The organism is Acinetobacter sp. A47, assembly GCF_000805455.1.
Lineage (GTDB): Bacteria > Pseudomonadota > Gammaproteobacteria > Pseudomonadales > Moraxellaceae > Acinetobacter.
Window position 1 is genome coordinate 346,029 of sequence record NZ_JSUS01000001.1, and the last position, 54,581, is coordinate 400,609.

75 protein-coding genes (2 of these 75 cut by a window edge) are annotated in these 54,581 nt (G+C 43.1%); 53 read left to right on the forward strand and 22 right to left on the reverse strand.

Annotation, left to right across the window (positions count from 1 at the left end):
- The 10 genes from OC23_RS01540 to OC23_RS01580 form a co-directional block, all read right to left on the reverse strand.
- Positions 1-52: the 5' end (the start) of a DUF1615 family protein gene (locus tag OC23_RS01540; protein WP_038342261.1), read on the reverse strand. Its footprint begins 1,157 nt before the window's first position; the window shows 52 of its 1,209 coding nt (coding positions 1-52); its start codon is at positions 50-52; its stop codon lies beyond the left edge, outside the window.
- A gap of 251 nt (positions 53-303) precedes the next feature.
- Complete coding sequence (locus OC23_RS01545; RefSeq protein WP_038342262.1) at positions 304-588, reverse strand: pyocin activator PrtN family protein; 285 nt, start codon at positions 586-588, stop codon at positions 304-306.
- Complete coding sequence (locus OC23_RS01550) at positions 589-795, reverse strand: hypothetical protein (RefSeq protein WP_038342263.1); 207 nt, start codon at positions 793-795, stop codon at positions 589-591.
- Positions 792-1,181, reverse strand: coding sequence for a hypothetical protein (locus tag OC23_RS18535; protein WP_052209126.1), 390 nt, complete (start codon positions 1,179-1,181; stop codon positions 792-794). Before OC23_RS18535 ends, OC23_RS01550 begins: the two co-directional genes overlap by 4 nt.
- Positions 1,174-1,350, reverse strand: coding sequence for a hypothetical protein (locus OC23_RS19235; RefSeq protein ID WP_171194719.1), 177 nt, complete (start codon positions 1,348-1,350; stop codon positions 1,174-1,176). The genes OC23_RS18535 and OC23_RS19235 overlap by 8 nt, the downstream gene beginning before the upstream one ends.
- On the reverse strand, positions 1,347-2,045 hold the full coding sequence (locus OC23_RS01560) for a helix-turn-helix domain-containing protein (RefSeq protein ID WP_038342264.1): 699 nt from the start codon (positions 2,043-2,045) through the stop codon (positions 1,347-1,349). Before OC23_RS01560 ends, OC23_RS19235 begins: the two co-directional genes overlap by 4 nt.
- A 142-nt stretch (positions 2,046-2,187) precedes the next feature.
- Positions 2,188-3,285: a hypothetical protein gene (locus OC23_RS01565; protein WP_038342265.1), complete on the reverse strand. Its 1,098-nt coding sequence runs from the start codon at positions 3,283-3,285 to the stop codon at positions 2,188-2,190.
- Between the two features lie 9 nt (positions 3,286-3,294).
- Positions 3,295-4,059, reverse strand: a complete 765-nt coding sequence (locus tag OC23_RS01570; RefSeq protein WP_038342267.1) for an ERF family protein — start codon at positions 4,057-4,059, stop codon at positions 3,295-3,297.
- A 10-nt stretch (positions 4,060-4,069) separates the two neighbouring features.
- Positions 4,070-4,444, reverse strand: a complete 375-nt coding sequence (locus OC23_RS01575; RefSeq protein WP_038342269.1) for a hypothetical protein — start codon at positions 4,442-4,444, stop codon at positions 4,070-4,072.
- Complete coding sequence (locus OC23_RS01580; RefSeq protein WP_038342271.1) at positions 4,441-4,902, reverse strand: hypothetical protein; 462 nt, start codon at positions 4,900-4,902, stop codon at positions 4,441-4,443. Before OC23_RS01580 ends, OC23_RS01575 begins: the two co-directional genes overlap by 4 nt.
- A 196-nt stretch (positions 4,903-5,098) precedes the next feature.
- Between OC23_RS01580 and OC23_RS01585 the strand changes: the two genes are divergently transcribed.
- Positions 5,099-5,338 carry a hypothetical protein gene (locus tag OC23_RS01585; RefSeq protein WP_038342272.1) on the forward strand — a complete coding sequence of 80 codons (240 nt, stop codon included), beginning with the start codon at positions 5,099-5,101 and terminating at the stop codon, positions 5,336-5,338.
- Here the strand turns inward: OC23_RS01585 and OC23_RS01590 are convergent.
- From OC23_RS01590 to OC23_RS01600, 3 genes are all read right to left on the reverse strand, one after another.
- Positions 5,328-5,534, reverse strand: coding sequence for a hypothetical protein (locus OC23_RS01590; protein ID WP_038342273.1), 207 nt, complete (start codon positions 5,532-5,534; stop codon positions 5,328-5,330). The two genes, OC23_RS01585 and OC23_RS01590, sit on opposite strands and share 11 nt — an antisense overlap.
- A gap of 67 nt (positions 5,535-5,601) precedes the next feature.
- Entirely contained in the window at positions 5,602-5,904 is a 303-nt protein-coding gene (locus OC23_RS01595; RefSeq protein ID WP_038342274.1) for a hypothetical protein, read from the reverse strand.
- A gap of 40 nt (positions 5,905-5,944) precedes the next feature.
- Positions 5,945-6,673, reverse strand: coding sequence for an XRE family transcriptional regulator (locus OC23_RS01600; protein WP_038342275.1), 729 nt, complete (start codon positions 6,671-6,673; stop codon positions 5,945-5,947).
- Positions 6,674-6,797: 124 nt separating this feature from the next.
- On the opposite strand from OC23_RS01600, the gene OC23_RS01605 reads away from it, so the two are divergent.
- The 44 genes from OC23_RS01605 (at position 6,798) to OC23_RS01820 (ending at position 38,099) form a co-directional block, all read left to right on the forward strand.
- Positions 6,798-7,055, forward strand: a complete 258-nt coding sequence (locus OC23_RS01605) for a Cro/CI family transcriptional regulator (protein ID WP_038342276.1) — start codon at positions 6,798-6,800, stop codon at positions 7,053-7,055.
- The gene (locus tag OC23_RS01610; protein ID WP_038342277.1) at positions 7,043-7,351 is read left to right on the forward strand and encodes a hypothetical protein; all 309 of its coding nucleotides are present in this window, start codon (positions 7,043-7,045) and stop codon (positions 7,349-7,351) included. Before OC23_RS01605 ends, OC23_RS01610 begins: the two co-directional genes overlap by 13 nt.
- Before the next feature lie 212 nt (positions 7,352-7,563).
- The gene (locus OC23_RS01615; protein ID WP_038342278.1) at positions 7,564-7,866 is read left to right on the forward strand and encodes a hypothetical protein; all 303 of its coding nucleotides are present in this window, start codon (positions 7,564-7,566) and stop codon (positions 7,864-7,866) included.
- Positions 7,859-8,701, forward strand: a complete 843-nt coding sequence (locus OC23_RS01620; protein WP_038342280.1) for a YdaU family protein — start codon at positions 7,859-7,861, stop codon at positions 8,699-8,701. The genes OC23_RS01615 and OC23_RS01620 overlap by 8 nt, the downstream gene beginning before the upstream one ends.
- Positions 8,698-9,447, forward strand: coding sequence for an ATP-binding protein (locus OC23_RS01625; protein ID WP_038342281.1), 750 nt, complete (start codon positions 8,698-8,700; stop codon positions 9,445-9,447). Before OC23_RS01620 ends, OC23_RS01625 begins: the two co-directional genes overlap by 4 nt.
- A 116-nt stretch (positions 9,448-9,563) precedes the next feature.
- The gene (locus OC23_RS01630) at positions 9,564-10,451 is read left to right on the forward strand and encodes a DNA cytosine methyltransferase (protein WP_052209133.1); all 888 of its coding nucleotides are present in this window, start codon (positions 9,564-9,566) and stop codon (positions 10,449-10,451) included.
- Entirely contained in the window at positions 10,448-11,290 is an 843-nt protein-coding gene (locus OC23_RS01635) for a DNA adenine methylase (protein WP_038342282.1), read from the forward strand. The genes OC23_RS01630 and OC23_RS01635 overlap by 4 nt, the downstream gene beginning before the upstream one ends.
- A 43-nt stretch (positions 11,291-11,333) precedes the next feature.
- The gene (locus OC23_RS01640; RefSeq protein ID WP_038342284.1) at positions 11,334-11,531 is read left to right on the forward strand and encodes a hypothetical protein; all 198 of its coding nucleotides are present in this window, start codon (positions 11,334-11,336) and stop codon (positions 11,529-11,531) included.
- Complete coding sequence (locus OC23_RS01645) at positions 11,528-11,956, forward strand: hypothetical protein (protein ID WP_038342285.1); 429 nt, start codon at positions 11,528-11,530, stop codon at positions 11,954-11,956. Before OC23_RS01640 ends, OC23_RS01645 begins: the two co-directional genes overlap by 4 nt.
- Positions 11,957-12,124: 168 nt before the next feature.
- Positions 12,125-12,868, forward strand: coding sequence for a hypothetical protein (locus OC23_RS01650; RefSeq protein WP_038342288.1), 744 nt, complete (start codon positions 12,125-12,127; stop codon positions 12,866-12,868).
- A gap of 397 nt (positions 12,869-13,265) precedes the next feature.
- Positions 13,266-13,700 (forward strand): hypothetical protein, encoded by a 435-nt coding sequence (locus OC23_RS01655; protein ID WP_038342289.1) that lies wholly within the window; start codon positions 13,266-13,268, stop codon positions 13,698-13,700.
- A complete protein-coding gene (locus tag OC23_RS01660; protein WP_038342290.1) occupies positions 13,669-14,310 on the forward strand; it encodes a putative metallopeptidase in 642 nt (213 codons plus the stop codon). Before OC23_RS01655 ends, OC23_RS01660 begins: the two co-directional genes overlap by 32 nt.
- Positions 14,311-14,370: 60 nt before the next feature.
- On the forward strand, positions 14,371-14,835 hold the full coding sequence (locus OC23_RS01665; protein ID WP_052209127.1) for a DUF2280 domain-containing protein: 465 nt from the start codon (positions 14,371-14,373) through the stop codon (positions 14,833-14,835).
- Positions 14,804-16,126, forward strand: a complete 1,323-nt coding sequence (locus tag OC23_RS01670) for a PBSX family phage terminase large subunit (RefSeq protein WP_038342291.1) — start codon at positions 14,804-14,806, stop codon at positions 16,124-16,126. Before OC23_RS01665 ends, OC23_RS01670 begins: the two co-directional genes overlap by 32 nt.
- 11 nt (positions 16,127-16,137) lie before the next feature.
- Positions 16,138-17,553 carry a DUF1073 domain-containing protein gene (locus tag OC23_RS01675; RefSeq protein WP_038342292.1) on the forward strand — a complete coding sequence of 472 codons (1,416 nt, stop codon included), beginning with the start codon at positions 16,138-16,140 and terminating at the stop codon, positions 17,551-17,553.
- Between the two features lie 22 nt (positions 17,554-17,575).
- On the forward strand, positions 17,576-18,211 hold the full coding sequence (locus OC23_RS01680; RefSeq protein WP_038342594.1) for a phage minor head protein: 636 nt from the start codon (positions 17,576-17,578) through the stop codon (positions 18,209-18,211).
- 63 nt (positions 18,212-18,274) lie between these two features.
- Positions 18,275-18,454 (forward strand): YodC family protein, encoded by a 180-nt coding sequence (locus OC23_RS01685; RefSeq protein ID WP_038342293.1) that lies wholly within the window; start codon positions 18,275-18,277, stop codon positions 18,452-18,454.
- 59 nt (positions 18,455-18,513) lie between these two features.
- Positions 18,514-19,836, forward strand: a complete 1,323-nt coding sequence (locus OC23_RS01690; RefSeq protein WP_038342294.1) for a DUF2213 domain-containing protein — start codon at positions 18,514-18,516, stop codon at positions 19,834-19,836.
- 3 nt (positions 19,837-19,839) lie between these two features.
- A complete protein-coding gene (locus tag OC23_RS01695; protein WP_038342296.1) occupies positions 19,840-20,316 on the forward strand; it encodes a hypothetical protein in 477 nt (158 codons plus the stop codon).
- Positions 20,317-20,378: 62 nt separating this feature from the next.
- Entirely contained in the window at positions 20,379-21,404 is a 1,026-nt protein-coding gene (locus OC23_RS01700) for a DUF2184 domain-containing protein (RefSeq protein ID WP_038342298.1), read from the forward strand.
- Between the two features lie 9 nt (positions 21,405-21,413).
- Positions 21,414-21,827 carry an STY1053 family phage-associated protein gene (locus OC23_RS01705; protein WP_038342300.1) on the forward strand — a complete coding sequence of 138 codons (414 nt, stop codon included), beginning with the start codon at positions 21,414-21,416 and terminating at the stop codon, positions 21,825-21,827.
- A gap of 3 nt (positions 21,828-21,830) precedes the next feature.
- Positions 21,831-22,217 (forward strand): DUF4054 domain-containing protein, encoded by a 387-nt coding sequence (locus OC23_RS01710; protein ID WP_038342301.1) that lies wholly within the window; start codon positions 21,831-21,833, stop codon positions 22,215-22,217.
- On the forward strand, positions 22,214-22,774 hold the full coding sequence (locus OC23_RS01715; RefSeq protein ID WP_038342302.1) for a hypothetical protein: 561 nt from the start codon (positions 22,214-22,216) through the stop codon (positions 22,772-22,774). The genes OC23_RS01710 and OC23_RS01715 overlap by 4 nt, the downstream gene beginning before the upstream one ends.
- On the forward strand, positions 22,761-23,129 hold the full coding sequence (locus OC23_RS01720; protein WP_038342303.1) for a hypothetical protein: 369 nt from the start codon (positions 22,761-22,763) through the stop codon (positions 23,127-23,129). Before OC23_RS01715 ends, OC23_RS01720 begins: the two co-directional genes overlap by 14 nt.
- A 2-nt stretch (positions 23,130-23,131) precedes the next feature.
- Positions 23,132-23,671 (forward strand): LIC_12616 family protein, encoded by a 540-nt coding sequence (locus OC23_RS01725; protein ID WP_038342304.1) that lies wholly within the window; start codon positions 23,132-23,134, stop codon positions 23,669-23,671.
- Between the two features lie 3 nt (positions 23,672-23,674).
- The gene (locus tag OC23_RS01730; RefSeq protein WP_038342306.1) at positions 23,675-24,796 is read left to right on the forward strand and encodes a DUF3383 family protein; all 1,122 of its coding nucleotides are present in this window, start codon (positions 23,675-23,677) and stop codon (positions 24,794-24,796) included.
- 10 nt (positions 24,797-24,806) lie between these two features.
- Positions 24,807-25,250, forward strand: coding sequence for a phage structural protein (locus OC23_RS01735; protein ID WP_038342307.1), 444 nt, complete (start codon positions 24,807-24,809; stop codon positions 25,248-25,250).
- Between the two features lie 11 nt (positions 25,251-25,261).
- Entirely contained in the window at positions 25,262-25,711 is a 450-nt protein-coding gene (locus OC23_RS01740) for a phage tail assembly chaperone (protein ID WP_038342309.1), read from the forward strand.
- 35 nt (positions 25,712-25,746) lie between these two features.
- Positions 25,747-25,899 (forward strand): DUF6889 family protein, encoded by a 153-nt coding sequence (locus tag OC23_RS19615; protein ID WP_413772392.1) that lies wholly within the window; start codon positions 25,747-25,749, stop codon positions 25,897-25,899.
- Between the two features lie 11 nt (positions 25,900-25,910).
- Positions 25,911-28,157 (forward strand): cell wall hydrolase, encoded by a 2,247-nt coding sequence (locus tag OC23_RS01745; protein WP_038342596.1) that lies wholly within the window; start codon positions 25,911-25,913, stop codon positions 28,155-28,157.
- Between the two features lie 43 nt (positions 28,158-28,200).
- Entirely contained in the window at positions 28,201-28,905 is a 705-nt protein-coding gene (locus tag OC23_RS01750) for a hypothetical protein (RefSeq protein ID WP_038342310.1), read from the forward strand.
- Positions 28,906-28,964: 59 nt separating this feature from the next.
- Positions 28,965-29,630, forward strand: a complete 666-nt coding sequence (locus OC23_RS01755) for a phage baseplate protein (RefSeq protein ID WP_038342311.1) — start codon at positions 28,965-28,967, stop codon at positions 29,628-29,630.
- On the forward strand, positions 29,627-29,920 hold the full coding sequence (locus OC23_RS01760; RefSeq protein ID WP_038342312.1) for a phage baseplate plug protein: 294 nt from the start codon (positions 29,627-29,629) through the stop codon (positions 29,918-29,920). Before OC23_RS01755 ends, OC23_RS01760 begins: the two co-directional genes overlap by 4 nt.
- Positions 29,917-30,909: a hypothetical protein gene (locus OC23_RS01765; RefSeq protein WP_038342313.1), complete on the forward strand. Its 993-nt coding sequence runs from the start codon at positions 29,917-29,919 to the stop codon at positions 30,907-30,909. The genes OC23_RS01760 and OC23_RS01765 overlap by 4 nt, the downstream gene beginning before the upstream one ends.
- Positions 30,909-31,583, forward strand: a complete 675-nt coding sequence (locus tag OC23_RS01770) for a Gp138 family membrane-puncturing spike protein (RefSeq protein WP_038342314.1) — start codon at positions 30,909-30,911, stop codon at positions 31,581-31,583. The genes OC23_RS01765 and OC23_RS01770 overlap by 1 nt, the downstream gene beginning before the upstream one ends.
- A gap of 11 nt (positions 31,584-31,594) precedes the next feature.
- Positions 31,595-31,981: a hypothetical protein gene (locus OC23_RS01775; RefSeq protein ID WP_081407280.1), complete on the forward strand. Its 387-nt coding sequence runs from the start codon at positions 31,595-31,597 to the stop codon at positions 31,979-31,981.
- Positions 31,978-33,162: a baseplate J/gp47 family protein gene (locus OC23_RS01780; RefSeq protein ID WP_038342316.1), complete on the forward strand. Its 1,185-nt coding sequence runs from the start codon at positions 31,978-31,980 to the stop codon at positions 33,160-33,162. Before OC23_RS01775 ends, OC23_RS01780 begins: the two co-directional genes overlap by 4 nt.
- On the forward strand, positions 33,162-33,755 hold the full coding sequence (locus tag OC23_RS01785) for a DUF2612 domain-containing protein (RefSeq protein ID WP_038342317.1): 594 nt from the start codon (positions 33,162-33,164) through the stop codon (positions 33,753-33,755). The genes OC23_RS01780 and OC23_RS01785 overlap by 1 nt, the downstream gene beginning before the upstream one ends.
- Positions 33,745-34,530 (forward strand): hypothetical protein, encoded by a 786-nt coding sequence (locus OC23_RS19240; RefSeq protein WP_052209128.1) that lies wholly within the window; start codon positions 33,745-33,747, stop codon positions 34,528-34,530. Before OC23_RS01785 ends, OC23_RS19240 begins: the two co-directional genes overlap by 11 nt.
- A gap of 66 nt (positions 34,531-34,596) precedes the next feature.
- The gene (locus OC23_RS19245) at positions 34,597-36,177 is read left to right on the forward strand and encodes a hypothetical protein (RefSeq protein WP_038342320.1); all 1,581 of its coding nucleotides are present in this window, start codon (positions 34,597-34,599) and stop codon (positions 36,175-36,177) included.
- Positions 36,177-36,893, forward strand: a complete 717-nt coding sequence (locus OC23_RS01805; protein ID WP_038342322.1) for a hypothetical protein — start codon at positions 36,177-36,179, stop codon at positions 36,891-36,893. Before OC23_RS19245 ends, OC23_RS01805 begins: the two co-directional genes overlap by 1 nt.
- 73 nt (positions 36,894-36,966) lie before the next feature.
- Positions 36,967-37,248 carry a holin gene (locus OC23_RS01810; protein ID WP_038342325.1) on the forward strand — a complete coding sequence of 94 codons (282 nt, stop codon included), beginning with the start codon at positions 36,967-36,969 and terminating at the stop codon, positions 37,246-37,248.
- The gene (locus OC23_RS01815) at positions 37,238-37,459 is read left to right on the forward strand and encodes a hypothetical protein (RefSeq protein WP_038342327.1); all 222 of its coding nucleotides are present in this window, start codon (positions 37,238-37,240) and stop codon (positions 37,457-37,459) included. Before OC23_RS01810 ends, OC23_RS01815 begins: the two co-directional genes overlap by 11 nt.
- Positions 37,460-37,517: 58 nt before the next feature.
- Positions 37,518-38,099: a glycoside hydrolase family 19 protein gene (locus OC23_RS01820; protein WP_038342329.1), complete on the forward strand. Its 582-nt coding sequence runs from the start codon at positions 37,518-37,520 to the stop codon at positions 38,097-38,099.
- A gap of 299 nt (positions 38,100-38,398) precedes the next feature.
- On the opposite strand, the gene OC23_RS18970 is transcribed toward OC23_RS01820, so the two are convergent.
- From OC23_RS18970 to OC23_RS01835, 4 genes are read right to left on the reverse strand one after another with little or no spacing between them, the layout of a single operon-like run.
- Entirely contained in the window at positions 38,399-38,578 is a 180-nt protein-coding gene (locus OC23_RS18970) for a hypothetical protein (RefSeq protein ID WP_152607785.1), read from the reverse strand.
- A gap of 21 nt (positions 38,579-38,599) precedes the next feature.
- On the reverse strand, positions 38,600-38,818 hold the full coding sequence (locus tag OC23_RS01825; protein WP_038342331.1) for a hypothetical protein: 219 nt from the start codon (positions 38,816-38,818) through the stop codon (positions 38,600-38,602).
- Between the two features lie 24 nt (positions 38,819-38,842).
- A complete protein-coding gene (locus OC23_RS01830) occupies positions 38,843-39,823 on the reverse strand; it encodes an HNH endonuclease (RefSeq protein ID WP_038342334.1) in 981 nt (326 codons plus the stop codon).
- Between the two features lie 2 nt (positions 39,824-39,825).
- On the reverse strand, positions 39,826-41,439 hold the full coding sequence (locus OC23_RS01835) for a tyrosine-type recombinase/integrase (RefSeq protein ID WP_038342336.1): 1,614 nt from the start codon (positions 41,437-41,439) through the stop codon (positions 39,826-39,828).
- 129 nt (positions 41,440-41,568) lie between these two features.
- On the opposite strand from OC23_RS01835, the gene dusB reads away from it, so the two are divergent.
- A complete protein-coding gene (dusB, locus tag OC23_RS01840) occupies positions 41,569-42,588 on the forward strand; it encodes a tRNA dihydrouridine synthase DusB (protein WP_038342601.1) in 1,020 nt (339 codons plus the stop codon).
- A 56-nt stretch (positions 42,589-42,644) separates the two neighbouring features.
- Here the strand turns inward: dusB and oxyR are convergent, their stop codons facing one another.
- The 4 genes from oxyR to rubA form a co-directional block, all read right to left on the reverse strand.
- A complete protein-coding gene (oxyR, locus tag OC23_RS01845) occupies positions 42,645-43,550 on the reverse strand; it encodes a LysR family transcriptional regulator OxyR (protein ID WP_038342338.1) in 906 nt (301 codons plus the stop codon).
- 6 nt (positions 43,551-43,556) lie between these two features.
- Positions 43,557-44,501, reverse strand: a complete 945-nt coding sequence (locus OC23_RS01850) for an alpha/beta fold hydrolase (protein WP_038342340.1) — start codon at positions 44,499-44,501, stop codon at positions 43,557-43,559.
- A gap of 82 nt (positions 44,502-44,583) precedes the next feature.
- Positions 44,584-45,765: a rubredoxin reductase RubB gene (gene rubB, locus OC23_RS01855; RefSeq protein WP_038342341.1), complete on the reverse strand. Its 1,182-nt coding sequence runs from the start codon at positions 45,763-45,765 to the stop codon at positions 44,584-44,586.
- 83 nt (positions 45,766-45,848) lie between these two features.
- Positions 45,849-46,013, reverse strand: a complete 165-nt coding sequence (gene rubA / locus OC23_RS01860; RefSeq protein ID WP_004678010.1) for a rubredoxin RubA — start codon at positions 46,011-46,013, stop codon at positions 45,849-45,851.
- Between the two features lie 348 nt (positions 46,014-46,361).
- Here rubA and OC23_RS01865 point away from each other — a divergent pair, with 348 nt between their 5' ends.
- The 6 genes from OC23_RS01865 to OC23_RS01890 all read left to right on the forward strand — a co-directional run bounded on the left by OC23_RS01865 (position 46,362) and on the right by OC23_RS01890 (position 53,441).
- Positions 46,362-46,805, forward strand: a complete 444-nt coding sequence (locus OC23_RS01865; protein ID WP_038342344.1) for an SRPBCC family protein — start codon at positions 46,362-46,364, stop codon at positions 46,803-46,805.
- A gap of 151 nt (positions 46,806-46,956) precedes the next feature.
- Positions 46,957-48,483, forward strand: a complete 1,527-nt coding sequence (gene lysS / locus OC23_RS01870; RefSeq protein WP_038342345.1) for a lysine--tRNA ligase — start codon at positions 46,957-46,959, stop codon at positions 48,481-48,483.
- Between the two features lie 146 nt (positions 48,484-48,629).
- Entirely contained in the window at positions 48,630-50,087 is a 1,458-nt protein-coding gene (locus OC23_RS01875) for a capsule assembly Wzi family protein (RefSeq protein ID WP_038342347.1), read from the forward strand.
- Positions 50,088-50,408: 321 nt separating this feature from the next.
- Positions 50,409-51,317 carry a sulfate adenylyltransferase subunit CysD gene (gene cysD, locus OC23_RS01880; RefSeq protein WP_004880687.1) on the forward strand — a complete coding sequence of 303 codons (909 nt, stop codon included), beginning with the start codon at positions 50,409-50,411 and terminating at the stop codon, positions 51,315-51,317.
- Positions 51,318-51,400: 83 nt separating this feature from the next.
- The gene (gene cysN, locus OC23_RS01885) at positions 51,401-53,014 is read left to right on the forward strand and encodes a sulfate adenylyltransferase subunit CysN (RefSeq protein WP_038342348.1); all 1,614 of its coding nucleotides are present in this window, start codon (positions 51,401-51,403) and stop codon (positions 53,012-53,014) included.
- A 145-nt stretch (positions 53,015-53,159) separates the two neighbouring features.
- Positions 53,160-53,441 (forward strand): hypothetical protein, encoded by a 282-nt coding sequence (locus OC23_RS01890; protein ID WP_038342349.1) that lies wholly within the window; start codon positions 53,160-53,162, stop codon positions 53,439-53,441.
- A 39-nt stretch (positions 53,442-53,480) separates the two neighbouring features.
- On the opposite strand, the gene OC23_RS01895 is transcribed toward OC23_RS01890, so the two are convergent.
- Entirely contained in the window at positions 53,481-54,029 is a 549-nt protein-coding gene (locus tag OC23_RS01895) for a DUF2239 family protein (RefSeq protein WP_038342352.1), read from the reverse strand.
- 219 nt (positions 54,030-54,248) lie between these two features.
- On the opposite strand from OC23_RS01895, the gene OC23_RS01900 reads away from it, so the two are divergent.
- A protein-coding gene (locus OC23_RS01900; RefSeq protein ID WP_038342353.1) for a hypothetical protein crosses the window boundary here: on the forward strand, positions 54,249-54,581 show its 5' portion. 183 nt of this gene lie beyond the right edge of the window; the window shows 333 of its 516 coding nt (coding positions 1-333); it begins with the start codon at positions 54,249-54,251; its stop codon lies off the right edge, out of view.

Genomic DNA, 54,581 nt, shown 5'->3' on the forward strand with positions numbered 1-54,581 from the left:
CCAGCAGGCTAAAGGTTTTAAGGAGGGGACGAGTCGAAACCGATTTGTTCATAATGAAGACAACACCGCACAAAAAGATGAGCCGAACGGGCGAATGAAGTATACTATGTTGATCAGAAATTGTAAGAAAATATATGTATATTGGTTCCTATCAACTGTCAAATAATTTGATTGTTGCCCCTATGGCCGGTGGGTTTGATTGTTTTGTAATTATTATTTAAATCATAGGTTTATGTTATTTCGTGTGGTGCAAGGTGCAAATACGGTGCAGCCACACGATATTTAATTCAATAACTTACAAATTTAGCCATGCATGGCAGCCCAGTCCTTTTTAGCCTTTTCCTGCTGTGATTGCAACCACAAAACGACATCAGAAAGGTTGACATAAAAAGGGGACTTTACACCATCACTTTTAAAAGCAGGGAAAGGCAGATTGCATTTATTTGCCCGTTTATTTGCCTGCTCTAAAGTAAGGTGTGGCAAGTAGTCAGGCAGCAACTCTTCAAGAGATACCACTGGCTTTTTGTACTTGAGCATCAATAAGAAGCCAATATCAACAGGATCATCAATTTTTTTTGCTGCACCCATTTAAGATTCCTCCCAATTTGCAGAGGCGACACAATCATCAGCGTAATCATCTGTCACTTCAACTACGCCCTTTAGACCACATTCATTACACTTAATAATGTCGTCTTCATATAAAAACTTCTCATTACCCATTTCAGTTTCGACGATTGCTTTATTGCACCCACAACGAGGACAACTACCAAGCCAATCCACGTTAACTTTTCTCATTTTCCGCCCCTTGCTGCTTCTACCAGCTCTTTATAATTACGAATAATTTCCCACTTCTTTTGAAGCAAGCTGTCTTTATAGGCCTGATCTGCAATTTCCTGCCAAACCGCATCATTTTCTTTTCGCGGCTTTTCAACCTTATCTAAAGCCATCTTCTCTGCAATAGATTCACTCAGCTCAACAGGCACCACCACGCAGCCTTCAAGCTTTTTGGCTTGCTCTTGCCATGCCATCCAAGCGCCCTGAACATATTTCACAGTTGGCCCGCTATTTACCATTGCTGCAAAATAATTATTAAAAGTTTCATCAAAATAAACTGTATGCAACTTATCGTTAATTTCAGGAATGGCCTCAAAAGCCTCGCGTTCTTTTTCAATATCAAACATCAGCCTTCTCCAAACAATATTTTGCAGCTTCTTCTAGTGTGTCGAATTCCTTTTCCTCATCACCAAGAAAAGCAAACCACTTACCATCCCAACCGCACTTAGAAATAAGATTGCAATTAATCCAGATGTCATCGCCATCAAATTCAATCTTTGCATTTTCAATATTCATGCTGCAGCCCTCTTTTGAAGGTAACGGTTGTTGCGTTTGGCCAGTGTGCCCCGGTTAATTGAAATCATTGCCGCTGCCCGGGTTAGATTGCCGTAGGCAGCCAGTAGCGCTTTTTGGACAATAATATCCTCCAGGTGCTCAATTAAATCTTTTGTTTTCCCGGTCTTAATTGCTTGATCAATATCAGACATACGAAATACAACCGAATTGTCTACCGGGGCGGAACCACCGCTTAAAAGTGGTTTCATATTTTGCTCATACCACACATCAAATTTTTCAGCGTCTTCCTTGGCTTTCAGTTTGCTCTGAGCAATATTTTTTTCATGATCTTCGGCTGAATCGGGCCAATTTAGCTGATTGCGATCATAAAATTCTTGAGCATTGGTATACATTTGCCATGTAACTTCGTTTGCCTGCTCAACAAGATTTAATAGCCAATCACGGGCATTATCGAAATCACTTTCAATAAGAGCGCTGGCAGCAACAACAACAGCGTTATGGTGCATTGTGACCATTTCACAGTATTTCAGTTGATCAATATCTGCCATGTACATGAAGCTTTCGGCCAGTTCAGGCGTAAGTTCAACTTTGGTCCCTGACTTTGCTGCTTCACGTAAAATTTCTTTTTGTCGATCGAACCATTCCCAACGTTCTTGGGGTTTCATTGCATTCAATTTTTCAGGTACTGTATTCACTTTCTTTTTCTCCAGGTCGCTTCTTTTAGCTTTGCATTGGCTACGTGGGCCAGAATTTCGGATTCATTCACATTGTCGAAAATGTGTGTCATGTTGCCCCCGAACACCGTTAGTGTTCGGGTGATAGTGGAATAGTTGAATTTCATGCAGTCTGGCCCTCATCGTTGACTGCACTTTCAAGCTGCAGGCGACGGGTATTTACGATGCGCATCATTTCTGCCTGAACGACTGGGTCTAGGCTGCCGACATCGATCTCAAGTGCATCCAAAGTGGTAAGATCCGGTGCAGTTTGGATCTTAACCATCAGTGATGGTTCAGCCTTAGGTTGTGGGTTTTGAAATTCCTGCAGGCGGCGGCTGATAGCGCGTAACAGTGGTTGACGCTGTTCCTCTGTCCATGACTTTGTATAACGGACAAGGGCATTAGCTTCCTCAGGTGTTTTAGTCTCAGGAAGTCTTGCAAGCAATTCTTTCAGCTGCGTATTCCATTCAGCAGTTTCTTTTTTTACCCGGTCAAAGTAATGGCCACCATCATTCGGTTTGATGATCTCTGGTGCTTCTGGATGTGGTGTATTAGCTGCTAATTGACAATAATTAGCGTTTGCAGCTAATGTTTCTGACTTTGCACACTTGGCAGCATTGATAGCTTGAAGTTGATCATCATTAAAACCGTACTTTTCAATACCGGAACAAACTGTTTCAACTTCATTGGCATCGACACAAGTAGCGATTGCATCAAGAATCACATCTTTATGCGCTTCGATTTCCTTTGCAGTTGGGCGTTTACCTTTCTGTTTTTTCTCGGTGCTAGGAACGTCATTGATCGTCAGTGCCAGATCTAAACCCAAAAATGCGTGATAGGCCTGCATCTGCAGTTTTGCATTTTCCATATCCCGTTGTACAACACCGCAACGTACAAAGTTCTGTACAGCAGAAGTATGATCAAATTTGACCTTGTGAATTTCTGCATAAGGGAAAATACAGACATAGATCTCTTGGCCTTTTTTCAGCTCATCAATAGTGCATGGCTTAGTAAATTTAATACCAGCCATTTCCAACATTTCAATTTGAATGCAAAACTCCATATGAGGTTTTGCATATATATCTGCTGGATAATCTGAAATTGGAGCAAATTCTGAATCCAAGTGTTCGCCCTGACTATTTGCAATACAGCGTGCTAAAACGTTCTTGCCTACAATCATGGCATTAAAGGCTTCTTGAGCATTTAAAATATTATTCATAGCCTTATCCTAGTGATGCATTTGTTGATTTTGTTGGGTTTGAGTCTGCGATGGCATCGGTAATTCCCAGCCTTGCATGTCGGCACGCGCCTGGCATGCTTTTCTGATACCGGCATAAAAATTAGTGCCGTTAAATGTGCTCAAAGCTCTTTCTAAAGTCGCAGGATTATTCGCCTTACTGATAGCTACTAATGCATCCTGAAAGCGCTGTCCCATAGACTTTTGAGCAGGCTGATTTTGTTGCTGTGCCGCAGTATTTTGGTTTTGCTGGTAATTACCACGCTGGTTGTTCTGACCATTCGCGTTTTGTTGGTTCTGACCTCTACTTTGCTGGTTGTTCTGACCCTGTGCACCAGTTTGCTGTTGATACGCTTCTGTATCAGCATCTTGAGTATCATCAATCAGGAATAGGCCATTCAAAGCGTATTTGCGCGCATAAGAGCTGGATGCCCCAAAAGTCTGGGCCACATCCATTCCTTTTTTATCGAGTTCTACACCGGCATGTGCAGTTGTCACAGTTTGTTTACCCTGATCATCGGTAAAGACAGCTTTAGCCGTGACCACAACAACCGGCCCGATCTGTTGCACTTCATCAGTCACCACAAGGGTAGCGCCGTATTTCTGTAAGAGCGGTTTTACACCTTCCAAGATATCTTCCAGACTACGGTAATGAAACTTACCAAATTTGTTGAATTTGCTCTTTGGCGCTTTTAATTCTTGCTGAATAGTGCCTAACACATCCAATCCAGCAGACTGATTTTGTTGTTGTGACATAACAATCCCCTTAATTAGACTGTGCGTTGTGGTAAGCGGTGCGCTGGTTAGCGCTGTAGCGTGATGTTTGGCTGTTACGTGCGTTACGTTCTTTTGAACGTTGTTCGTTAACAGCGCGCTTCAATTCACGCTTAACCCAAGGAATAGACAGCTCATCCGTGGTGATTTGACGGGGTTCAGCGTCCTTAGAATCCTTTACTCGAACTGAGTACCAGTCGAATGCAAGTTCCTGTGCACCGCCGAAAAAGTCATTATCGAAATCCGGCGTATAGTTCAATGAAACTTTGGCCATAAATATTTTTGAGCCAAGGCGAACGTGATAAACGCCTTGCTCATCTTTAAACAAGAATTCACGGAATGGGGTGGTATATTTAGTAATGCTCATGATCCCCCCCGAACCATACGGTTTTTTTCAATGTGGGCAGTGATGACTGAGATCATGTTGCGGATGTCGTCAGCATTGGTGAAATCGTTATAACCATCGCCATTGGCAGTGAGAATCCGATCTACAGCCAGGTTATAGATAAATACCGCTTCATCATTGCTACCAAGTTGACCGTTATCATCTGGTACGATCTCAAAATCAAAGCTTGTGTACACACGGAACCCGTCCAGATTTACAACGGCCTGGCCGGTTGTTTCAGATGTAATTTGAGCCGCTAAAACGCCGTATGTAGATTGTGTATTGGCATAGTTAAAGGCAGGGGCGATATCAACCGGCTTGGTAACCAGAGCATAAGCACCAGATAAAGTACCGGCAGTGATTGCTGCTACAGCACATCCTTTAAGCAAAGTCTTGCCAGATATGTAGCTACGGTTGTGATTTAAAACGTTTTGTTCCATAATGGACCTCATTGTAGTGAGAAGCCCCGTCTAGTCCGCCAAGATTGTTCGGGGCTTTTTGCTGTGCGTGCTACAAATATAACTATAGTTATTTTAATAGTCAATATTATAGTTATAAAAATATCTCTATAGTTATATTTGTGTTTTAATAGACAAAAGAAAACCCACCGCTGGGGTGGGTTAGATGGAGTTTGTTATGAGTAATAAATCCAAAAAAGAAGCGCGGTTTAATTTACTAAAGCCAAAAGATAGCGATTTTTCAAACAAGAACATACATCAAAGAATTGCAGATATAAAAGCTGCAGATGAATTTATTAATATGCATAAAGTGAAGAAAATCACGGTGCATGTTTGTGAAAGCAAAGTGCCTCAATTTGAGAAGCACATGGCTAAGTTCTTTATTAAACATGGCTATAAGGCAAATATCATGGATTAAGTTTAGGCCATAAATCCAGCATCTGATCAGCCTTTTGCTCCTCATGTGCCTCATCAATCTTTTTAAGGGCATCTGTATATTCATAGATCCATAATCCTGGATCTGTGATATCAAAAGCACTTTCACGCTTAGAGCGTTCGTTAATAACGGCTTTGGTTAGCTCCAAAGCCAAAGCTTCTTTAGTTTCTTGCTTCACATTTTTCTCCACCCGAACCATTGTAATGACTGTGTCGGGTTCACAGTTTTATTATTCAATACACATCTCAAACGTTTGAGTACTTTTCCAAAAATTCATCTACCCAACCCTGTGCTTGCTCTAAATTGCTTATATCCGCCACCTTTAGATTGGTCCCTTCAGCCTCATTAAATCCCTCAATTATGGCTTCAAAGATATTTGCTTCATTAATGATTTCTTGTGCCATTTCAGCGGCATCATAGCTCTGTTTGGCTTTTTTTAATGATGCAATCTGCTTATCAATTCCATCACCGATTTTGGACAACGCCGCTTTAAATTCTTGTTTGTTGATTGAAAGGGCTGTTTTAGATTTGTTAAGTGTTGCGATCATGATTCTATTCCTTTAAATATTTATAGGATTTACGGCTTCATTATGGTTTAACCAGAGCAGACTCTAATCGACCAACAAAACTCAATTCATTAAGCTGCTCTTTTGTGATGATCTCATCTGGATATTTGTTTTTATCAGGATTGTCACTTTGTAAGCGCACGGTTTTCTCATCTCCATAGCTGATGAATACTCGTTTCATTCTCAAGAAGCTATTGTGGAGAAATACATACACATCACCATTGATCATGTTTGATGTATCGATCGGAGTAATATCTACAAATAGAGGGCTGTCCGGGAGAACTGTAGGCCACATGCTGTAGTCTGCCGAGTAGATAATACGAAGCTTCTCAGGTTTTGATTTAATACCTACCATTTTTAGAAAGTCAGGATCGATATCTACATAACCGGTAACTTCTTCTAAAAAATTAGCAATACCATCTCCGCAAGCTGCTTTGACATTTTTATGGACAGGAATTTTGACTGTATTTTTTTTATCGTAGTCAGTTCTAAACTCTACAGGGGTGATGTAAACCTCATCTCTGGTTTGTTTAGTGGTGACAGGCAGAATCTTATCTTCACCAGTTTGAAGCCAAATTATATCAACACCAAGAAACTGCGCAATTTGTGGTAGATAAGAAGATTTCTGATTCTTGCCAGACTCTAAAGCTTGATAAGCTGGTTGTGACATTTTTACAGCTTCCGCAACCTCTGCTTGTGTCTTACCCGCTCTCTTTCGAGATTCTTTCAATCTTTCTCTAAGTGTCGTCATAAACCATATACCGCAATTTTAAAACCAATATATAACCTAGGTTATAAGTAATCAAACAACTATAGTTATTGACCATTAATAACTATAGTTATATTATGGTTATATCTTCACTCGAGATATAACCATGAGAGAGTCACAAAAAAACATTTATCAATCTTTAGTTGACTACTTTGGGGGGCAGGAAAGCACAGCTAACGCTCTCAAAGTCACTCAACCATCAGTCTCTGGATGGGTAAGACAAACTAAAAATATGTCGGAACTTGTGGCAATCAGGGCTGAAAAAGAAACAAAAGGTTTATTCAAAGCCTCTGATTTATGCCCATCACTTCAAGAGTTCCAATCTTTTTCCAGTTCAACTCAGGAACAATCATGCAAAACCTAAATAGCACCATTAAGCCAGGAGAAAAACTATTGGAACCACTGACAACGCGCGTACCAGTTGAGGTAAAGCAGTTAGTAGATGATCTGGCGGGAGGCAATAGAGCTAAGTGGGTAAGAGAGGCCATAGATTTAAAACTTCAAATTGATTTAGGCCAATCATCATTAGAAACGCTGAAAAAATCAAAGAATACAACGAATTCAAGTGAATACAGAAATCTCCTAAAAAGTATTTTTTCCGTATTCCAGATAAGCAAAAAGCCCGATGTGCAAGATCGAGCTTTAAGCAGTGTTCATTAACCAGAGAGATTAAATCACATGACAAATATATCAAATCACCCATGCGCTGGCAAATGTAGTCACTTCACAGATGAGCAGTGCAACCATTGTTTAGTTATTGATGACATGGGAGACGATAAATATCTACATACCCGTGTATCACCGAATTGCAAAATCATGGGCGATGAATCACGACATTACCACCGTGCGCTTTCGGCTCAGGGAGAAATTTCATGAATACATCAAAACTCCCTGAATACAAACAAACACAAGCAATCCAATCCTGGCATGAACCGGCTTTAAGGACACTCAGTGACTTTTTGGAGATCCGGAAAGAAAACCTGCGCCGGATAAACCGGGATGAGGCCAACGCTGCAGTAACAAAGGATGAGCTTGTCGAGGATTTAAGCCGGGCTCACCGGATCAGTTACGTTAATGCCGGTTTAATTATCGCCAGCCTACTTCGGGCAGACAAAATCATTATGTTCGGTCGCTTCATTCAATTGAAGGACCAGGGCGGTGAGGTAAATGTATAAATATCTTCATCACATAAGTGATTTCATGGTTGATACGGCGCACTTAACTCCATTGGAGGAGTGCTTCTATCGCCGTGCGATCGACTTTTATTACCTGAATGAAAAACCATTACCCAAAGAAACCCAGTCGGTTTTTCGTCGGTTACGTGCAATAACCCAAGAAGAAAGGGAAGCTGTATTAAATGTGCTTCAAGACTTCTTTGTTGAGCTGGAAGATGGTTTTCACAATAAACGTTGTGATTCAGAAATTGCTGAATATCACCAGAATGCCAACAAAAACCGTGAAAACGGTAAAAAAGGTGGCCGTCCACGTAAAACAAAACCGAGCGAAAACCAAAACGAAAGCCAGAGTGGTGAATCTGAAAACCCAGAAAAAACCCAGTCGGTTTCTGTGGGTTCTGAAAGTGAAACCCAAAAAAACCTTAACCGTAAACCGATAACCGATAACCGTGAACCAAATATAAATACACACACACAGGGCGCAGGTGAAAACCCGGCTCAGGAAAATTCTTGGGTACCAAATCCGGAAACCCTGTTGAACGTGATTCGCCAAAGCATGGGTATTCAAGCTGAACAAGTAATCGCTATGCCTGATTACGATTTTCATCTCGGAAAGTTTAATGCCCACTGGGAAGACAAGAAGGATCTCACTGATAACCAGCGCACATACAAGTTTGCTACTTGGTTGATTGATGAGTTCAAGAAACCTAAGGCACCTGTAAAACCGAAAACCCAGAAACCATCGAATACAGGCCGCAACGTCAACGATGCATGGGGTGATGTACAGGATTACCCACCTGCAGTCGATGATATCGATACCGGGAGCATGCTATGAACGCATTTGCTAATCAACTGAGTCAGAAAATCACAAGTACAAATCGTTTTTGTGAAATACACAAAGAGCGAATGATCAGCGTCAGCGGACGTGATTTCTGTAAAACATGCGCTATGAACGCATACAAGCGCGCCCAGGATGAACATTTCCAATCTGTAAACCAGATGGTTCGGGAAAAACACTTCGCCGGTGCAATGCTTCCGGATCGCCATGAGAGCAGCGGATTTAAAAATTATTCTGTTGGGAACATTGGCCAGAAGAATGCCAAAGGCCAATGTCATGCATTCGCAAAAGATTTTAATGCCGGCATTAAGCGCAATTTGATTATGGTTGGTCGTACCGGTACCGGGAAAACCCATCTGGCTTGTGCGATTGCCCGCAACATTTTAGACCAACGCAGCTATGTCCGTTATACGACTTCTGAAGACATGGCAAACGAGATAGCCAATGCCTGGACTAAAACTGACGACAGCGAAGCAAGCGCCGTGTTCCGGTTCACTGATTACGATTTGTTAATCATTGATGAGTATGGCCTACATGATCAGCATGAGAGCCGGTTACAGCTTGTGCACAAAGTTTTGTATTCCCGCTATGACGCCAAAAAGCCAACAGTCCTAATTTCAAACTGGACTGAAGCGCAATTGAAAGAAAGCTTGGGCGACCGTTTGTGGTCCCGCTTCCAACACGATGGCCTCACCGTTGTTGAGTGCAACTGGGCCGATGAGCGTACAGGTGGTGGCTTATGAAACACCCATTGGACACGCAAACAATAGATTGGATCGATTATCAAAAAAATTTAGGTGGCTTAAATGAGTTGGCTCTTTTCGCAGGCGCTGGTGGCGGAATACTCGGATCGCATCTCATGGGATGTACAACAGTGTGCGCAGTTGAACGTGATGCCTACGCCGCACAAGTTTTGGCGCAACGACAAAATGATGGAATTCTCCCGGCTTTCCCAATTTGGTCTGACATTAAATCTTTTGACGGAAGACCATGGCGAGGAATTGTTGACGTTATTTCTGGCGGATTTCCATGCCAGGACATCTCATCTGCCGGCAAAGGCGCAGGGATCGATGGGGAACGTTCAGGACTTTGGTCAGAAATGGCACGAATTATCAGTGAAGTTCGACCTGGCGAAGTCTGGGTGGAAAACTCACCAATGCTTGTTTCCAGAGGACTTGCCAGAGTCATCAGTGACCTTGCCCAAATGGGGTATGACGCGCACTGGGCACGTTTTTCAGCATCTAACTTTGGAGCGCCCCATATCCGCGACAGGCTCTGGATTGTTGCCTACTCCGTGCAGTCAGGAACGGGGCGGAGCACACACACCGGGATCACATCTGACTTTAACCAAAGCAGTCAACGGCTGGACAAAGGGAAGAGTGGGGCAGAATCCCAAGGAGTGTCGAATTTATCCAACACCCAAGGCATCGGACGGGAACAAACGTGGGAAGGTCAGCAACCATCCAAGGAACGGTCTGGCAGGTGTAGTGGAGAATTTACCAACGCCAACAGCAACAATGAGCAAAGGTTCATCGCCAGCAGCATTAACCAGAAAGGATGGCAAGAGCCGGATCAACGATCGGCTGGATCATCATGTAATGAACTCGCATGGTGGGAAGTTGAACCCGGATTGGGTCGAGTGGCTGATGGGGTGGCCCATCGGGTGGACAGACTTAAAGCCATTGGAAATGGACAAGTTCCAGTCGTGGCTAAAAGCGCATTCAAATTTTTAGGTGGTGGTCTATGAAACTCGATCATCCATTAATTCGATACCACGGCGGTAAATTCCGTTTGGCACACTGGATTATTTCTCATATGCCAAACCATATTTGTTATACGGAAGCATTCGGCGGAGCGGCCGGAGTTTTGCTTCAAAAGCCACGTGCTTATGCTGAAGTTTATAACGATCTCGATGGTGATATCGTTAATTTATTTGAAGTGCTTCGAGATTCTAGCTCGAGAGAAAAGCTTATTGAACAACTGGTTTTAACCCCATATAGCCGGGCAGATTTTGAAAAGGCTTGGGAACCTATCGAAGATAAAGTAGAACGAGCGCGCCGTGTTTGTGTCCGGGCGCAGATGGGGTTCGGTTCGGCCGGCGCAACAAAGGGTATTACCGGTTTTCGCATAGATACAAAGCGTCAATATGGAACAGCACAATCATTATGGGCTACTTATCCAGAACATTTAGGCATCATTGGCCAGCGCTTGAGTGGAGTACTCATTGAGAATCGGCCTGCAATCCAGGTGCTCAAAGATCATGATGGTGAAACTACACTTCACTATGTAGATCCACCTTATGTCATGGATACCCGCTATGACGGCGCCAAATCTGGTCGAATCTACCGTCATGAGATGAATGACCAGGATCATCAAGAGTTACTTGAAACATTAACCAATCTAAAAGGGATGGTAATGCTTTCAGGTTATCCATGTGAACTATATGGCGATTTGCTGGTTGGGTGGAAACGTATAGACACAAGTTCACGTATTTCAGCTGGGCGCGGTACGGCTTTGCGTACTGAATGTTTATGGCTAAATCCAGCTGCTCAAACTCCAGATTTATTTAAAGGATTGCAGGCATGAAAAAGAACGTGACCATAAATGACAAGCGTGACGGAGAAGGGTGATGGAGAAACATTCAGAAGGTTGTACTTGCATTCAACTAAACGGCAAAGAGTGTGCGTTTGAAGATCGAAATTATAAGTTTTGCCCTTGGTGCGTTGAGTTATTCGAGGGAATGGCTGCAATTGATGAAAGTTATATCGAACATGGCGGTCCTGAATATGAGGATGAATTTGCCGAAGATGAGGAACAAAGCCAATGATTCGAGTTGGTATTGATTGCGGCGTTAAGACCGGTTTTGCCGTTGCAGAAAAAGGGAAATTGAACCGGGTAGAGACTTTGACAATCACCCGGGCAATGGAAGAGGTCAAATCACTACATGCCCAGCATCCGGATTTAGTTGTCCGGATTGAAGATGCCCGTAAACGTACCTGGTTCGGAGCTACAGATGCGCGACAAGCCAAGTCGGGTGCCGGTGTACGTGAGGGCGTTGGATCTGTTAAACGTGACTGCAGTATCTGGGAGCAGTTCTGTATCGAGCAGGGTATTAAGTTTGATCTGGTGCACCCGGCCGCGAACATGACAAAAACCAAGAGCGATTATTTCAAAAAAGTAACTGGCTGGACTGGTAGAACAAGCGAGCACAGCCGTGATGCAGCAATGCTTGTATATGGACGGTTGAAATGAGACAGAAAAATAATGATTGGGTTTACATAGTGGTTTTTATTGTATTGGCGATTTTATGTCTGGCACTAAATACATATAACGCCGTACAGATTTGTAAGACAGCAGATGTTTACTGGGTTAAAGGGACCCAGTACAGCTGCAGATGGTTGAAGTAATAGGAGCGCAATTATGTTAGTTGAAAAGTTTGATTTTTTGGAGTTGTTGCGTCTTGCTATTGCTCAGAGTAATGGGAAGGGGAAAATAACAAAGGATGTGGTTTTAGGGGAAATTGCATTAATGCCTGCTCATGCACAAAAATGGGCAGAGTTGTTGGTGGAGAGAATTGATTTTGAGCGTATAGCGGTCATAACGCCACCGGAAAAGCAAACTGAACTATTTTTGAGTAAATATGATTTTAATTACCAGGTTGAGCGCCGTATTGAAGACAGACCCGGTAAGGTGGAATTTATAAAAGGAGAGATTAAGTCTGCAGATTTTTTCCGGGTTCGTAATATTCTTGCCGGCAAGATCCACAAGGAAATGATCAAGAAGAATTTTAAACCAAATAACTGTCAGGGCGATTTAACGAATGTGGCCAAAGGGATCGCTGAGGTTGTATTGCGCGGTCGGTTATTCACAAAAGCCATGTGTAACCCATGCCAAGGTTTGGGGAAGCTGGAATTATTTAATGAAAAAGGCTTTCCAGATGGATCAAAATTTTGTGAAAAATGTGGTGGGACGGGTAAGCGCCCATACACACTGCATGAGAAAATTACGATTGCAAAATTGAATGTTTCTAAATCTGGATACTCTGAACGATATGCGCCGTATGAATTAATTGCAGAGGCTGCTATCGAAAATTGGGAGCACTGTATTAGAAATTACCTGGCAAGATCGTTTCATTTTGAACCAAGTGAGATTTCACTTGCTTGACATAAACAGAACGGTTCAGTATAAGTATTTCTAAAATGGGCGTTTTCTTAAGTGATCGCCCTGAAAGATTTCCAAGGCTCATCGAAAGGTGAGCTTTTTTTATTTCTGACCCTCACTTGCATCGGCGCAATGCGAGTCAACTGGCCGAGCGTATTTCGGCACATGAAGCCCCGCTGACATACATGTTATTGGCGGGGCTTTTTCATTTCTTGTTTGGAGGTTCCATGCTTCATATTGATGATGAGATTCGGGAAGCCGAACAGGAATTGATGCACATAGGCAGTTGCTCAACAGCAGGACTTACGCCAGACCAGATCGCTCAATTAGATGAGCGATTTTTTTTGGCCATTGAAAAATTAAAATGGCTGAAAGGTCGCCGTGATATACGGGTGAAAGAATGGATATCGACAAGTATTTTAAACTCACCAGAAAACGTGCACCGAAAACCAAGCCTAGAAATACGCCGTTGCCGAAAGCCAAACAAAACTATTTAGAGGCAGAGGCAACTTTACTTGAAGAATTAAAAGATCATGCAATAGGTTTTGAGAGTAAATTCCAGCCGATCAGCACAAAGCACTGGCGTTTCGATTTTCATATTGTGAAATTACGATTGCTTATTGAAATTGAGGGCGGGCCATGGTCCGGCGGTCGCCGTGGCAAATTGGCATTTAAAGCCTGGAGTATGGATCGGTATTACCAGGTTGAAGAGATGGGCTACAAGATTGAGCGGTTTCATCCGGATTCAATTTTATCAGGTTATGTCATCCACTGGATTAAAAGTGAATTGGAGAATTTAGAGCATGAGCCAGATCAGACCATTTCCACCAACTGAATTGATGGACAAAGCCGATGAGGAAGAGGCTATCCGTTTGGCACCGGCACCGGATCTTATGGATTGGGTGGTAAAGAATTTTTTAACCATTGGTGGACCACTACATAACCCGGATCATGACCATATTGCTGAACTCATGCATGACAGTGAAGAGTTTCTGGCATTTGCTTGGGCATCATCTGCGTGTACTGCTAAAAAGCGTATGGTACTGGGCCAATGTGAAAAGGTGATGTTCAATCAGGGTGGATGGCGTAAAGCTCGACAAGAGCAGCAGATGCGCGACTGGTTTGGCTATGTGCCGGTATACCTCATCACGATTGATGCCAGTTTTTGCGAACAAGCTTCGGATCGGGACTTTTGTGCTTTGATCGAACATGAGCTGTATCACATAGGTGTGGAACAGGATGAGGACGGCGAACCACTCTACAGTGACATGACCGGGCTACCAAAGCATTATCTTGCTGGCCACGATGTAGAGGAGTTTGTTGGTGTGGTCAAACGATGGGGAGCGAGCGAGAACGTGAAGCGACTTGTAGAAGTGGCGAAGCAAGCGCCGTTTGTAAATGATGTAAATATTTCCAAGTGCTGTGGGACATGCATTATCAGTTGAGCCGGTTGGCTCATTTTTTTTTGCCATGCTTCCTTGACGTACCTTGACGGATAGAGAGAAATGGCGACATTAAATAAGAAGCAAAAACTCTTTATTGTGCAATCACTTGCTGTGTTTAATACACCTCAAGAAACAGTCCAACTTGTCAAGGAAGAATACAATATCGACGTAACACGGCAGCAGGTTGAATCCTATGATCCGACCAAACGGGCTGGTAAGGATTTGAGCGCTGAGTTTAAAAAAGAGTTTGAGCTTATTAGGAAAGATTTTTTAGATAAGCCCTTAAATATTCCCACGGCGAACAAGGCTGTAAGGCTCAAGATCCTGAATGATCTTGTTTATAAGAACCATAGGAATCAGCGTGTTGTTCGTGGCTTGCTTGAGCAAATTGCTAAAGAGATGGGCGGCTTGTATACCAATAAACAAGAGGTTGACCATACAAGTAAAGGGGAATCAATCAATAAACCTACAACTATTGAACTGGTAGCACCTAATGTCAAAGGTACAGATAGAACTGCCACCTAAGTTAATTCCACTATTCTCTACGCCTAATCTTCGTTACTTATCTTCATGGGGTGGCCGTGGCTCGGGTAAGACACGATCATTTGCATTAATGACGGCGGTAAAGGGTTATATTTTTGCCGAGGCAAATATCAGCGGCATGATCCTGGGTGGACGTGAATTTATGAATACGCTTGCAGATTCATCCATGGAGGAGATTAAGCAAGCTATCCGGTCAGTCCCATTTCTTAATGATTATTATGAAATGGGTGAAAACTTTATCCGCACGAAAAACCGCCGTGTTTCATATGGATTTTGCGGTTTACGCCATAATCTGGATAGCATCAAGTCAAAAGCACGAATTTTGCTTTGCTGGGTGGATGAGGCTGAAACTGTAAGTGAGATTGCATGGCGGAAACTCTTACCTACAGTGCGTGAGGAAAACTCAGAGGTGTGGATTACATGGAACCCTGAGCGCGAAGATAGTGCCACCAGTAAGCGATTTAGGCATGAGGAAATGTTTGATGAGATTACTGGTGAGCTGATTGGCCTTGGTGTAGAGATGAACTACTCCGACAATCCGTGGTTCCCACAAGTGCTGGAGCTGGAGCGTAGACGTGACCAAGCTACCCAAGACGATGCTACCTATCGCTGGATCTGGGAAGGTGACTATCTGGAGCTTTCCGAAGCTCAAATTTTCCGTGATAAGTACAAGGTTGATGCCTTCCATGATGATCTATGGAAGCAGGCAGACCGCTTATTCTTCGGTGCCGATTTTGGTTTTGCGAATGACCCAAGTACATTGATTAGATCCTTCATTCTGGACAATACGCTTTATATCGAATATGAGGCGTTTGGCTATCATGTTGAGATCGATGATTTATGGAAGATGTACGCAGGTAAAGCTGGCGCAACAGAGGAGCAGTTAGCAAAATGGACGTCTGAGGATGACGCTAAATATCCTGGCATTCCAGGTGCACGTGACTGGCCAATTAAGGCCGATTGTTCACGGCCAGAAACTATCAGCTACCTACGCCGTCAGGGCTTCAACATTGATGGAGCCGAGAAATGGCAAGGATCTGTGGAAGATGGTATCGCACACATTAAAGGCTTTGACAAAGTTGTAATACACCCACGGTGTAAAAAGATTTTGGAAGAGTTCCGCAAATATTCATACAAAAAAGATCGCCTCACTGATGAGGTATTACCAATCATTGTTGATAAATGGAACCATGGTATTGATGCTCTCCGTTATTCATTGGATGGCTACATCATGGCCCGTGGTGGTACCGGCGTTTGGTCAAGGCTTGCATAAGAGATTTTAAAATGGGCTTATTTCAATTTACAAAAGATTCATTTCAGAACTTTGCTGCAAGAGTTGGTCTAGGTACTAACAATCAGCATAGCCAAAGCACCTACAGTAGCAACTATTTAAGTCGAAATAGATTGTTGCTTGAACAGATGTATCGATCATCCTGGGTGGTTGGTCAGGTCGTTGATGTTGTAGCTGATGATATGACCCGTAAGGGATGCAATATCAAAGGATTCAGCTCACCTAAAGATGGTGAAATGATAGACCAAGAAATGGATCGTTTGCAGGTTTGGGATCGGCTTAATAAGACTATTAAGTGGTCCCGTCTCTACGGCGGTGCCATTGCTGTCATGTTAATCGATGGTCAGAACGTTGGTACACCATTGAACCCTAATACTGTTGGTAAAGGCCAGTTCAAAGGGCTGCTTGTGCTGGATCGATGGATGGTAATGCCTTCACTTGAGGATCTAGTCACTGAGTATGGTCCACATTACGGCATGCCAAGGTATTATGATGTGATTACTGATTCAGTAGGGTTATGCAACCAGAAAGTCCATTATTCACGTGTAATTCGCATGGATGGGGTTGAACTACCTTACTGGCAATCCATTGCAGAAAACTTGTGGGGGCAGTCAGTCATTGAACGTCTGGAAGACCGTTTGACCATTTTCGACAGTGCTACGTTAGGGGCTGGCCAGTTGGTCTATAAGGCTCATTTACGGACATACAAGGTTAAAGGTCTACGAGAAATTATTGCCACTGGTGGTCGAGCATTTGACGGGTTGGTCAAGCAGATCGAGCATATTCGTCTTTGGCAGTCCAATGAAGGCTTAACCCTCATGGATGCCGAGGATGAGTTTGAGGCCCATCAATATGGTTTTACTGGTCTTGATAATTTGTTGCTGCAGTTTGGCCAGCAGATATCTGGTGCAACGGGTATTCCACTTGTCCGGTTGTTTGGTCAGTCGCCTGCCGGGCTGAATGCCACCGGTGAATCTGATCTAGCCAACTATTACGACAATATCAACCAACAGCAGGAGGGTCGATTACGGACGCCGTTGCAGATTCTCTACGCCGTGTTGTCTATGTCAGTGCTCGGTAAGCCATTGCCAGATTCATTCGACTTTCAATTTGCCTCTTTGTGGCAGCTCGGTGATGACAAAAAAGCTGAGATTGCCAGTAAAGTAGCTGAAGCTGTAACCAAAGTAGAGGATGCTGGACTTATTAAACGGTCTACGGCGCTCAAAGAGTTACGACAATCAAGCGAAAATACGGGAATTTTCTCTCACATCACTGACGATGAAATTAATGAGGCAGATGATGAAGATCCACCGGCCCCAGGGGAAGTTTTAGACGATGAAGAATCAAATCAGCCGCCTGACGCCGAATCGGGCCAGAAAGATGGAGATCCGGTACAGTCAGCAGCTTAGAAAGATTGCTGGCTATGTGGATATGATCGTCAAAGGCTTTGATGTGAATGATCCTAGTACTCACCCATTGATTGTTTCGTCTTTGAAAGAGTATGCCAATACTCTCCAATTCTGGGCGCAGAATGCTGCAGGTCGAATTATTACTGATGTTGCCCTACGTGATGAGAAAACCTGGCTTATTTACGCACAGGATATGTCGCGCGGTATGCGTGAGCAGATCCGCAATACTGACACCGGTGCGGTGTATCAACAATTGTTGAATGAGCAAGTCCGCTTAATTACTTCATTGCCATTGGAAGCAGCTCAACGCATACATGACCTATCTACCAGATCCTTGATTGAAGGCAGCCGGGCAAGTGAGATTGCTGGCTTAATCATGGCCACTGGCCGAGTTACCAGATCCAGAGCAAATACAATTGCCCGTACTGAGGTCAGCCGTGCATCATGCCTATTCACTCAAGCCAGAGCTGAGAACCTTGGTTCTGAGGGATATACCTGGCGGACCAGTGAAGATGGGGATGTAAGGCAAAGTCATAAGGCGATGAATGGAAAGCTGGTCTATTGGAATAATCCACCTACCTTGGATGGAATGGAAGGTCATGCTGGTTGTCTACCGAATTGCCGTTGTTATCCCGAGCCAGTTATACCTGACATTTAAGTATATTGTCTAAATTTTAATAGCTGGTATATTTATATTTTTTAAATCATTAGGAAAATATTGATGCGTGAATTAAAAGCTGGTGATGTTGTTACACTTCAATCAGATGGTGAGTATATGACGGTTGAACGTATTTATGAAAATGGCAAAGTTTGGTGTGTATGGTTTGTAGATGGGGATATAAAAACTTATGAATTTTATCCAGAAGCTCTAAAGCTAATACGCAATGGAAATTTGGATTAATTCAAAAAAAATGTAAAACCACCTTCGGGTGGTTTTTTTATGCCTATTAAAGGTGAATTATGTTTAAGCGCAAAAAGACAAAAGATCAGAAAACGGTTGATCGATCCAACATTCTTACATCTGGGCAAATTGGCCGCACACGTGAGGTTACGCCAGAAGGCTACTTGCTTTGCCGTGATGTACGTTTAGCCAGAACCGGTGTTCTTATCTATGATGATGGCGAGGTCCCGGTTGATGCAGACGATACAGGCTTAATTCAGATATATCGTGGAGAGGACGTTTTATTTGCACCTACCACAATTGCAAGTATCGAAGGAAAGCCGGTTACGGATGATCATCCTGATGATTGGGTTACGCCAGAGAACTGGAAGAACCTGTCCAAAGGATCTGGCCACAATATCCATCAGGGTGAAGGTGAAGATGCCGAGTATTTAATGGGTGATTTATTAATCATGGATAAGTCAACCATTGAGGCTGTTCAGGGTGGAAAAGTAGAAATTTCCCTTGGCTATGATGCTGAATATTCACAAATCAGCCCAGGCAAGGGGGTACAGAGCAATATTGTAGTTAATCATATTGCATTAGTTGATAAAGGGCGATGCGGTTCGCGCTGCTCGATTGGAGATAGTTTTATGGCGACTAAGGTCAAAAAGAAAAAACTCAGCTTTGCTGACCGTATTCGTAACCTGGTTAAAACAGGTGATGCGGATGAGGCTGAAAAAATTGCTCAAGCTGTAGAGGATGAGGATCTCGATCTCAAAACCGAAGATGATGACGGCGACGAGGAAGAGAATCAAACTCAGACCGGTGACGCAGCATTTCAGGCTCAAGTGCTTAACTTTATGAAAACCATTGATAAGCGTATGGCGGCCGTTGAAAAGCAGACCAAGGATTCGGAAAAGGATGAAACCGAGGACGGCGACGAGGAAGAAGAATCCGAAACAACGGACGATATTCTGGAAGCGGAAGAAGCTGGAAAGCTTTCTGAAGAAGGCGTCCAGAACTATACCGGTGATTCGCTGAAAAATGTTATCTCCCGCGCTGAAATCCTTTTCCCTGGCTATAGCATGCCTACTTTTGATAGTGCCAAAAATGGCAAAGCTGTGCTGAAATTAAAGCGTGCTGTACTTAAAGCATCTTATGGCACTAAAGATGGTAAAGGTGCGATTACGCCGTTTGTCGGTGAAAATCCTGACTTTGATAAACTGCCAATAGCCACGATTGATGCTGCATTCACTGGGGCATCAGAACTAATCAAACTTCAAAATAATTCGGCTGGTGTACGTTCAGGTATTTCTACTCGTGATTTTGGCCGTGCGCCAATGACACCTGCAGAAATCAACCAACGTAACCGTGAATACTGGAAAAACAAAGGACAATAATTGATGAGCAATGCATTTTTATACCGTATGCCTTCCGGCATTCCAGGTGATATCTCACGTAAAGCACATTCCACTGTAGAGGCACATATTACCAAGGGTAATTTCAGTGGTTTTGGTCTTTTTGGTAAATTAACGGCTGCAGGCTTTGTGCCATTAGAAGCAGCAGACACTGACGTATATGGATTAATCGTCCGTTCATACCCAACTCAATCAGCAGTAAACGGTATGGGCCTAGCGGTACCACAGCCAAATATCGTACATGACGTTATGCGCCGTGGTTACATGACAGTTAAGTGTAATGCTGGCACAGCCAAGACAGCAGGAAAGGTTTTTGTGCGTGTGGCTGCAGGTACAGATTTAAAACCGGTTGGTGGGATTGAAGCTGTTGCCGATGGTGCAAACACAATTGAACTGAAAAACGCCTTGTTTATGCATGATGCTGATGCACAAAACAACGTAGAAATTTCTTACAACATTTAAAAAATATTGACGTAAATCGAGACGCTATAGGCGTCTTTTTTTTCGTCCGGAGAAAAGAGAACATGAGTAAATTACTCCGAGCTACAACCATCGCTCAAGCAGTACAAATGGGGAAACCTATCTTGGCACGTACCCGTGACACTGGTGGGATGCGTACCTTTGATGCTCGTACAATTGACAGTACCGGTGCATTTCTTTTAGGTGAGTTAGAGCGTCTGGATCAGACGTTACATGAGCCATTGGCAAATGTTACGTGGTCCCGTGATATGGATTTGCGTTCTGACGTTTCTATTGCTGATGAAACCTCATCCTTCACAAACTCGACCTTTGCAGCAGCGGGTGGCCCTTCACCAACTGGTAAATCTTGGATCGGGAAAAATACGGATGCTATCGCAGGCATTGCGTTGGATATTGGCAAGACAGCACAACCATTATCCTTATGGGGTATGGAAATTGGTTACACGATTCCAGAGCTTGAATCAGCACGCGCTGTAGGTCGCCCTGTAGACAGCCAAAAATTCGTAGGTATGAATCTTAAATATCAGATGGATATTGATGAACAGGTTTATATCGGTGATGAAACACTTGGAGTGGAAGGCCTTCTAAACTCCACAAAAGTGGGTGCAACCAACGTAAATAAAAACTGGAAAACAGCAACCCCTCAAGAAATTTTGGACGATGTAAACCTTGTCTTGAATAATGCTTGGGTTGCCTCAGGTTTTGCAGTATGTCCAGATAAGTTGCTGTTACCACCAGTGCAGTTTAGCTTTCTTACTTCTCGTATTGTGAGTGATGCCGGCAATATCTCCATTCTGGAATTCTTGAAATTGAACAGCTTAAGCAATTCTGTGAATGGGAAACCATTAGATATCCAGCCATCAAAATGGTGTGTAAAACGTGGTGCAGCGGGTACAGATCGTATGTTGGCTTACACACAAGCAGAAAACCTGGTTCGCTTCCCGTTGGTTCCATTACAACGCACGCCGATTGAATATCGTGGTATTCGTCAGATCACGACTTATTTTGGTCGTTTGGGTGTTGTTGAGTGGGTTTACCCTGAAACTGCATATTATGCCGATGGCCTGTAAGGAGCGGTTATGTCTAAGTTAGTACAAATCCTTTTGAACAAAGAACTAACCGTAAACCTTGGTCGTGATGAACACGGCGAGGCAAAAACTATTGTTCTAAAACCCGGTCTGCAAGAAGTTGAAAAAGAAGTTGCAGACAACTGGTTTGTTAAGGCACACGCCCAAGAAATCCCGGAAAACTCCGCTTACGCAAGTGAGCTTGAAGGTTTGATTCAGCAGAAGGACCAGCAGATCGGCACAATGCAGATCCAGTTGGAGGCGGCCGAGAAAACCATTAATCAACAGGTAGCTGATCTGCAGGCCAAGGATAAAGAGATCAGTGATCTTAAAATCCTTTTGGCCAAAGCCGAACAGGCACCAGCAGCAACTGATGCCGGTACTAAGGGTGCGGCCAAAGCCAAAGAGCAGCCAAAGGAAGCGTAACCCATGATCGATGAGCAATCCTTCCGGGAAACAATGCCGGTCTTTGCAGATCCTGTGCAATATCCAACATTCCAATTTAATTTTTATCTCAACCTTGGGAAAAAGTTACTGAATGAGGATCGATGGGAGGATCTGCTCGATTATGGTCTGACGCTGTTTATCGCTCACTATCTCACATTGTACAAAAGAGCAATGGTGATGGATGCAATTGGTGGTGATGTTGGCAAAGTAGTTGGCAACGAAACCTCAAAGTCCGTCGATGGCGTTTCAAAGTCTATGGATGTATCTGGAGTAATCATTACCGATGCTGGCCATTGGAACCAGACTACATGGGGCGTCCAGTTCTATCAGTTATTACGGATGGTTGGTGCCGGAGGTATTCAGCTATGAGCAGCAAGGTAATTTCCACTGGTAATGGTCTGTTAGATATTCTGCAAGCAGTTGGTGAACTGTCAAAGGTGGATGTCCTTGTGGGCATTCCCCACGGCGAGGTCAGAACTGATGGTGATGGCCTCACCAATGCCCAGATCGGTTATCTGCAGGAAACCGGCTCACCGGCGATGAACATTCCTGAGCGTGCTTTTCTTGTGCCTGGCGTTGAAGAGGTACAGGACGAGGTTGGTGATACGCTGGTCAAGGCTGTTGATGCGGCATTTTCTGGCAACCATAAGCGCATGATGATGTTGCTTGAATCCGCAGGGATGAAGGCAATGAACTCTGTTCGGGTATATTTCGTAAATGGTGAGTTTGCGCCGCTGTCTTTAGCGACTATCCGGGCACGTGCACGGCGTGGGCGTAAAGGTGCCAAAAAGTATCTTAAACAGCTTGAATCGGGACCAGCTGATACTGATCTGGTTCGGCCGTTGATCGATACCGGTGAGCTTCGCAAGTCCGTCACTTACATCATCATGAAAAAGGATAAGGAGGTAAAACGTGGCTCGTCTTGATGTTTCAGACGTTTTGCTGGATCCGGATTTTATGGATACCGGGATTGTCTGTAATCGTACTGCAGTAGTCGTGGGTGATAACGGTCGATCGCAGGAGACTACAACGTCAACTCCATTTGCCGGTGTCGTCACTACTAATAGCGGCCTAAACATGGACCGCCGTCCTGATGGTACTTTGATCAAAGGTGCAATTAACATTCATACCAAGTTTGCTTTGTCCTCAGGTAATTCTGAAACTAAAGCAGATGAGATCGTATGGCGGGGTAAAACCTACATTGTTTCTCAGGTTCTGGATAACTTGCACTATGGCCAAGGTTTCGTTAAAGCAATTTGTGAGCTTAAGCCACTGGGGTAAACATGGGTGATTCTGCTTCCGGGGGATATATCACCCCCAGCGGCGGATCTGCTTATGACCAAGAACTTGAGGACATCTTTCAGGCCTTCATTATTGGTATTACATCTTTACCAGGTGCGCTGGTTCGTCCACGATTCCAGAAAGAACCACCGCCAATGCCGGCCATTGGTGTCGATTGGTGTGCATTCGCCGTAAAGTCAATAATTCCAGATGATGGGCCATACTTCGACCAGAAAGACGACACAATGGATTCAATTCGACATGAAGAATTGACGCTGTTTTTATCGTTCTATGGCGACCATGGCCAGTCGATCGCAAATGTCCTTAGGGATGGTCTAGGCATTCCGCAAAATATTGCGCAGCTCAAAGCGCAAAAAATCAAATTTATCAGTACCGGTGAGGTCATCACCGCGCCTGACTTTCTCAATAATCAGTATGTACACCGATATGACCTAACCGCTGTCTTTAAGCGGAAAACGTCACGCACGTTTGCAGTTAAGTCGTTCGTAGATGCTGGAACAATAAAATTAAATCAGGAGTAATCCATGACATTGCCCATTTCTAATGTCGTAAATGTCAGCATTAGCCTTGCTGCATTGGCGGCAGGGCCGCGCTCGTTCGGCACATTGTTGATTCTCGGTACCACCAGTGGTGTGATCGATACCATTGAGCGGATGCGTCAATATTCAAATATCACTGAAGTTGGTGAGGACTACGGCGTTGACGATCCGGAATATAAAGCAGCCTTGGCATATTTCAGCCAGTCACCTAAGCCACGTACGCTCTATATCGGCTACTGGCACAAAGAAGGCGCCGATGCTGAGACAGCACAGCAAGTGGTTCAGGCCTGCCTAAAATCGCTTAAATGGTACGGTCTGGTGATTGCATCGGATCTGACTGAGCAACAAGCTTTAGATGTCGCTGCTTTAATCGAAGCCGCAGACCCTTCGCGCTTATTCGGCTATACATCCCAGGATGAAAATTGCTTAAGTACAACCGATGTTACCAGCATTCCTTACAAACTTAAGCAGAAAAAATATCGCCGTACCTTCTCAATTTTTTCCAGTGATAACCCTTATGCGGCGGCATCAATGTTTGGCCGTGCATTCACTGTAAACTTCATGGGAACCAATACCACAATCACATTGAAGTTTAAGCAACTTCCGGGCATTGCCTCTGAGGATCTGGATACAGATGAGGCTAAAGCACTGGTGGCGAAAAACTGTAACGTGTTTGCAGGCTATAACAATGACACCGCCATCCTGCAGGAAGGTGTCATGACGGATGGAACATTCTTTGATGAGGTCCACGGCCTAGATTGGTTCCAAAACCATTTAGAAACGGCCCTATGGAACCTCTACTACACCAGTACAACCAAGATCTCACAATTGGGTAGCGGCGTGAACCGACAATGTGCTGTGTTGGAGGCTGCGTGTGAGCAAGGTGTTACTAATGCGCTACTTGGCCCGGGGCGCTGGAACGGTGACAGCTTTGGTGTGTTGGAAACGGGTGATTACCTGACCAAAGCCTACTATGTGTTTGCCAATAGCCTGGATGATCAACCTCAGGCCGATCGTGAAGCACGTAAAGCCCCAGTATTTCAAATTGCGATTAAGTTGGCAGGTGCAATCCACTTTTCCGATGTTCTTGTCGCAGTAAACCGTTAAGGAGTAATTCGTGAGTACATATTCTTTTATGGATACCCATTGCACTTTAACGAGTGCAGATGCAGTAATCGACTTGGGTTATGGTGCTGCTATTTCGGATGAAGGCATTACCTTTGCCATGGCCGGTGACAAAAACACGATGACTATTGGTGCCGATGGTCAAGGCATGCATTCATTACATGCTGATAACTCTGGTCAAATCACCATTCGTTTTCTTAAAACCTCACCGACGAATGCCAAGTTAATGAACCTCTATAACTTGCAGAAAAACAGCTCGGTGAAGTGGGGTAAGAACACTATTACCCTGAACCATGAAGGTTCAGGCGATAACCATACAGCCACCAAGTGTGCATTTAAAAAAGTCCCAGACTATACCAATGCTAAAGACGGCGGCATTGTGGAATGGGTCTTTGATGCAATCAAAGTCGATATGAAGTTAGGCACATACGAATAAGGTTTTAAATCATGGAAATTAATGGAATTGACTACACAATCGGCCGCTTAAATGCGGTCGATCAGTTTCACGTATCTCGAAAAATCGCACCGATTGTGCCAAAGCTGATGCCGATTATTGCGGAAGTGGCCAAAGGTGATTTGGCTAAAGCTATTGAATCGATCGATGGCGGTGAAGACGGCGATCTAAGTGATCTGCAGCCATTGGCCGATGCTCTATCGCCGTTGATGGGTGCAATTGCACAGATGCCTGAGGATGATGTGAATTACATCATTTTCAAGTGTCTGAGCGTTTCCAAGCGTGGCGGCGCTGCAGTATGTCGCAATAACACAATCATGTTTGATGACATCGACATGACACAGTTATTGCCGTTGGTGATTGCTACGATCCGGATCAACCTGGGAAATTTTATTCAAGGGTTGCTTACGAAGGCATCGAGCATGCAGAAGCAGCCTCAATAAGTTTTAAGTGCTTGCCGGATGAGTCTGATTGGCTCATGCGGCCAGTGATCAAAGGCATGTGTAAATACGAATCTTTAAAAAATGGTGAGCTGGATCTCTTTGATATAGCTCTCATGAATGATGCGCTTGATGTCGTAGCAGATAATGAATACCTGTTACACAAGGAGCGTGAAAGAAAAAATAAATAATGGTGGTTCCCATGGCAGATGGTGTAATTCGTGATTTCTTGGTTTCGCTGGGGTTCGATACTGACAATACCGGCTTGGCCAAAATGAAAAGTGCAATGGATGGCATCGAGTGGAAAGCTAAAGCGCTTAACGGCGCTTTATTGGCTTTGGCCACTGGTGCCGTACTTGCTGTAAAACAAACGGCCAGCGAGCTGGATAGGCTGTATTTTTCATCTCAGCGTATTGGTGCCAGTGTTACGAACATCAATGCATATGGGAACGCTATTGCACAGCTCGGTGGCAGTGCCGAGGGGGCAGTCGGATCTCTTGAGGCGCTATCGGAGAAGATCCGGAACTCTCCGGGCTATGAAGGGCAGATCAAAAGTCTTGGTGTAAATACCCGTGATGCCAACGGTGCCATGCGTGACCGCGTAGAGGTGATGAAGGATCTAAGCGGCGTTTTATCTAAAATGCCTGCTTATCAAGCCAATGCTTATGCCAATTCCCTTGGCATCGATCAAAAAACCTTGCTGGCCATGCGTGATGGTAAATTCATGGCAAACATGGAGAAATACCAGAAGATCCAAAAAGAACTCGGTATGAATGATGACTTGGCCAAGTCTGGCAATGAGTTCATGACTGAGTACCGTGATCTGACAATGATGACCAAAACCGGGTTCCAGGTCATTGTCATGCAGGCGGGTAAAGCGTTAATTCCTATCTTGAGAATGTTGAATCAGTTGATTCAGGCAGGTATTCATGCCTTCTCTCAACTGAATCCACAGATCAAAGAAGGTCTCGCCGTGGGCCTGCGCTTTGCAATGCTTGCTCTGATGTTTGGAGCTTTGGCCAAGTCGCTTGGATTACTACTTAAGTTCATACCATCATTTAAAACCTTTATTGAGTTACTCAAATTATTCCGATTAGGCTTCTTAGCTTCTCCAATTGGAATTATCTTGGCACTCGGTGCTGCCCTGGCTTTGTTATGGGATGACTGGAAAGTATGGAAAGAAGGTGGTAAATCCTTAATTGATTGGAGTTGGCTGAATGGTATGGATGCCATTATCAACAAAATCAAGGATTTTCTGTCCATTCTGGAAAAGGTTAAGGACAAGACAATCGAGTTTGTCCAGAAAATCATTAAGGACCCCGCCGGCGCACTAAAAGAGGTTGCTACGGAAGTTGAGAAGGGTGTCACCAAGACTGCTGAGAAAGTAAATAATGCAGTTGATAAGTACATCAATCCAACAGATCCGAAGAAGGTAACCCCGACACAGGATAAAGTGGCCAGCGTCACGGATTTTGCATTTTCTCTGGTTGATAAGGGCTTGGCGTGGCTTGGTAATGCAGATGCGCAGCACCGGGTTGACCAGCGCGACCGGGGCGAGATTGGTTACCAGTCTGTTGCAACCGGTGCAGCTAAAGCGGCAGTGAGTGCTGTTAAAAATGTTGTGAAAACTGGTAATGAGCTGAAATTATCCGAACAGGATATCGTTGATATCATGAAAGTGGCATCAACTGAGGTCGTTGGGTCTTTAAAAGGTCAGGCTTTTGAGCAACAAGCTGCAGGTGTCATTGATACCATTTTGAACCGTACGGCATCTGGTAAATATGGAAAAACTTTACGTGATGTGGTTAATCAGCCCTATGCATTCTCAGATATTAACTCTAATCAAAAAACAGCCTATGGTAGCGTTCAAAACGTACCGATGAGTAGAGTAAGTAAACGCATGGAGAAATTTGTGCGGGAATACATAGAATTACGTGCAAATGGTAAAGCCTCAAGCGTGGGCCTAGACGTATCTTATGCAAATCCATACTTCATAGGTCCAAAGGCAAGCGCCAATACCAAGAAGTGGGTAGCAGAAGTTGTTGAGCAGGCAAAGGTGAGTGGACAAAGATATGGAGCAGGTAATGCAGTTCATGTGCATGGAACCCCGAGTGCTGATAAGCACAAGATGCCAAAACCATTTTATATTTCCACTCCAAACTCAGGGAGTACACCAAAAGGAGCAACTTCATTAGCAGAGTTCGCACAAAATGCAATTTTGCCTAATATCCTTTCTTTTGGCCCTCCATCTGGGAATCCGCATAAATCGCAGATTAATAATGCAGATGCTATGACAGCAAGTAACATAGTGATTAATCAGAATTATCAAACTGATATGACAATTAATGGAGCTTCAAGTCCAATTGATTCTGCAAATGCTGTGAAGCGTCAACAGGAAAATTCAATGGTATTTATGGCAAGAGGTGCCAAAGGTGTTCTTGTCGGGTAATATATTTGACATGTAATTAAGCAGACTTCCCAAAAGGTTAATCATGAGAAAATTATTATTAGGTATAAGTTTTATACTATTTTCGACAGTCAGTTTTGCTGAAAAACTTCATAAGAACTCACTTATCGATTATATATTTTTCGATGATTTTAAAACGTGGTTAACTGGCGGGAAGTCTATCTATAACTGGTCAGGTTATGTAGATAAGGATAAAACTATATCTAAACAAGTGTATGCACCGCATGTGATGTATCATGAGTTCGATTCAAATGTATATGCAGCATCAAAAAAATATAACTCTGTTCCAACATTGTTAAACGGTGTGGTGTATAGCGTAAAGTCAGATATATCAAATAAACCAGTAGTAACCTTTTCAGCTGGTTCCTCTGATTATTTCTACGCTAAAGGCTTTGAAATTGATGAGGTTAATAAGCTAAAAAGAGGAAGTCAGTTTAAATTTGTATGTTATAAATTTGATTATGATGGTTTTATCTTAAGATCTAATCAGTGTACAACGATTTCAAATTATTATGATTTATTATCCGAAGGGCTTTTCAAAGATATAGATTTAGAAAAGATAGAGTTAAACTCACCTTTTAAATTTAAAGATTTACTTTTAAAGCATATATCTCCAACAGAAATGGATAAATTCAATCAGGAATGTGGTTATAGATCGATAAATGATGTGCAATGTTTAAACAAAGCAAATGACATTTCTATTAAAGCATTCAAAGAGATAGCAAAGTAAATTAAGTTTTAAGCAACCTTAACCGATCTTACAAGATCGGTTTTTTTATGAGTGAAATTATGTCGATAGGTACTTTAATAGATAGTGGCCTAGGCGCTATCACATCTGGACAAAATACTGAGGTTGTTGGCTCATTATTATTGTCTGGCCGCGGCCGGTCGATCATGGGCTTGTTTGCCGATGTTACAGTCGAAGAAAAACATAAAGATGAGCTGAAAATTACAGAGCATCCAACGGAAGTCGGTGCGGCCATTTCAGATCATGCATACAAAGAGCCGCCAGAGGTGACGATGAAGGTGGGTTGGTCAGAGAGTGCCGGCACCCTTAACGGCTTTCTGGGAAATACCGTTCTGGGCGGCAATACAAGTTTGACCATCGTATATCAAACTTTACTGCAACTGCAGGACCAGGCTCTGCCACTTATCATTTCAACCGGTAAGCGGCTATACACCAATATGCTCATTAAATCGCTAGCATGTACCACGGATCTACAGACCGAAAACGTTCTGATGATCGATATCACATTTAAAAAAGTGATTATGGTCAGTACACAAACAACCTTTATTGCAATCGAAAATCAGGCAAGTCCAGAAGCCACTGCAGGTGTTGCTGATGGAGGTACAGTGCAACCCAAAGAGGTGAGCACATCTATTCTTGGCCAGCTATTTGGTGGCGCTCAAGTCGGTGGAGGGTGGGAATTACAAAACCCATTTGGTGAAACATGATCTACGAAATCCCCCTTAACTATGGCAATCAAAAATTCAATATTCGTCTTGGTACCACTCAATACAAGCTGCAGTTTATCTATCGTGGTGACCGGTGGTATTTAGATATTTTTGATACTGCAGAGAATCCGCTGATTGCAGGCCTGCCGATGCTAGTTGGTGACAATCTACTGGCACAGCATCAGCACATCATCAGTGGTTCACTGTATGTGCTTAATACCAATGAAGAAGAAAGCCAAGATTTTGGTGACTTGGGAGCCAACATAAAACTGTATTGGAGCGATTCATGACAACACAATGGAAGCGCAATTGCCGGCTGACAATTCAGGTTGACGAGAATACCCCTGATGCTTTGGATTTTACCGATTTTAAAATGACTTTTCTGGTCAGTCAGGCCACGACAGAGCAACCTAAGGCTGCCGAAATCTATATCTATAATTTATCGCATGAGACCATGAATAAGCTGGCTGGTGTGGATGACGATAAAAAGAATACCCAGGTTATTCTGGCTTGTAGTTATGGAAATGATGAACCTGAGGTTATTTTTAAAGGTCGTGTTTTTCAATACCGCCGTGGACGTTATAGCCAGGTAGATACTTATCTTTGCATTCTGGCCATTGCTGGTGATCAGGTGCGTAATGATGCAATCATTAATCAATCCGTCCCTGCAGGTACACCAATTGAGGGTTTAAACGGGCTGATTGTTGAAGAAGCCAAAAAATATGGTATCGATGTAGGAAATCTGGTTCAGTTAAGTGATCAAAAGTATCCGCGTGGACGTACCTTATTTGGCAGCTTTCATGGATTGATTGAGCGTGTCGGCCGAGAAAATAACGTCACTTATGACTACTCAGAAGGTGTTCTTAATTCAACCGAACTGGATAAATTTTCGATTCAGCCAATCTTTGTTTTAACCGCAGAGACCGGGATGGTCGGTATGCCTCAACTGACCAGTGAGGGCCTTATCGTTAAGTGCTTGTTGAATCCAAAGTTAAAACGGATGGATCGTATTCAGATTGATTTAACCAACATGCAGTCTGAAAACTACGATATTGCATACAGTGGCCAGCAAGTAGATCAGCCTCACAAAACCCCGAAACTGGCCACCAATGCGCAGGGCGTTTTTGTAATCCAAGCAATTGAGCACAGTGGTGATACGCGTGGGGATGAGTGGTACAGCAATATGGTATGTACGGCACTTGGTGCTGTGGTACCAAAAACAGGCATCTCAATTAATGCGGTTGATGAAAGTTGGACACCGGCACCGGGAGCAGGTTAATGGCATTAACAGTCAATGAGCGTTCACCGGATCTGCTCGGTATTATCAAAGATGCGGTTACTGCAGAGATATTGGCCATCTGGACAAACTTACCATGTGAAGTGGTGAGCTATGATCCTGATGCTGTCACTGTAGAAGTAAAGCCCTTAATCCGGGTACCGGTACGTACACCGGACGGCGGTATCGAAATGCTGGAAATTCCAATCCTGCAGGACGTACCAGTTATGTTTCCGGGCGCTGGTGGCTTCACCATCACACATCCGATCAATGTGGGGGATGAGTGCCTTGTCAGCTTCTCATCGCGCAATATTGACAACTGGTGGCAATCTGGTGGGGTTCAGAATCCCTTTGACACCCGGCATCATGATTTATCTGATGGTTTTGCCTTTTTTCGACCGCAATCCCAGGATAAAAAGATCTCTGGTATATCGACCGATAATCTCGAGATCCGCAGTGATGACAACGCTACAAAGATCCAAATCACACCTGGTGGAATAATCAATTTTATTGGCCAGAAAGTTGTCTTTCATTGCGATGTGGAAATGAAAAAAACATTGTCGGTAGATGGGTTGATTAAATCGCTTGAAGATGTCCTGGCAAAAACAGTCAGTCTGTTCAGCCATAAACATAAGGGTGTTCAATCCGGATCTAGTACATCAGGTCCACCAGAATAAAAGTTATCAATATGAGGGGCGCGAAAGCGTCTTTTTTTATGCGCTATAGAAAACTTTCAAGTGATGGCGACTATGTCTTTGGATCTGGCAAGAATGACTTTCTTGTGAATACACCAGAGACCGTGGCGCAGGCAATTTTAACCAGGTTAAAACTTTGGCTCGGTGAGTGGTTTGCTGACACTGCAGACGGTACCGGATGGAATCAATCTATTGTCGGCAAACATTCCAAAAATATCTATGAGCTGACGCTCAGGCAACGTGTTTTAGAAACGCCAGGCGTAACCAACATTACTGACTTTAACAGCACACTTGATGCTGATACCCGCCGTTTAACGGTATCCATGACAGTAAACACAATTTACGGCGAAGCCTATGTAAATGGGGACTTAACAACATGACATTAACAACTGTTGCACCGGAGATTACAGATGCTGGTCCCGTTGCACCAACTTATTATGAGATTGTTGATTATCTCAAGACACAATACAAAGGCATCTATGGTGAAGATGCCTATCTTGAAAATGATAGCCAGGACGGGCAATGGATCGGCGTATTTTCCCGGGCAATTGCAGATGTAAATGCGGCGATTATAGATGTCTATTCTACTTTTTCACCGAAGACAGCAAGTAAAGATGCCTTGTCACGTAATGTGGCAATCAATGGAATTACCCGGCAGATCCCAACATTTTCAACCGTAGATCTCGAAATTACAGGTGTAAGTGGTACCGAGATTACCAAGGGTTATGCGCTGGACGACAATGGCAATCAATGGGTTTTCCCTGATCTGGTTGTTATACCTGTCTCTGGTAAGGTTGTTATTACAGCCAGAGCTAAAAAGCCCGGCGCAATTCTGGCCATGACCAATACCATTAAGATTATCGGTAAGCCGACACGGGGCTGGAAAGGGGTCAATAACCCTGCCACTTCGACCTTGGGTATGCCGGTTGAATCGGATGCAAAGCTCAGACAGCGCCAAGCGCTCTCTGTTGCTATTCCATCGCAATCTAAAACGGACAGCATCAAGGGGGCTATTTTTAGTTTACCTGGTATTTCACGCTGTAAGACATATGAGAACGATACTGATTCGACTGATAGCCTGGGGATACCAAGCCATAGTCTTTGTGTGGTCGTTTCTGGCGGTGATGCTGCAGAGATTGCAGGCATTATGCGGGCGAAAAAAAGCTTGGGGTGTGGCTGGTACGGCAACGTTAACGTCACTGTGATCAACTCATTCGGTGAAGAGGAAACGGTAGCGCTGTATCGGCCAAATATCATTAATATTGGTTTTAAGCTCAACATTACCGGTTCATCGGAATATACAAAAGAGATTGAGGCCAATATCAAACAGAATTTGGCTGATTATGTGAATCAGCTGGATATCGGCGACCGGATCATGCTGAACAAGCTATACATTCCTGCCGGGTTATTCGGAAATCTGGATTCTGAGACATACCAGATTAATTCTCTCGAGATAATTGCAAATGATGTGCCCATCGAGGGGGATTACAGTCTGGCATTTAACGCCGTGGCGTACTGTGATACCGACAATATCGAGATTAATACCTCGGGAGGGTTCTAGTGGATGCAAGCAAATATATCGCATTGCTGACCAGCCAGCATCGAGATAAACCCAAATTTAGGGCAACGGTTGAGGCCTCATTAAACCCATTGGTTGACTGCTTGGATTGCCTCAATATTCTGGGCAGTAAATTTGATCTGGAAACAGCGAAGGGTGATCAGCTGCAGATTATTGCTGACTGGGTGGGTGCACCGAACTCGATCCCTAACTCTGTACCGGTTCCATATTTTGGCTTTCAGGGCCAGCCGGCATCGTTACCTTGGCGTGAGACCAATGATCCAAGCTTTAAGTCTGGTTATTGGCGTGAGTCGGGCATGAGTGGCTACACGGCGTTAAAGATGTCACCACAGCTATTTAAGCGAGTAATCAAGGCCAAGATCCTTTTAAACAAAAGTGACTGCACCGAGCAATCAGCAAAAGAAATTATATCTCTCGTTATCGATAAACCATTCAAGTTTAAAGACAACAAAGACATGACTATAACTTTCAGCTTTTTAGCCAGTTATGAAGTCTTTGAGCGGGAGTTAGTCCGATTAATGTTCCCTTTACCATCCGGTGTAAGGTTGATTTTTGAGGGTGAAGATGAGTATTGATAAATTAACCGAGTTTGCAAAAACTGGTGATAAAAACACTGATGATCTGGATTTAGAGAAAGGCTTTCCTTCTAGGTTACAGCCTGCACGCCAATGGTTCAACTGGATCCTGAACAAATACAGCTTAAAGACCAATGAAATTATTGATGGTCTGGCAACACAACGTCAGGAGCTTTTAGATGCATTATCAAATCAGCGTACTGAGATACTGCAAGCTTTAGCAGATCAACGAGAAGATCTGTTAATAGCTTTGGCCAATCAAAAAGTTGAAATCATGAATGCCGTGCAACAAAAGATTGATCTGTTATCTGAAGCATTGACGAACATGGGCAATGATCTGAACCAGAAAATTACTTCACTTAATCAAAACAAACTGGATAAAACGGCCACCGCCGTTGCTGCAAAAAAGTTAGAGACAGCAAGGGAAATTAAGCTTTCTGGCGTCATTTCTGGTACCGCAAATTTTGATGGATCAGGCAATATCGAAATCATTACCTCTTATGTGAAAGGCATAGGTATTGGTCAGGAAATTAGAGATGTCACATCTAGCCGCGCTAATGGCCAGTCATACAGAAATACGGGCGATTTGCCAATTCAGGTGATTATTTCACTGGCACAAAATACAGCTCACTTTGCTGCAGTCTCTAAAGATGGAACAAATTGGATTAATCCTGTTTATGGTGATGGTGAAGCTAGTATTCCATTCTCAGCAACTATTCCACCAGGTTGGTATGTCAAAGCTACTTCGTTTGAACGTTGGTTTGAGCTGAGTTAAACCAGCACATTATTTATAATTTTTTATAGCCGCCTTCGGGCGGTTTTTTATTGCCTGGAGAAAAGTATGGCAACAAATTGGAATGCGATTTTAAGTAACGCAAATAGCTTGGCTGACATTTTAATGATTTTAAGAAAAGTTCTAGGAAGTCTAGAATTTAAGGCTGATTTAACAACTATTGACGAAGCTATCGACGAAATTAATAACATTAAAAGTGATGTTAAAGATGAGATCGAATATTTCCAAAAAATTATTAAAGAATCCATTGAAAGTGGCCTATATGTTCCTTTTGCCAAGCAGACGGATTTGCTTGCTTATGTGCCGGATGCGGAGCCAGTTGTTGGGAAAGCATTTGATACATCTAAGGTATGGATCTGGGAGACACGTGCACCTGATACCACACCTAAATGGCATGACACTGGCCTAAGTGAGCTTGATCAAGCTATTAATCGCGTGCAGCAACAGTTACCCAATGCTGTATCCAATTCAAACAATATCATCACGATCACTGATGAAAATGGTATTCCTACCTGGCTTGCTGCAGATAGTAACGGTGGAATCCCATCATCCTCATTAAGTGCGATCCAGAAGGCCCAAGCTTTTGCTTCAAGCAAAACCCCCGGGCTTGTTTTTACTGATGAGAACGGGGTTCTTTATGATTTGCGGCTTAATCCGGATGGAACGTTTAGCGACCAGACCAAAGATGCTTTAGGTGGATCGACCAAGTTTTCAAAGAATGATTTTTATCTGGACAGTGATAATGTCCTAAAAAAATTGGAAGCAGTACGAGGTAAGGCTGCAATTTTTGGATCGTCGACAATGGGTTTGATGCAGCCGGTGATTGCGGCAATGCTACAGCAAAGTTTTGCATTCCAGGACATTTTACAGGGCGGCCGCAGTGGTGAACGTATTGAACAGATCGCGAACCGGTTCGGGGCCATCCCAGTAAAACTAAAATTTGCAAACGATAAAATCAATGCAAATGGTGCGACCAATGTATCCGTTAACTTTGATGGCCTGACAAATATGCCAACGGCCAGCTCAACACTGGCTACACCCGGTTACGTCCGTATAAACAACCAGAATATCCAAGGAACATTTTCATATAGTTCCTCGGATTCTTCATTCCGGTTCACACGGGCTACAGCTGGTGCAGAAATTGTTGCACTGGATGAGTATGAGTTTATAGCAGACTGGACCAGCTATTCAGATGCCGGCCTTATTATTATTAATGCAGGAAAGAATAACGTTGGTTATGGTGACGCGCATGGAACAGCGGAATATATTGCTGATGCAACACTCAGAATGTTCAAGCATATTCAGCCATTAGCGAAAAAAGTAGTCGTAGCTTCTCACTACGCAAATACGACATCAACTGATGCGTTATTGAAGATAGTGAATGATACCAATGAGTATTATCGCAAACAGTATGGTGGGTTGTACTTCGACATGAATGCATATCTGATGAGTGCTCAGGTCTGGGTAGATACTGCTATTACCCCCAATGCTGATGATCTACAAAAGCAAAGCGAAGGACGTTTACCGTTATCTCTAAGCCGAGATACTGGCGCACATTTAAATGACACGGCAAATACTGCAGTTGTGGCAAAACTTAAACAATTTATTTTAGAAAAAGGGTGGTTCTAATGGGCTTAATCATTTCAGCTAATGGCATTATTCAATCAAGTGCACCGCGTAATGTCGTATCGCAAATTACCGCAGATGTTCTGGCATTAATGGATGCCCGTTACTTTACTGCCGATCATGCCATTGGATCTACAATTAACCAGGTAACTGTACACGGCAACCAGAAAACTGATTATCGCTATTTACGCGCATCCACCAATACAAACAATCCAAATCCACCGAAACTGGATACAGATGTCAGTTTACGGTTTGATTTGACTAATAGTTTGCGAACCAATACTTATGAGGATATTGCCTCAGATTTTACATTTGTACATGTTGTTAAACTTGATGCTGCGAGTATCTCGGGGGTATTCTTCCGGATCGGTGATGCAACAGATGCAACAACAAGTAAAACACTTTATTTCAATGCGACTAATAAAACGGTATCACTTCGCCAGAATTTAACAATCATTGCAACCGATACCATTTCTTTGGATAAATACATCCCGATTATTGTTAGCTGTTCAGCCAATAAAACCAGCTTGCTCATCAATAATATGATTATCGATGGTCCAGCAATCAGCAATAAAAATCGATACTACCAGCTTATGTCGGCAGACGATCCGAATCGACCTGTTGGGAATCTAAAATACTTCAGTATGTATAAAGGAGCAGCCTCATACGACGAAATGTTTAAATTACAGCAAATTTTAAAACAGAATTTCAGTCTCTAATCACTGAAACAAACAGCTCAAAATAATTTTATAGCCCTGAAATAAGGGCTTTTTTCATTTCTGGAGACAGGAAATGCAAGAACAAGCAGCAAGCGCGGTTGAAGCTGCTACAAACACAATCGCAGCAACAGCACCAAAAGTATCTTATATGTCAGCGGGGGCATCTGTGGCAGCGTATGCAGCAAGCATTGATTGGGCGGTATGGTTCTCGGTCGTTATTGGTGTGATCTCATTTTTCACAACGTTGTACTTTAAACGCCGTGATGACAAGCGTGCACAAGAGATCCATGAATTGCGTAAGAAGCAATATGAACAAACGAAAGAACGGATAAAAGGGGATTGTGATGACAAGTGAACAGACCAGGGCTTATCTGGCCTTTGCACTCGTAGGGCTGATGTTTGTATTGGTGATTGCTTTATTTTTTGTGGATATGCCCCGGGAAAACAGCAACCTCATCAACACAGCCTTAGGTTTCATTGCCGGCGCAATGACAACGGCCTGCGGGTTCTATTTCGGTGGTTCGGAGCAGGAAAAGAAAAAAGATAAAGACAGTCCAAGTCAGTAATTATCATTTTATCAACATGACCGCCTTAGGGCGGTTTTTTTATGCGTAAGGAAAGGTAATGGGTATTCAAAATTTACAGAAAGCATTGGGCATTAATGACGATGGTATCGTTGGCCGTGGCACGCTGACAGCCTTATTCAAGAAACTAGGTGCACCCCATGCACGGGCAGAAGAATTGGCACTTGCTGCGAACGTACACATGCGTACATATCATATTTTAGATAATGATCTACGTCTGGCACATTTCATGGCCCAGCTGGCACATGAATCCGGCAACTTTCGTTATATGGAAGAGATTGCCAGTGGCAGAGCATACGAGGGGCGTAAGGATCTAGGCAACACTGAAAAAGGGGACGGTACGCGATACAAAGGCCGTGGACCGATCCAGTTAACTGGCCGGGCCAATTACCGTAAATATGGTCGAGCTCTCGGCATCGACTTTGAGAATAATCCAGAGATCGTGGCATTACCGAGCATAGGGTTACTGGTGGCATGCAAATACTGGGCAGATAATGGGCTGAATGAGCTGGCCGATAAGGATGATATCAACCTCATTACACGCCGTATTAATGGCGGTTACAATGGTCTGGATGATCGTAAAACAAAGTTAAGCACGATGAAAAATATGTTGGGAAAGTAACCCGGCATTACTGCAGGCGTTCGCCAGTATCCATTGCACTAAGTCTTGCAGTATTGATACTTTTGCCAGGATGCACGGCGCATACGATCAACAATAATATTCAGGTAGGAATATGTGTAAAAGCGCTTTGATATTATTGTTTGATTGGCATTATCTTCCAAAAGAAAATTTTGGCCACAAGATCTGCAGCTGAGATCTGGGCGAACGGTCGACAACTTAACTTATTGAAAAATATATAAACCAAAAAAAATGCCAATTTTTATGGATTGGCATTTTATTACATTGAAAGAGATTCTACTTTAACCAGTTATAGGACTGGACATGCAAAGTATTGTATAGAGCATAGGATTAGCAATATCCCATTTATACTTGGCATTTGACAATGCTTCAGCCTTGCAGGATGCTAAAAATATCCCACTTTTAAAAACCTCTAAATTTTGATCACCACTATTATAAAAACAAACTTGATATCTTTCCATTTCCAGATCCCTCTTAAGCAGTTAATCTACAGTTCCCACAATTGGTATTAGTTGGGGGCCAGCCAATCTAGCCTTTCCAATTATTTCAACCAGCTCATCATAAGTTAATTCAAACTTATCTTCACTATCAAAAATATATACCATATTTTTGCCTTCAAGTTCCGGCGGGCTTTCAGGTACAAATCGTTTTGGAATAAGTATCTGTGCAAGCTGTTCATTTGTTAATTTAAATAAATGCATGGGAGTTATCCTATCTTAGGGAGATCAGACCATTAAATAAAGATCCCTTTCTGTATATATTTTGCGTTCTCCAGTCCGGCTGTCAGAAGAAAAAATAATAAATATACTTGAAAAGGAAGTTGGAAATTTAAAGTTAAACCAAAAATTTATAATTCTGACAGAGCAGCAGTCTTTTGTATAAATTACTAATGTTTTATTTTTAGAAAAAATACTATCCAATTCGCTAATGTTTCTAATCTTCATAAAGGGGTTTTGTAATAATGTTTTTTTAAAAATATATTCTAAATTATCATTTGTATAATTAATGCTGGAATCTAAGGAACAATAAAATAGAGAATTTCTATATATATCAAACTCTTTATTAAATATCATATTTCCAGAGTAATAAGCTAAAAACTCATAAGCAATTTTTACCGCCAATAATGCCACCATATTGAAGTTAAATGTTATGGTTCCTTCAATTTTAGGCTGCTCTATTGTTCTAGTATTTTCTTTTGCTAAATAGGGGATGTTTTTTAGTTGTTCTTCTAATTTATTTTTATTAATTTTGCGACCCTCTTTGGCAGCTAATCTTGATATAGATTTAAATAATTCATTTTTAATTATATTTATATCTTTAACGTCTGCTGAAACTTTAAATCCATATCCACCATTTTCATGTTTATAAACTTCATATTCTGGGATTTGATAAGTTGAGAAATCATTGTTGAATCTAACAGTTCCATCGGCATGCGTATAAGTACCAGCTAGAGGGTTTATTAACTTACCTTTCTTACCTTTAATTCCATTGAAGTAGCTATAAGCCTTGAATAAAAAATTATTTGAAAGAGGGCCTTCAACTTTTACACCAAGTCTGCTATTACAGGCTTTACAAACATTTTTTAAAATTAACTTTCCACCAAGAAATTCAGGAACTATATGTTCTTCTGTTAATTCTGAGTTTTCATCAAGATTATTGGGTATATTTAAGCAAATAATACATTTATCAAACTGTATTGTGTCCATATTTATACATCTTTCTCTATGTGATAGTGATCTTCAAAATAGTAGTCATTAGAAATATCTAACCATGCAGTAAGTTCTTGATCAAACTCTAAAACACGGTTCTTAAACAACCGAATCACACGGTTATTTTTAAAACCAAAGTGTGAGGCTTCATTTGGTAATTGAGACCAATCTACAGTGCCATTTTCAGCGAACCAGTCTTCCCAGGCTATTTGAATCTCTTTGATATAAAATTCCTGTTTTACTTTATTCCAAGCAAATGGATGTTCAGTCTGCATTTTAGTTACATGCTTACGGATGAAGTATTTATTTTGTTTGTGCTCATCAATGAATGCCTGAATTTGCCCCTCAAGGAAAGGGTAAGGCACCGTTATAGTATCATCCCTTGCAACTTCAAAAGCTTCAAAAGCATCCATTTCAGAATACGACCGTTGTGTTTTATTCCATTCTTTATAATGATTTTTGTAGGTAGCCTCAGCTACACTCATTGCTTCGGCAAAGTCTAACCTGTGTTCACCACGTTTTTTTAAGTTCACGTAACGTTTTAATGTATTCCAGGATTCATGCAGTGTGATTGTCTGCAGCTGGGGAATCGTAAAACCTTCTTCAGCGTAGCGGGTTGCTGCCTCATGTCTTAAGTCATGGAATCGCAGATCTTCAATATGTAATTGATTACATGCCCGGGTAAAATATGCTGAAACAGTTTTAGAATTTACAGGGACCAACAACTGATCACTGTATCCAAGCTCAAGTACACGTTCACGGACTTCCTTTTCCATTAATTTATTTGTAAGCATGATGGTCTTGGGTTCCATGTGAAAGTATTTATGATTACCTTCAGATCCATCCGGGTGCTTTGCATCTCGAACCAACCATTGAGTGTTATGCCGATCATAATCCGGTAACCGCAAAGAGCAAATTTCATCTTCCCGCCGACCAGAATAGATGGCATACCACATAATTAAATGCATCGGCACTGAACGTTTCTTTCGCATCCATTTTGAATAGAATAGTGTTGTGAGCGCTTGGAGCTCGTCAGAGGTGGGTAGACGATCCCGAAGTTTACTTTTAGTCACGATACGGGCCTTACGCAGGCCTGTTAATGATTTATCAAATTCATCAATAACATGTTCAATATTTTTGCCCCAAACAAATTGAGCATGAACCAGTACCGCTTTAATGTGGCTCAACTCTTTAAGTACAGTTGATGGGGCGACACCTTCAGTCCCTAAAATAGGATTACCTTTACGTCGACCAATTGCAAAATCAGAAAAATCCTGACGGGTTAGGGAATAGATATTTTTCTCGGATAGCTCTACACTAGCGATCCGTTTTAAAGCGCCTGTTTTTGTTCTGGCGAAGCTATCAGCTTCATCTAAATATGCAGTGATGAATTCAGCCAATGTTGCCTGTTTTAATTCTTCAGCAGGATTCAGCATTTTTTCTGGATTTATTTCGATCTCGGCCTCAGTTCTTCTAATCCATTCGTCAGCTAATGATTTTTTACTGAAAGTCTTTGATGCATTGTAAACAGGGTATCCTTCACGCTTAACACGGACTTGTGCACGGTAGCGAGTTGTGCCATCTGCTTGTGTACGTTTTGTGACTGTTCCCATTAATTTGCACCACGAAAATTTTAAGGTGCAAATAGGGTGCAACTAAAGTACATGTAAAGTCAAGAATACGCGACTAAACGAGAGTAAACGAGGTTTAAGAAATTGAGGCAAAACAAGACAATTAAAGAATTGTTTGATAAATCAATAGATAAGAAACTTTGGGTCGCGCCTATGGCCGGCGTTACAGATAGGCCCTTCCGGACACTCTGTAAATACTTTGGTGCAGGGCATGCGGTCAGTGAAATGATGACCGCAGACAAGACCCTGCGCATGAGCAAGAAGAGCCTTTACCGGGCCAATTTTGATGGCGAGCTTGCGCCAATCTCTGCACAAATTGCCGGTTCTGATCCTGAGCAACTGGCTGAAGCCGCGCGTTATCAGGTGGCAAATGGGGCGCAAATTGTCGATATCAATATGGGGTGTCCAGCCAAAAAAGTCTGTAATAAGCTGGCAGGTTCTGCTTTGTTGCAAGATGAAGATCTGGTTGCCCGTATTCTGGATACCGTGGTTGCAGCCGTTGACGTGCCGGTAACCTTGAAAACCCGGCTAGGTTTTTTAAATGGTCATGAAAATATTTTACGGGTGGCTAAACGTGCTGAAGAAGCGGGGATTGCTGCTTTGGCCCTGCATGGCCGTACCCGTGAAGATATGTATCTAAATACGGCACGTTATGAGCTGATCAGGCAGGTAAAAGAACTGATTGATATTCCATTGATTGCCAATGGTGATATTGATAGTCCTGAAAAAGCCAAATATGTGCTGGATTATACCGGTGCAGATGCCATCATGATTGGGCGTGCTGCTCAGGGCAGACCCTGGATCTTTCGGGAAATTGCCCATTACCTCAAAACCGGTGAGTATCTGGCTGCACCAGACATTGCAGAAGTCAAAGCAGTGTTATTAGGCCATCTGGCTGAACTGTATGCATTTTATGGTGAATATTCGGGTTGCCGTATCGCGCGTAAGCATATTGCCTGGTACACCAAAGGATTGCGCTCAAGTAACGAGTTTCGCCAGAACATGTACAAAGTGGAAAATACCGCTGATCAGGCCAAGGTGGTTGAAAGCTATTTTGATCAATTACTGGCTCAAGGGCAGCGCATGAGTGATGTGCAGGTTGAGCAGGTCAATTTACTGGATATCAAATAATTATTCTTGTTGATATAAAAAAGCCTGTAATTGAAATTACAGGCTTTTTTATTGGATTATTCCAAGTGAGCTGTGATTTTTTGCAGGATTTGCAAAATCACATCAAATTCACTTTGTAATGGCGTACTTTTACGGGTCACTAAAGCCAACGTGCGGCTTGGTGCAGCGTCAATCGACTTCACCTCAATATCTTCATTAAAGTGAATCATACTGTTTTTGAGAGCAATCTCTGGTAACAGGGTAAAGCCCAGATCTGATGACACCATTTCCACCAGTGTTGGTAGAGAGCTGGCTTTTAAACGATGGTCGTTTTTACGCTCACCGACCGGGCAGGCACTTAACGCATGATCACGTAAGCAGTGTCCTTCCTCAAGCAGCATCAGGCGAGATAAATCCAGATCATCAAGAGAGTTGGCATTTGCTGCATTGGTATCTTTTTTGTTGTACACCAGGAACAAATGTTCTTTTGCAATTTCGGCAACTTTCAGGCTACGCGTATCGAAGGGCAGTGCCAGTACAATCATATCCAGATTGCCGTGCTCCAGTTTTTCTACAATTTTCTCACTTTGCGCTTCATGTAGGTGTAACTGAATTTTCGGTAACTGTTGATGAACTTCTTCCAGCAACTGCGTCAGGATAAATGGCGCAATGGTTGGAATAATGCCGAGATGTAAATCACCGGTAAGCGGTTCACTCATTTCACGGCTTAAGCGCATCAGATCCTGGGCATCGGCAAGTAATACGCGGGCACGCGCCACCACCTGTTCACCCAAAGGTGTTAAACGGACGTTTTGACGATCACGCTCAACTAAGACGCCACCTAATAAGCGCTCTAGTTCCATGATGCCACCCGACAGTGTTGACTGGGTAACAAAGGAACGACGCGCTGCTTCAGTAAAATGTAGGGTTTCTGACAACGTAACTAAATATGATAGCTGTCTTAATGAGGGTAATGCAGCCATAGAGTCCTAGTGTGATGTTCTAAAGTGGTGAGCAAATAAACCACTAAGTTGTGGAATGAAATGTGCAGGAATATCATGCCCCATTCCTTGGATTAATTCAAACTTAGCACCAGAAATTGCTTTTGCAACAGCTTTCCCGTGACTTGGTGGTAACAGGCGATCTTTTGATCCGTGAACCACCAGCGTCGGCTGAGTCATCTTCTTGTTCAGTGGTAACAAAGAACCCGTACATAATATTGCTAAAAACTGTTGAAGTACACCCGCTGGATAAAAACTACGACGATATAATTTACGGATGGTTTGAATTGATTCAACCGGATTGACATAACCTGGTGAGCCGATAATGCGGAAAACATTCAGGCTATGGTTAATAATGGTTTCTTCATCATGGGCAGCCGGTTTGCCAAGCAGGCTAAATAACTGTTTCGGATAGGGTGGCGGTAAAAATGGCTGGTTGTTGCTGGTAAACAATAAACCGACTTTGTCTACCTTTTCCGGATACTTGGCAGCTACAATCTGGGAAATCATGCCACCCATTGAGGCGCCGAGAATACAGGTTTTTTCTATGCCGAGCTGATCCATCAGCATGGCGACATCATCGGCCATATCATATAGCGTGTAAGGAGCGCCCTCATTCCCGAGACCAAACATGAAGCGGCTCATCAGTTTCATGGTATTGAGCCGTTTGCCCTTATTACGGATTTTGGACGATAAGCCGATATCACGGTTATCAAAGCGGATCACCCGGAAGCCCTGATCAATCAGTGCCTTACAGAAAAAGTCAGGCCAGAATAACATTTGTGCGCCTAGTCCCATGATCAGTAAAATCGTTGGATGTTCAGGGTTACCGCCAATTTCAACATGCAATTCAATGCCATTGCCCAAAGAGACTTTGGTTTCTTGCATAAAGGAAGCATAAGGCGACACATTAAACTGGAGGGCACTGTTCATGATCTTCGTTCCGAATTGAATTCTTTTTATACCTGTGGGGCTGGCCGGACATACCTTTTCCGGCTAGCCCCGTATTTAAACCCTAAACCTGTGCAGGAATCAAGTCTGGTACCAGTTTGGTCAAGGTGAGACGTTGTTTGCCCGCCGTTGCGCCTAACAGGACAAATCCCCTGAGTGTGCCTTCACCATCGGCTGCTTTGGCAAGCATGCCATCTTCAAATTCTTCAGTTTCCCAGTTTACCTCCACATCAAGCGGGGCGGGTAACACGGTCAAAGGGGCTGCAGGCGTCTTGACTGCAACCGGCATGGCCGGATAGTGAACTGTAGTATTCTGACCGCTAAGTGTTTTGGCTAAGGCGCGTGCCTGCTGCATGATTGGCATGACGAAGGGAAGCAGGGTGCCATTTACTTCTGCACAGTCGCCCACCGCATAAATATCGGCCTGGCTGGTTTCAAGCAGGGTATTGGTAATGATACCGCGGCTGGTCTGGATATTGGCTGCTTTGGCCAACTCGATATTTGGCTGTAATCCGATCGCTGAAAGGACAATATCTGCAACTAATGTCTGGCCATTGGCCAAGGTGACTGCGTAGTCTTCGCCATCATTAATTTTGGTCACTTTCTCAACCGTGGTAGAGAGAGCAAACTTGATGCCGGCCTGTTCCAGGTTGGTTCTGAATGCATCTGCGACATGGTTCGGGAGTAAGCGGCCCAAAGGTTGTGGCGCAAGGTCAATCACTGTCACTTCATAGTCGCTATGGCGTAAGTCATTGGCAAATTCACAGCCAATCAGGCCGGCACCCAGAATCACCACACGCTTATCTTTACGTTTTGCCAGATTGTCACGGAAAGCACGATAATCAATCAGTGAATTCACCACATGAATATCGTCGCTACCATCACCGGCAATGGCCAAACGGATCGGGTTTGCACCCACGGCCAGCACCAGCTTTGAATAAGGCTGGGTCGAGGTTTCACCATTTTTTTCTAAAATAATTTCATGCTTGTCGGCGTGAATTTCCTTAACCCAGGTTTCCGCCTCAATCCGCATATTCAGTTGGGTGGCCATTTTGGTTGCATCACCGAGCGCGATCTGTTCCGGTGCTTTTTTTCCGGCAAAGGCATTGGATAAAGTTGGTTTTGCATAATTTACCGCATCATCTGCACAGATCATGACCAGCTCTTGCTCTGGGCTTAATTTACGAAACTCTCGTGCAACGGTATAACCCGCCATACCCGATCCGATGATGACGATAGGATGCATTCTATTCTCCAGTATTTTCTTATTTAAAAACAAACAATAGTAAAAAAAAGACCATGATGCCCATAGTCTTTTTTCTTTAATCTTTAGATTTCAACCATTTCAAAATCAGCTTTTGAAACGCCGCAATCTGGACAGGTCCAGTCATCAGGAATATCTTCCCATTTGGTTCCTGCTGCAATGCCGTCTTGTGGCCAGCCTTCTGCTTCGTCGTAAATCCAACCACAAACGATACATTGATATTTTTTCATATGACTCTCCAAACTGATCGGTATGTTCAAGTTGCCTTTCAGTAAAACTATTCCGTAATGTCGCTATGATCGCTGCAAAAGGAACTAACTTATGTTAATCGGGAATTAGATTTTTACGCAGAACGACATTTAAGTAAAGTAAATGCAAGAGTTTAATGATTTATTCAAAAAGTGATATGGCAATTCTATCTGAAAGTCTTGTTATTTGAGCAATTGCTCTAAAATTCTATACCGGGAAACGGATCAACAGGATGAAAAAAACGAAACGTATAAAAATGGTACGTGCAAAAAACAAACAGTCAGAATCACGTTATGATGATGAAAACAATGATAGAAGGAGAATAACGTATGGAAACCTTGTCTTATAATATAAAAATTTATGCGACCCCTGAAAAAGTCTGGCAGGTGCTTTGGTCGCCTGAAAGTTATCCTGAATGGACCAAATACTTTGCCTGTGATTCCACCATGCAAACAGACTGGAAAGTGGGTGGAAGAACTTATTTTGGTGATGGCAAGGGCAACGGCATGATCTCTACCATTGAAAGTGTTGAAAAACCCAAAGAAGTCGTGTTTAAGCATCTTGGCATGCTCCAGAATGGCAAGGAAGATCTGGAAAGTGAAGAGGTCAAGGCCTGGGCGGGTGCTTTGGAAAAATATATGCTGTTCGACTTTAATGGTGAAACCCAGTTACATGTCGAAGTGGATATTCAGCCTGAGCATGCAGAGTTTATCAATAAGGGATTTGATCAGGGACTCGCCATGGTCAAACATCTGGCAGAAAAAGAAGGCTGATCTGGCTGGTTGAACAGGGCAAATGCTTGTGTCATCTGTATTCAAAATTGATAAATCTTGATTTTTTTGAATTGTCTGGATGAAATAATACGAAAATGGGTTGTGATCTGCTATTCTATGTCACTTCATTTTTTACTTAATCGAGGCAGAGATGACGCAACAAAACGCTCAATCGACTTCTGAACAAACACTTTCCGAAAACGATTTAATCGCACAGCGTCATGCCAAGTTAAAGCAAATCCAGGAGACTGCAAAACAAACGGGTAAGAGCCCGTGGCCAAACACGTTTAAACGTGAGCATTATACAGCGGATTTGCAAGAACAATTTAAAGATCAAGATAAAGCACAAATCGAAGCTGCTGAAAAAGTTTATGTCAAGGTGGCAGGCCGTGTGATGCTTAACCGTGGATCATTTATCGTGATTCAGGACATGACAGGCCGTATCCAGCTGTATGTTGACCGTAAAGGTTTGGCAGCAGATGTTTTAGAAACCATCAAGAGTCTTGACCTTGGCGATATCATTGCTGCTGAAGGTTATATCGGACGTTCTGGTAAAGGCGACTTATATGTGCACCTTGAAGGCTTTGAGTTATTAACCAAATCCCTGCGTCCGCTTCCAGACAAATTCCATGGTTTAACCGATACCGAAGCGAAATACCGTAAGCGTTATCTAGATCTGATCGTTAACGAAGAAACCCGTAAGACCTTTGAAATCCGTGCCAAAGTGGTTGCGGGTATTCGTGCATTCTTGACCAATGAACGTTTCATGGAAGTTGAAACGCCAATGATGCATGTGATTCCGGGTGGTGCATCTGCAAAACCATTCGTAACGCATCACAATGCACTGGATATGGAGCTTTACCTTCGTATCGCGCCAGAGCTGTATTTAAAACGTCTGGTCGTCGGTGGTTTTGAGCGCGTATTTGAAATTAACCGTAACTTCCGTAATGAAGGGGTTTCAACACGTCATAACCCGGAATTCACCATGATTGAGTTCTATCAGGCTTATGCGGACTATAAAGACCTGATGGTATTGACTGAGAACATGCTTGAAAAGCTGGCAGTTGATATTTTAGGTACAACTGATGTGCCGTATGGTGATGAAGTGTATAGCTTCAAAGGCCCATTCAAGAAAATCTCAATGTTTGATGCGATTCTGGAACATAATCCGGACTTCACCCCTGAAAATGTCAATGATCGTGAGTTCCTGGCGAAATTCACGCAAGAGGTGTTAAAAGAGCAGGTAAAACCTGGTTTCGGTTTGGGCAAGTTGCAAACCATCGTGTTTGAAGAAACCGTAGAAACCAAGTTGCGTCAGCCAACATTCATTACTGAATATCCGGCTGAAACTTCACCACTGGCGCGCCGTAATGATGACAATCCTCACATTACCGACCGTTTCGAGTTCTTTATCGGTGGACGTGAGTTAGCCAATGGCTTCTCCGAGTTAAATGACCCGATTGATCAGGCTGAGCGTTTTCAGGCACAGGTTGCCGAGAAAGATGCCGGTGATGATGAAGCCATGCACTATGACGCAGACTTTATTGAAGCACTGGAATATGGTCTGCCTCCGACCGCAGGTCAGGGTATTGGTATTGACCGTCTGGTGATGTTGTTTGCCAATGCTCCAAGTATCCGTGATGTGCTGTTATTCCCGCACATGCGCCGTAAAGACTAATTGTCTTTTTTCTGAAAAAAGCCACTATAAAAGTGGCTTTTTTTATTTTAAGGCTTAAAAAATGATAATTGTTGCATTTGATGATTGAAAATGCAGAGTAAAAAAACGATCATGTGCACATAAATAAATTTGAGAACAGTTTAGAGATGTTTCTAAAAAAATCGCTTTATGTCGCATTATTTGCTTCTCTTTCTTCTGCAGCTTTTGCACAAGGCTTACTTTTAAATGATGCTAATTTACGTACCGATCTTAACTGGCTGAATCAGCAAGGCGTCATTCAGATCAGTACTTCTACCTGGCCATTGAGTGGTGATGAGGTTAAACGTGCATTGTCTCAAGCAAAAGTGAGTAATAATGCCCAGCAGAAAGTCATCAATTCTGTGATGAATGCATTACAGGCAGATAATGAAACAGTGAAAGTGGGTTTACATGCTGGAACTGATTTAAAAACTGTGCCACAAACCTTTGGTGACAATCAGAAATCTCAATATCAAATTGCTGCTGAATTTAATGCTGGTGGTGAGAACTGGGATGCCAAGCTTCGGGTCAACGGGGAGAAAGACCCATTGGTTGATAATGGACATGATGTCAATGTAGAAGGTTCTTATCTTGCAGGCAAACTCTGGAATCAATGGGTGATTGCAGGCCAGATCCCCACCTATTGGGGGCCTGGACATGATGGCAGCCTGATTCGCGGTGATGCAAGCCGTCCTGTATATGGCGTGACCATGCAACGTGCAGCGCAAGATGCTTTTGAAAGCAAATGGTTATCATGGATTGGCCCTTGGCAATATCAGGTTTTTGCAGGTCAGCTCGATGATTATGAAGCAGTACCAAATACAAAATTGATAGGATTACGTTTGACGGCCCAGCCTTTGCCTTATCTTGAGCTTGGTGCTTCGCGTGCCATCCAGATTGGTGGTAAAGGCCAACCTAACAGTTTTAAGGCGTACTGGAATGCCGTAATTGGCCGTGACAATGGCTGTGATGATAGTGGTTGTGTCGGCGAAAAAAATGCTTCCAACCAAATAGCCGGTTTTGATGGACGTTTATTATTACAACCTTTAATCAATGTTCCTGTGAGCCTCTATACCCAGTTTGTCGGTGAAGATGAAGCAGGCGGATTGCCAGCAAAATATCTGTATTTGGCTGGTGCCGATTTTTCTTCAATATATAAGAATATGCCTTATCAGCTCTATGCAGAATGGGCAGATACCCGTACCAATGGTGATGTAAAAGGTATTTCTTATAGCCACCATCAATATACGGACGGTTATTATCAGCACGGTTTTTCATTAGGTCACTCGATTGGCGGGGATAGCCAGATGTACTCGGTAGGGGGTGACATTCGCTTTGACAGCATGAACCGCTTAAATGGTCGTGCGATTTATGCGAAGCTGAACCAGTCTAACCTGGCGATCAATGCTGCTTTTCCAAAAGAAGATACGGTCAAAGGACTGGATTTGACTTGGACTCATTATCTAAAACCAACGATCCCGTTGAAAGTCAATGGCTGGGTCAGCGATTCAGATCGCGATGGGCGTGATGGTGGTGTTTCGGTTGGAGTCGAGCTTCCTTTAGAAACCAAAATGTTCCGCTTCTAAAAAAAGCTGAGCTGTGAAAAGAAGCCCGGATGGGCTTCTTTTTTTTATTTATTCATGTGAAAAAGATCATGTTGTTATTCACAAATCTTCTTTTCATATCATAATTTTGCATATTGATATGAAAAAACAAGCTAAAGAACTGCATCTAAATTATTATAATGAATATCCTTTACTCGATCGTGAAAGTAACACGAGTAAGAATCTCGATATCATGAAAAATTGGAGTTGTTATGGCACTCGTTCCTCCACACAGTCTTCAAAGTGGTGGTTTGAAACCACTTATAGATTTTATGGATAGCATGGATAAGGGGGAAATTGTACATGACTGAAAATCGCTTAACGCACCTCAAGCAACTTGAGGCAGAAAGTATTCATATTATTCGTGAAGTTGCAGCTGAGTTTGAAAACCCTGTAATGCTTTATTCAATTGGGAAAGACTCTGCGGTAATGCTGCATCTGGCATTAAAGGCATTCTATCCGGCGAAACTTCCATTCCCGCTCCTGCATGTTGATACGGGCTGGAAATTTAAAGACATGATTGCGTTTCGTGACAACATGGCGAAAACACATGGCTTCGATCTGATCGTGCATCAAAATGTAGAGGGCCGTGAGGCCGGGATTAATCCGTTTGATCACGGTAGTTCAAAGTATACCGATATCATGAAAACCCAAGGGTTAAAACAGGCCTTGGATAAATACCAGTTTGATGCCGCTTTTGGTGGTGCGCGCCGTGATGAAGAAAAATCACGTGCCAAGGAGCGTGTCTATTCGTTCCGTGATAGTAAGCACCGTTGGGATCCTAAAAACCAGCGTCCAGAACTTTGGAACCTTTACAACGGTAAAGTGAACAAAGGCGAAAGTATTCGTGTCTTCCCGTTATCGAACTGGACCGAACTGGATATCTGGCAATATATCTATCTGGAAAATATCCAGATTGTGCCGCTATATTTCTCTGCGGTTCGACCTGTGGTTGAACGCAGTGGTACGTTGATCATGGTGGATGATGAACGTATGCGCTTAAAAGAAGGTGAAGTTCCACAAATGAAATCGGTACGTTTCCGTACGCTGGGCTGTTATCCGTTAACAGGTGCAGTGGAGTCTGAAGCAGATACCTTGCCTGAAATTATTCAGGAAATGCTTTTGGCAACCAGTTCTGAGCGTCAGGGCCGTATGATCGACCATGATGAAGCGGGCTCGATGGAAAAGAAAAAGCAAGAAGGTTATTTCTAATTTCCTTAAGCAAATCCCTCTTTTGAAAGAGGGATTTAGGGAGATGAAAAGCGATTTCTAAAGAATATGTGGAGTTTTGAGCAATGTCTCATCAATCAGATCTTATTAGCCAGGATATCCTGGGATATTTAAAACAACATGAACAAAAAGACTTATTGCGCTTTTTGACTTGCGGTAACGTCGATGATGGTAAAAGTACCTTAATTGGCCGTTTACTTTACGATTCAAAACTGATTTATGAAGATCAGTTGCAAGCCGTTACCCGTGACAGTAAGAAAGTCGGTACCACAGGTGATGCACCTGACCTTGCTTTGCTGGTCGATGGTCTACAGGCCGAGCGTGAGCAGGGGATTACCATTGATGTGGCCTATCGCTATTTCTCGACAGAAAAGCGTAAGTTCATCATTGCCGATACACCTGGACATGAACAATACACCCGTAATATGGCGACAGGTGCTTCCACTGCCGATCTTGCGATTATCCTGATTGATGCGCGTTATGGTGTGCAAACCCAAACCCGCCGTCATTCATTTATTGCCAGCTTGCTCGGGATTAAAAATATCGTTGTTGCGATCAACAAAATGGATCTGGTTGAGTACTCGGAAGCGCGTTTCAACGAAATTCAGGTTGAATATGATGCGTTTGTCAGCCAGCTTGGAGACCGACGTCCTGAAAACATCCTGTTCGTGCCAATCTCGGCATTGAACGGTGATAACGTGGTAAACCCGTCTGCAAGTACGCCATGGTACAAGGGTGAAACCTTGATGAGCATTCTTGAATCGGTAGAAATCAAACGTGAATCAAATAAACATGAATTCCGTTTCCCGGTGCAGTACGTAAACCGTCCAAATCTCGACTTCCGTGGTTTTGCCGGAACGATTGCATTAGGTGCAATCAGTGTGGGTGATGAGATTGTTGCATTGCCATCAGGCAAGAAATCAACGGTAAAAGAAATTGTCACCTTTGATGGCAATCTGGAACAGGCTGTTGCCGGTCAGGCGGTTACTTTAACCTTAAACGATGAAATTGATATTTCTCGTGGTAACATTTTAGTCCGTGCGGGCGAGCAGCCTTTGATTTCACGTAGTGTACGTGCCTCAGTGGTCTGGATGAATGAACATCCACTGGTGAAAGGCAAGCTGTACAACGTCAAAATTGGCACTCAGACCGTTCCAGCTAAAGTTACAGCGATTAACTTCCGTGTCAATGTCAATACCTTGGAACATACGCAAGTTGAAGAACTTGAGCTGAATGCCATTGCAGATGTTGTGGTTGAGTTTGATGCGCCCGTGGTCTTTGACCAATATCAAGACAGCCGTTACACAGGTTCATTCATCTTTATTGACCGTTTAAGCAACGTCACGGTTGGTGCAGGTATGGTTGAAGCGGCAGTTGAATGGACGGCTCATAGTAATCCTGTGACTGCAGAAGATCGTGCTGCCCGTTTAGGTCAAAAGCCTGCGGTGATTGGTGTGTCTGCATCGTTGATTGAGAAAGCTCAAGCTTTAGAGAGTCTATTGATTCAGCAAGGTGTGGTTGCGATTGCGAAAGCCAATTTAACAGCTGAGCAAATTGCATTGTTACGTGAAACAGGCGTGGTGGTGATTACGACCACTGTTGAAGGCACGGATACTGAAATCACGGCTGACACAATTGAAGAAGCGGCTGAGAAAGTGGTGGAGTTGGTTCGCCTTTAATAGATTGAATTGATTTAAAAAAACCCGCGTAAGCGGGTTTTTTTATGCTGACAGGTTTAATCGCATAATAATAAAGCATTTAAAATATATGTGATATTTCACATAAAATATTTCACTATACAATGCCTCCCTTAGAGAGGTACGTATGAAAAAAATATTATTTTTAATGGGTTTATGTCTGGCTTTTAATGTCGAGGCCAGACAGGTGGGGAATAGTACAGCGGCCATTAAACAGAAAATTATTCAAGAATCTATTGAAAGCTATCCGGGTAATTGCCCATGTCCCTATAACACTGCCCGTAATGGTAATCGCTGCGGAAAACGTAGTGCTTATAACCGTGCAGGCGGATACACACCTTATTGTTACCCGGAAGATGTGAGTGACCGCAAGGTAAAAGAGTATAAGGAAAAGAATAAACTGGCCTAAAAGAAAGCCCTGTTCATCAGGGCTCCTTAATAGCGACTGTTAGAGGCCGTATCTTGATAAACGGAGAATATATTGCCGAATATCCAGAGGATAATCTTTTATTAATAATAGAAACTTATCTCGATCCCCTTGATATAAAGCTCGAGTTGCTTCTTCATAATTTGGCATATCGCCTGACATTGCTGACATAAAACGGTCGGTGGCCTGTTTGGCCAGCATGATATTACTTTCAGAGGCTGGATCATTCAGTTCCTTATCAATCAGCTTGCGAATTACCGCAGATGCACTGGCACTCTGCTGATCTAGCCAGTCCCAGTGTTTTTTCTGTAAGGTAATTTCACGAGAGATTACCCCCAGCTTAGGGCGGCCCACTTTCTTTTCCGGTTCAGGCTCACTATAGCGCTGCCGAATTTCTTGCTCAGAACCTGAAAGATCAAGATCGATTTGTCGACCGGTTTGATCGTTAAAAATCAGGATGTTATCGACAGTTTCGACTAGAGGTTTAAGCTTTAATGCGATGTCTGGAAGTTGATCTTGGGCGATCAGGGTATGACCTGAAAACGCCGTATAGGTATTGGGTCTGTTCATTTTATTTAAATGGTTTTATCCGGGTAAAAATAATATTACCAGGGTAAAAGTAATTGGGCAAGTCCATTAACCAATGAAATTTGACTTGACCCAATAAGCAGGGCATCTGGAAAGTCATCTAAAAAATAATGCAGATAGAATGCCATTTCTCATTTTTATCCTGCTTTAACAGCGCTTTTATGCGACAATACTGCTTTATTTATGTGTATAAGGCCTCCCATGATTGAGCAATCTCCTGAATCTTTAAGCGATATCGAAATTTTAGACATACTACAGTCTATGAAAAAAGATAAGCTGGATACGGAAGCAAACGAGATGATCCGTAGCGGGGGTAAAGCTGGGCGTCAGGAAGCACATAAGCAGGCCTTGGTTGCATTGAGTGCGAGTTTTGAAGAAAAGTTTGTGGAAGCGGTCACACTGGCATTGGGCTTAAATGCAGCACAAGCTAAAAAAATCCGTTATAAAAAAGACCGCATCCGTATTCTAAAAGCACGCGGGATTGATTATCTTGCGATTGATGGTACTGAAACGGCGCAGGTTCTGGCGCAGGTT

Coding starts and splice junctions, on each gene's coding strand:
- cysN (WP_038342348.1), top strand. CDS start 51,401: ATGTCTCATCAATCAGATCTTATTAGCCAGGATATCCTGGGATATTTA.
- OC23_RS01895 (WP_038342352.1), bottom strand. CDS start 54,029: ATGAACAGACCCAATACCTATACGGCGTTTTCAGGTCATACCCTGATC.
- OC23_RS01605 (WP_038342276.1), top strand. CDS start 6,798: ATGAGAGAGTCACAAAAAAACATTTATCAATCTTTAGTTGACTACTTT.
- OC23_RS01805 (WP_038342322.1), top strand. CDS start 36,177: ATGGGCTTAATCATTTCAGCTAATGGCATTATTCAATCAAGTGCACCG.
- OC23_RS01580 (WP_038342271.1), bottom strand. CDS start 4,902: ATGGAACAAAACGTTTTAAATCACAACCGTAGCTACATATCTGGCAAG.
- OC23_RS01685 (WP_038342293.1), top strand. CDS start 18,275: ATGCGTGAATTAAAAGCTGGTGATGTTGTTACACTTCAATCAGATGGT.
- OC23_RS01705 (WP_038342300.1), top strand. CDS start 21,414: ATGTCTAAGTTAGTACAAATCCTTTTGAACAAAGAACTAACCGTAAAC.
- OC23_RS01760 (WP_038342312.1), top strand. CDS start 29,627: ATGATCTACGAAATCCCCCTTAACTATGGCAATCAAAAATTCAATATT.
- OC23_RS01620 (WP_038342280.1), top strand. CDS start 7,859: ATGTATAAATATCTTCATCACATAAGTGATTTCATGGTTGATACGGCG.
- OC23_RS01745 (WP_038342596.1), top strand. CDS start 25,911: ATGGCAGATGGTGTAATTCGTGATTTCTTGGTTTCGCTGGGGTTCGAT.
- OC23_RS01610 (WP_038342277.1), top strand. CDS start 7,043: ATGCAAAACCTAAATAGCACCATTAAGCCAGGAGAAAAACTATTGGAA.
- OC23_RS19240 (WP_052209128.1), top strand. CDS start 33,745: ATGAGTATTGATAAATTAACCGAGTTTGCAAAAACTGGTGATAAAAAC.
- OC23_RS01740 (WP_038342309.1), top strand. CDS start 25,262: ATGGAAATTAATGGAATTGACTACACAATCGGCCGCTTAAATGCGGTC.
- OC23_RS01715 (WP_038342302.1), top strand. CDS start 22,214: ATGAGCAGCAAGGTAATTTCCACTGGTAATGGTCTGTTAGATATTCTG.
- OC23_RS01815 (WP_038342327.1), top strand. CDS start 37,238: ATGACAAGTGAACAGACCAGGGCTTATCTGGCCTTTGCACTCGTAGGG.
- OC23_RS01615 (WP_038342278.1), top strand. CDS start 7,564: ATGAATACATCAAAACTCCCTGAATACAAACAAACACAAGCAATCCAA.
- rubB (WP_038342341.1), bottom strand. CDS start 45,765: ATGCATCCTATCGTCATCATCGGATCGGGTATGGCGGGTTATACCGTT.
- OC23_RS01640 (WP_038342284.1), top strand. CDS start 11,334: ATGGAGAAACATTCAGAAGGTTGTACTTGCATTCAACTAAACGGCAAA.
- oxyR (WP_038342338.1), bottom strand. CDS start 43,550: ATGGCTGCATTACCCTCATTAAGACAGCTATCATATTTAGTTACGTTG.
- OC23_RS01680 (WP_038342594.1), top strand. CDS start 17,576: ATGATCGTCAAAGGCTTTGATGTGAATGATCCTAGTACTCACCCATTG.
- OC23_RS01875 (WP_038342347.1), top strand. CDS start 48,630: ATGTTTCTAAAAAAATCGCTTTATGTCGCATTATTTGCTTCTCTTTCT.
- OC23_RS01585 (WP_038342272.1), top strand. CDS start 5,099: ATGAGTAATAAATCCAAAAAAGAAGCGCGGTTTAATTTACTAAAGCCA.
- OC23_RS01655 (WP_038342289.1), top strand. CDS start 13,266: ATGGATATCGACAAGTATTTTAAACTCACCAGAAAACGTGCACCGAAA.
- OC23_RS01770 (WP_038342314.1), top strand. CDS start 30,909: ATGGCATTAACAGTCAATGAGCGTTCACCGGATCTGCTCGGTATTATC.
- OC23_RS01575 (WP_038342269.1), bottom strand. CDS start 4,444: ATGAGCATTACTAAATATACCACCCCATTCCGTGAATTCTTGTTTAAA.
- OC23_RS01755 (WP_038342311.1), top strand. CDS start 28,965: ATGTCGATAGGTACTTTAATAGATAGTGGCCTAGGCGCTATCACATCT.
- OC23_RS01725 (WP_038342304.1), top strand. CDS start 23,132: ATGGGTGATTCTGCTTCCGGGGGATATATCACCCCCAGCGGCGGATCT.
- OC23_RS01710 (WP_038342301.1), top strand. CDS start 21,831: ATGATCGATGAGCAATCCTTCCGGGAAACAATGCCGGTCTTTGCAGAT.
- OC23_RS01890 (WP_038342349.1), top strand. CDS start 53,160: ATGAAAAAAATATTATTTTTAATGGGTTTATGTCTGGCTTTTAATGTC.
- cysD (WP_004880687.1), top strand. CDS start 50,409: ATGACTGAAAATCGCTTAACGCACCTCAAGCAACTTGAGGCAGAAAGT.
- OC23_RS19615 (WP_413772392.1), top strand. CDS start 25,747: ATGCGGCCAGTGATCAAAGGCATGTGTAAATACGAATCTTTAAAAAAT.
- OC23_RS01765 (WP_038342313.1), top strand. CDS start 29,917: ATGACAACACAATGGAAGCGCAATTGCCGGCTGACAATTCAGGTTGAC.
- OC23_RS01830 (WP_038342334.1), bottom strand. CDS start 39,823: ATGGACACAATACAGTTTGATAAATGTATTATTTGCTTAAATATACCC.
- OC23_RS01660 (WP_038342290.1), top strand. CDS start 13,669: ATGAGCCAGATCAGACCATTTCCACCAACTGAATTGATGGACAAAGCC.
- OC23_RS01865 (WP_038342344.1), top strand. CDS start 46,362: ATGGAAACCTTGTCTTATAATATAAAAATTTATGCGACCCCTGAAAAA.
- OC23_RS01630 (WP_052209133.1), top strand. CDS start 9,564: ATGGGATGTACAACAGTGTGCGCAGTTGAACGTGATGCCTACGCCGCA.
- OC23_RS19235 (WP_171194719.1), bottom strand. CDS start 1,350: ATGAATATTGAAAATGCAAAGATTGAATTTGATGGCGATGACATCTGG.
- OC23_RS01625 (WP_038342281.1), top strand. CDS start 8,698: ATGAACGCATTTGCTAATCAACTGAGTCAGAAAATCACAAGTACAAAT.
- OC23_RS01810 (WP_038342325.1), top strand. CDS start 36,967: ATGCAAGAACAAGCAGCAAGCGCGGTTGAAGCTGCTACAAACACAATC.
- OC23_RS18535 (WP_052209126.1), bottom strand. CDS start 1,181: ATGTTTGATATTGAAAAAGAACGCGAGGCTTTTGAGGCCATTCCTGAA.
- OC23_RS01695 (WP_038342296.1), top strand. CDS start 19,840: ATGAGCAATGCATTTTTATACCGTATGCCTTCCGGCATTCCAGGTGAT.
- OC23_RS01825 (WP_038342331.1), bottom strand. CDS start 38,818: ATGCATTTATTTAAATTAACAAATGAACAGCTTGCACAGATACTTATT.
- OC23_RS01690 (WP_038342294.1), top strand. CDS start 18,514: ATGTTTAAGCGCAAAAAGACAAAAGATCAGAAAACGGTTGATCGATCC.
- lysS (WP_038342345.1), top strand. CDS start 46,957: ATGACGCAACAAAACGCTCAATCGACTTCTGAACAAACACTTTCCGAA.
- OC23_RS01570 (WP_038342267.1), bottom strand. CDS start 4,059: ATGTCACAACAACAAAATCAGTCTGCTGGATTGGATGTGTTAGGCACT.
- OC23_RS18970 (WP_152607785.1), bottom strand. CDS start 38,578: ATGGAAAGATATCAAGTTTGTTTTTATAATAGTGGTGATCAAAATTTA.
- OC23_RS01665 (WP_052209127.1), top strand. CDS start 14,371: ATGGCGACATTAAATAAGAAGCAAAAACTCTTTATTGTGCAATCACTT.
- OC23_RS01675 (WP_038342292.1), top strand. CDS start 16,138: ATGGGCTTATTTCAATTTACAAAAGATTCATTTCAGAACTTTGCTGCA.
- OC23_RS01650 (WP_038342288.1), top strand. CDS start 12,125: ATGTTAGTTGAAAAGTTTGATTTTTTGGAGTTGTTGCGTCTTGCTATT.
- OC23_RS01750 (WP_038342310.1), top strand. CDS start 28,201: ATGAGAAAATTATTATTAGGTATAAGTTTTATACTATTTTCGACAGTC.
- OC23_RS01820 (WP_038342329.1), top strand. CDS start 37,518: ATGGGTATTCAAAATTTACAGAAAGCATTGGGCATTAATGACGATGGT.
- OC23_RS01635 (WP_038342282.1), top strand. CDS start 10,448: ATGAAACTCGATCATCCATTAATTCGATACCACGGCGGTAAATTCCGT.
- OC23_RS01545 (WP_038342262.1), bottom strand. CDS start 588: ATGGGTGCAGCAAAAAAAATTGATGATCCTGTTGATATTGGCTTCTTA.
- OC23_RS01565 (WP_038342265.1), bottom strand. CDS start 3,285: ATGAATAATATTTTAAATGCTCAAGAAGCCTTTAATGCCATGATTGTA.
- OC23_RS01780 (WP_038342316.1), top strand. CDS start 31,978: ATGACATTAACAACTGTTGCACCGGAGATTACAGATGCTGGTCCCGTT.
- OC23_RS01600 (WP_038342275.1), bottom strand. CDS start 6,673: ATGACGACACTTAGAGAAAGATTGAAAGAATCTCGAAAGAGAGCGGGT.
- OC23_RS01730 (WP_038342306.1), top strand. CDS start 23,675: ATGACATTGCCCATTTCTAATGTCGTAAATGTCAGCATTAGCCTTGCT.
- OC23_RS01645 (WP_038342285.1), top strand. CDS start 11,528: ATGATTCGAGTTGGTATTGATTGCGGCGTTAAGACCGGTTTTGCCGTT.
- OC23_RS19245 (WP_038342320.1), top strand. CDS start 34,597: ATGGCAACAAATTGGAATGCGATTTTAAGTAACGCAAATAGCTTGGCT.
- OC23_RS01850 (WP_038342340.1), bottom strand. CDS start 44,501: ATGAACAGTGCCCTCCAGTTTAATGTGTCGCCTTATGCTTCCTTTATG.
- OC23_RS01670 (WP_038342291.1), top strand. CDS start 14,804: ATGTCAAAGGTACAGATAGAACTGCCACCTAAGTTAATTCCACTATTC.
- OC23_RS01595 (WP_038342274.1), bottom strand. CDS start 5,904: ATGATCGCAACACTTAACAAATCTAAAACAGCCCTTTCAATCAACAAA.
- OC23_RS01835 (WP_038342336.1), bottom strand. CDS start 41,439: ATGGGAACAGTCACAAAACGTACACAAGCAGATGGCACAACTCGCTAC.
- OC23_RS01700 (WP_038342298.1), top strand. CDS start 20,379: ATGAGTAAATTACTCCGAGCTACAACCATCGCTCAAGCAGTACAAATG.
- OC23_RS01550 (WP_038342263.1), bottom strand. CDS start 795: ATGAGAAAAGTTAACGTGGATTGGCTTGGTAGTTGTCCTCGTTGTGGG.
- OC23_RS01775 (WP_081407280.1), top strand. CDS start 31,595: ATGAGGGGCGCGAAAGCGTCTTTTTTTATGCGCTATAGAAAACTTTCA.
- rubA (WP_004678010.1), bottom strand. CDS start 46,013: ATGAAAAAATATCAATGTATCGTTTGTGGTTGGATTTACGACGAAGCA.